This is a genomic window from Aquirufa beregesia, from assembly GCF_011090385.1.
GTDB classification, from domain to species: Bacteria; Bacteroidota; Bacteroidia; order Cytophagales; family Spirosomataceae; genus Aquirufa; species Aquirufa beregesia.
Window position 1 is genome coordinate 1 of the sequence record NZ_SEWW01000006.1, and the last position, 57,671, is coordinate 57,671.

General features: G+C 39.0%; 44 protein-coding genes and 1 riboswitch (1 of these 45 running past the window's edge). Of the genes, 27 read left to right on the plus strand and 17 right to left on the minus strand.

Features of this window, described 5'->3' with window-relative positions; all coding sequences use genetic code 11:
- Nucleotides 1–131: 131 nt before the first annotated feature.
- Together EWU23_RS09850 and EWU23_RS09855 are read right to left on the minus strand one after the other, a co-directional pair.
- The gene (locus EWU23_RS09850) at nucleotides 132–899 is read right to left on the minus strand and encodes a DUF6577 family protein (protein ID WP_166231644.1); all 768 of its coding nucleotides are present in this window, start codon (nucleotides 897–899) and stop codon (nucleotides 132–134) included.
- Nucleotides 900–1,352: 453 nt separating this feature from the next.
- Nucleotides 1,353–1,820, minus strand: coding sequence for a GyrI-like domain-containing protein (locus EWU23_RS09855; RefSeq protein ID WP_166231646.1), 468 nt, complete (start codon nucleotides 1,818–1,820; stop codon nucleotides 1,353–1,355).
- 399 nt (nucleotides 1,821–2,219) lie between these two features.
- Here EWU23_RS09855 and EWU23_RS09860 point away from each other — a divergent pair, with 399 nt between their 5' ends.
- From EWU23_RS09860 to EWU23_RS09880, 5 genes are all read left to right on the plus strand, one after another.
- Nucleotides 2,220–4,673: a glutaminase family protein gene (locus EWU23_RS09860; RefSeq protein ID WP_166231649.1), complete on the plus strand. Its 2,454-nt coding sequence runs from the start codon at nucleotides 2,220–2,222 to the stop codon at nucleotides 4,671–4,673.
- A 5-nt stretch (nucleotides 4,674–4,678) separates the two neighbouring features.
- Nucleotides 4,679–5,698 carry a zinc-binding alcohol dehydrogenase family protein gene (locus tag EWU23_RS09865; RefSeq protein WP_166231651.1) on the plus strand — a complete coding sequence of 340 codons (1,020 nt, stop codon included), beginning with the start codon at nucleotides 4,679–4,681 and terminating at the stop codon, nucleotides 5,696–5,698.
- Between the two features lie 171 nt (nucleotides 5,699–5,869).
- On the plus strand, nucleotides 5,870–6,013 hold the full coding sequence (locus EWU23_RS09870) for a hypothetical protein (protein WP_166231653.1): 144 nt from the start codon (nucleotides 5,870–5,872) through the stop codon (nucleotides 6,011–6,013).
- Nucleotides 6,014–6,052: 39 nt separating this feature from the next.
- Nucleotides 6,053–6,697, plus strand: a complete 645-nt coding sequence (locus tag EWU23_RS09875) for a flavin reductase family protein (RefSeq protein WP_166231655.1) — start codon at nucleotides 6,053–6,055, stop codon at nucleotides 6,695–6,697.
- Complete coding sequence (locus EWU23_RS09880) at nucleotides 6,675–6,998, plus strand: MmcQ/YjbR family DNA-binding protein (RefSeq protein ID WP_166231657.1); 324 nt, start codon at nucleotides 6,675–6,677, stop codon at nucleotides 6,996–6,998. The genes EWU23_RS09875 and EWU23_RS09880 overlap by 23 nt, the downstream gene beginning before the upstream one ends.
- Before the next feature lie 104 nt (nucleotides 6,999–7,102).
- On the opposite strand, the gene EWU23_RS09885 is transcribed toward EWU23_RS09880, so the two are convergent.
- Entirely contained in the window at nucleotides 7,103–8,026 is a 924-nt protein-coding gene (locus tag EWU23_RS09885) for a sugar phosphate isomerase/epimerase family protein (RefSeq protein ID WP_166231659.1), read from the minus strand.
- Between the two features lie 192 nt (nucleotides 8,027–8,218).
- Here EWU23_RS09885 and EWU23_RS09890 point away from each other — a divergent pair, with 192 nt between their 5' ends.
- Genes EWU23_RS09890 through EWU23_RS09900 form a run of 3 tightly spaced genes read left to right on the plus strand, consistent with a single transcriptional unit; the run spans nucleotide 8,219 to nucleotide 11,867 of the window.
- Nucleotides 8,219–9,316 (plus strand): glycoside hydrolase family 130 protein, encoded by a 1,098-nt coding sequence (locus EWU23_RS09890; protein WP_166231661.1) that lies wholly within the window; start codon nucleotides 8,219–8,221, stop codon nucleotides 9,314–9,316.
- On the plus strand, nucleotides 9,313–9,714 hold the full coding sequence (gene gloA2 / locus EWU23_RS09895) for an SMU1112c/YaeR family gloxylase I-like metalloprotein (protein ID WP_235942196.1): 402 nt from the start codon (nucleotides 9,313–9,315) through the stop codon (nucleotides 9,712–9,714). Before EWU23_RS09890 ends, gloA2 begins: the two co-directional genes overlap by 4 nt.
- Nucleotides 9,711–11,867 (plus strand): DUF4954 family protein, encoded by a 2,157-nt coding sequence (locus EWU23_RS09900; protein ID WP_166231663.1) that lies wholly within the window; start codon nucleotides 9,711–9,713, stop codon nucleotides 11,865–11,867. The genes gloA2 and EWU23_RS09900 overlap by 4 nt, the downstream gene beginning before the upstream one ends.
- A gap of 74 nt (nucleotides 11,868–11,941) precedes the next feature.
- Here EWU23_RS09900 and EWU23_RS09905 read toward each other — a convergent pair whose 3' ends face one another.
- Nucleotides 11,942–13,543 carry a M28 family peptidase gene (locus EWU23_RS09905; RefSeq protein WP_166231665.1) on the minus strand — a complete coding sequence of 534 codons (1,602 nt, stop codon included), beginning with the start codon at nucleotides 13,541–13,543 and terminating at the stop codon, nucleotides 11,942–11,944.
- Between the two features lie 104 nt (nucleotides 13,544–13,647).
- On the opposite strand from EWU23_RS09905, the gene gcvP reads away from it, so the two are divergent.
- From gcvP to rocD, 4 genes are all read left to right on the plus strand, one after another.
- On the plus strand, nucleotides 13,648–16,530 hold the full coding sequence (gene gcvP, locus EWU23_RS09910; RefSeq protein WP_166231667.1) for an aminomethyl-transferring glycine dehydrogenase: 2,883 nt from the start codon (nucleotides 13,648–13,650) through the stop codon (nucleotides 16,528–16,530).
- Between the two features lie 159 nt (nucleotides 16,531–16,689).
- Nucleotides 16,690–19,095, plus strand: coding sequence for a 3-hydroxyacyl-CoA dehydrogenase/enoyl-CoA hydratase family protein (locus EWU23_RS09915; protein ID WP_166231669.1), 2,406 nt, complete (start codon nucleotides 16,690–16,692; stop codon nucleotides 19,093–19,095).
- 21 nt (nucleotides 19,096–19,116) lie between these two features.
- Nucleotides 19,117–20,292 (plus strand): acetyl-CoA C-acyltransferase, encoded by a 1,176-nt coding sequence (locus tag EWU23_RS09920; RefSeq protein WP_166231671.1) that lies wholly within the window; start codon nucleotides 19,117–19,119, stop codon nucleotides 20,290–20,292.
- 186 nt (nucleotides 20,293–20,478) lie between these two features.
- Entirely contained in the window at nucleotides 20,479–21,702 is a 1,224-nt protein-coding gene (gene rocD / locus EWU23_RS09925; protein ID WP_166231961.1) for an ornithine--oxo-acid transaminase, read from the plus strand.
- A gap of 3 nt (nucleotides 21,703–21,705) precedes the next feature.
- Here the strand turns inward: rocD and EWU23_RS09930 are convergent, their stop codons facing one another.
- On the minus strand, nucleotides 21,706–22,533 hold the full coding sequence (locus EWU23_RS09930) for a dioxygenase family protein (RefSeq protein WP_166231673.1): 828 nt from the start codon (nucleotides 22,531–22,533) through the stop codon (nucleotides 21,706–21,708).
- Between the two features lies 1 nt (nucleotide 22,534).
- Nucleotides 22,535–24,052 carry a transcription termination factor Rho gene (gene rho, locus EWU23_RS09935; protein ID WP_235942197.1) on the minus strand — a complete coding sequence of 506 codons (1,518 nt, stop codon included), beginning with the start codon at nucleotides 24,050–24,052 and terminating at the stop codon, nucleotides 22,535–22,537.
- A gap of 309 nt (nucleotides 24,053–24,361) precedes the next feature.
- Here rho and EWU23_RS09940 point away from each other — a divergent pair, with 309 nt between their 5' ends.
- The 3 genes from EWU23_RS09940 to bioA are packed head-to-tail and all read left to right on the plus strand — an operon-like array spanning nucleotide 24,362 to nucleotide 27,397.
- A complete protein-coding gene (locus EWU23_RS09940; protein WP_166231675.1) occupies nucleotides 24,362–25,504 on the plus strand; it encodes an aminotransferase class I/II-fold pyridoxal phosphate-dependent enzyme in 1,143 nt (380 codons plus the stop codon).
- Nucleotides 25,501–26,112, plus strand: coding sequence for a dethiobiotin synthase (bioD, locus tag EWU23_RS09945; RefSeq protein ID WP_166231677.1), 612 nt, complete (start codon nucleotides 25,501–25,503; stop codon nucleotides 26,110–26,112). The genes EWU23_RS09940 and bioD overlap by 4 nt, the downstream gene beginning before the upstream one ends.
- Nucleotides 26,090–27,397 (plus strand): adenosylmethionine--8-amino-7-oxononanoate transaminase, encoded by a 1,308-nt coding sequence (bioA, locus tag EWU23_RS09950; protein ID WP_166231679.1) that lies wholly within the window; start codon nucleotides 26,090–26,092, stop codon nucleotides 27,395–27,397. Before bioD ends, bioA begins: the two co-directional genes overlap by 23 nt.
- On the opposite strand, the gene EWU23_RS09955 is transcribed toward bioA, so the two are convergent.
- The gene (locus EWU23_RS09955; RefSeq protein ID WP_166231681.1) at nucleotides 27,387–27,770 is read right to left on the minus strand and encodes a nuclear transport factor 2 family protein; all 384 of its coding nucleotides are present in this window, start codon (nucleotides 27,768–27,770) and stop codon (nucleotides 27,387–27,389) included. The two genes, bioA and EWU23_RS09955, sit on opposite strands and share 11 nt — an antisense overlap.
- 91 nt (nucleotides 27,771–27,861) lie before the next feature.
- Nucleotides 27,862–29,472 (minus strand): GMC family oxidoreductase, encoded by a 1,611-nt coding sequence (locus EWU23_RS09960; RefSeq protein ID WP_166231683.1) that lies wholly within the window; start codon nucleotides 29,470–29,472, stop codon nucleotides 27,862–27,864.
- A 67-nt stretch (nucleotides 29,473–29,539) separates the two neighbouring features.
- Between EWU23_RS09960 and EWU23_RS09965 the strand changes: the two genes are divergently transcribed.
- Complete coding sequence (locus tag EWU23_RS09965) at nucleotides 29,540–30,121, plus strand: HupE/UreJ family protein (RefSeq protein WP_166231685.1); 582 nt, start codon at nucleotides 29,540–29,542, stop codon at nucleotides 30,119–30,121.
- 49 nt (nucleotides 30,122–30,170) lie between these two features.
- On the opposite strand, the gene EWU23_RS09970 is transcribed toward EWU23_RS09965, so the two are convergent.
- Nucleotides 30,171–31,136, minus strand: a complete 966-nt coding sequence (locus EWU23_RS09970; RefSeq protein WP_166231687.1) for a ribonucleoside-diphosphate reductase small subunit — start codon at nucleotides 31,134–31,136, stop codon at nucleotides 30,171–30,173.
- 161 nt (nucleotides 31,137–31,297) lie between these two features.
- A complete protein-coding gene (locus EWU23_RS09975) occupies nucleotides 31,298–31,903 on the minus strand; it encodes a hypothetical protein (RefSeq protein WP_166231689.1) in 606 nt (201 codons plus the stop codon).
- An 85-nt stretch (nucleotides 31,904–31,988) separates the two neighbouring features.
- Here EWU23_RS09975 and uvrA point away from each other — a divergent pair, with 85 nt between their 5' ends.
- From uvrA to EWU23_RS09990, 3 genes are all read left to right on the plus strand, one after another.
- Complete coding sequence (uvrA, locus tag EWU23_RS09980; protein WP_166231691.1) at nucleotides 31,989–34,844, plus strand: excinuclease ABC subunit UvrA; 2,856 nt, start codon at nucleotides 31,989–31,991, stop codon at nucleotides 34,842–34,844.
- A 9-nt stretch (nucleotides 34,845–34,853) separates the two neighbouring features.
- Nucleotides 34,854–36,335 carry an NADH-quinone oxidoreductase subunit N gene (locus tag EWU23_RS09985; protein ID WP_166231693.1) on the plus strand — a complete coding sequence of 494 codons (1,482 nt, stop codon included), beginning with the start codon at nucleotides 34,854–34,856 and terminating at the stop codon, nucleotides 36,333–36,335.
- Between the two features lie 96 nt (nucleotides 36,336–36,431).
- The gene (locus tag EWU23_RS09990) at nucleotides 36,432–38,348 is read left to right on the plus strand and encodes an amidophosphoribosyltransferase (RefSeq protein WP_166231695.1); all 1,917 of its coding nucleotides are present in this window, start codon (nucleotides 36,432–36,434) and stop codon (nucleotides 38,346–38,348) included.
- A 132-nt stretch (nucleotides 38,349–38,480) separates the two neighbouring features.
- Here EWU23_RS09990 and EWU23_RS09995 read toward each other — a convergent pair whose 3' ends face one another.
- Nucleotides 38,481–41,309, minus strand: coding sequence for a T9SS type B sorting domain-containing protein (locus EWU23_RS09995; protein ID WP_166231697.1), 2,829 nt, complete (start codon nucleotides 41,307–41,309; stop codon nucleotides 38,481–38,483).
- Nucleotides 41,310–41,394: 85 nt separating this feature from the next.
- On the opposite strand from EWU23_RS09995, the gene EWU23_RS10000 reads away from it, so the two are divergent.
- The 3 genes from EWU23_RS10000 (at nucleotide 41,395) to EWU23_RS10010 (ending at nucleotide 46,214) form a co-directional block, all read left to right on the plus strand.
- The gene (locus tag EWU23_RS10000; protein WP_166231699.1) at nucleotides 41,395–42,480 is read left to right on the plus strand and encodes a PorP/SprF family type IX secretion system membrane protein; all 1,086 of its coding nucleotides are present in this window, start codon (nucleotides 41,395–41,397) and stop codon (nucleotides 42,478–42,480) included.
- Nucleotides 42,481–42,576: 96 nt separating this feature from the next.
- Entirely contained in the window at nucleotides 42,577–45,102 is a 2,526-nt protein-coding gene (locus EWU23_RS10005) for an SLBB domain-containing protein (protein ID WP_205753150.1), read from the plus strand.
- Between the two features lie 8 nt (nucleotides 45,103–45,110).
- Nucleotides 45,111–46,214 carry a Wzz/FepE/Etk N-terminal domain-containing protein gene (locus tag EWU23_RS10010; RefSeq protein WP_166231703.1) on the plus strand — a complete coding sequence of 368 codons (1,104 nt, stop codon included), beginning with the start codon at nucleotides 45,111–45,113 and terminating at the stop codon, nucleotides 46,212–46,214.
- A 79-nt stretch (nucleotides 46,215–46,293) separates the two neighbouring features.
- On the opposite strand, the gene infB is transcribed toward EWU23_RS10010, so the two are convergent.
- The 3 genes from infB to EWU23_RS10025 form a co-directional block, all read right to left on the minus strand.
- A complete protein-coding gene (infB, locus tag EWU23_RS10015) occupies nucleotides 46,294–49,053 on the minus strand; it encodes a translation initiation factor IF-2 (RefSeq protein ID WP_415711076.1) in 2,760 nt (919 codons plus the stop codon).
- A gap of 92 nt (nucleotides 49,054–49,145) precedes the next feature.
- Complete coding sequence (nusA, locus tag EWU23_RS10020) at nucleotides 49,146–50,393, minus strand: transcription termination factor NusA (protein ID WP_166231707.1); 1,248 nt, start codon at nucleotides 50,391–50,393, stop codon at nucleotides 49,146–49,148.
- 16 nt (nucleotides 50,394–50,409) lie between these two features.
- Complete coding sequence (locus EWU23_RS10025) at nucleotides 50,410–50,886, minus strand: ribosome maturation factor RimP (protein WP_166231709.1); 477 nt, start codon at nucleotides 50,884–50,886, stop codon at nucleotides 50,410–50,412.
- Between the two features lie 207 nt (nucleotides 50,887–51,093).
- Here EWU23_RS10025 and EWU23_RS10030 point away from each other — a divergent pair, with 207 nt between their 5' ends.
- Both EWU23_RS10030 and EWU23_RS10035 read left to right on the plus strand, forming a co-directional pair.
- Nucleotides 51,094–51,909 carry an enoyl-ACP reductase FabI gene (locus EWU23_RS10030; protein ID WP_109323925.1) on the plus strand — a complete coding sequence of 272 codons (816 nt, stop codon included), beginning with the start codon at nucleotides 51,094–51,096 and terminating at the stop codon, nucleotides 51,907–51,909.
- A gap of 74 nt (nucleotides 51,910–51,983) precedes the next feature.
- On the plus strand, nucleotides 51,984–52,484 hold the full coding sequence (locus tag EWU23_RS10035) for a DUF4833 domain-containing protein (protein WP_166231711.1): 501 nt from the start codon (nucleotides 51,984–51,986) through the stop codon (nucleotides 52,482–52,484).
- A gap of 214 nt (nucleotides 52,485–52,698) precedes the next feature.
- On the opposite strand, the gene EWU23_RS10040 is transcribed toward EWU23_RS10035, so the two are convergent.
- Nucleotides 52,699–54,657: a TonB-dependent receptor plug domain-containing protein gene (locus EWU23_RS10040; protein WP_166231713.1), complete on the minus strand. Its 1,959-nt coding sequence runs from the start codon at nucleotides 54,655–54,657 to the stop codon at nucleotides 52,699–52,701.
- Nucleotides 54,658–54,731: 74 nt separating this feature from the next.
- Nucleotides 54,732–54,928: riboswitch (cobalamin riboswitch) on the minus strand.
- A 120-nt stretch (nucleotides 54,929–55,048) separates the two neighbouring features.
- Here EWU23_RS10040 and EWU23_RS10045 point away from each other — a divergent pair.
- From EWU23_RS10045 to EWU23_RS10055, 3 genes are read left to right on the plus strand one after another with little or no spacing between them, the layout of a single operon-like run.
- Nucleotides 55,049–55,615, plus strand: a complete 567-nt coding sequence (locus EWU23_RS10045; protein ID WP_166231715.1) for a DNA-3-methyladenine glycosylase I — start codon at nucleotides 55,049–55,051, stop codon at nucleotides 55,613–55,615.
- A gap of 4 nt (nucleotides 55,616–55,619) precedes the next feature.
- Complete coding sequence (locus EWU23_RS10050; RefSeq protein WP_166231717.1) at nucleotides 55,620–56,351, plus strand: polyprenol monophosphomannose synthase; 732 nt, start codon at nucleotides 55,620–55,622, stop codon at nucleotides 56,349–56,351.
- The gene (locus tag EWU23_RS10055) at nucleotides 56,348–56,884 is read left to right on the plus strand and encodes a CopD family protein (protein WP_166231719.1); all 537 of its coding nucleotides are present in this window, start codon (nucleotides 56,348–56,350) and stop codon (nucleotides 56,882–56,884) included. Before EWU23_RS10050 ends, EWU23_RS10055 begins: the two co-directional genes overlap by 4 nt.
- Before the next feature lie 2 nt (nucleotides 56,885–56,886).
- Here EWU23_RS10055 and smpB read toward each other — a convergent pair whose 3' ends face one another.
- Together smpB and EWU23_RS10065 are read right to left on the minus strand one after the other, a co-directional pair.
- Nucleotides 56,887–57,348 carry an SsrA-binding protein SmpB gene (gene smpB / locus EWU23_RS10060; RefSeq protein ID WP_166231721.1) on the minus strand — a complete coding sequence of 154 codons (462 nt, stop codon included), beginning with the start codon at nucleotides 57,346–57,348 and terminating at the stop codon, nucleotides 56,887–56,889.
- A 59-nt stretch (nucleotides 57,349–57,407) separates the two neighbouring features.
- Nucleotides 57,408–57,671, minus strand: the final stretch of a protein-coding gene (locus EWU23_RS10065; protein WP_166231723.1) for an OmpH family outer membrane protein. It continues 318 nt past the right edge of the window; 264 of the gene's 582 nt are visible here — the last part of the coding sequence; its start codon lies off the right edge, out of view — the gene reads right to left on this strand; it ends in the stop codon at nucleotides 57,408–57,410.

The following is a 57,671-nucleotide window of genomic DNA, read 5'->3' on the forward strand; positions in this document are numbered from 1 at the left end:
GTGAACCCCCAAAAGAACCAAACGATAAATATGTACAGGGGTTACTTTTTTAAAAACAATAAAATACCTCCAATTTCATAGCAATCAAGTAGTTTTACGGAAATCAAAAACGTTTAGGACAGTATTGGTCCTTAATCATTAATAATATCTTTTACCAAGTGAAACATATGGTTAGTCATGAACTGCTTTATTTCGTATTCTCTTTCTCTTCTTTTTGCATAGCTGAATAACTTAGTGAAATTAATAGCATAATTGTTAAGAGCATTTTCATAAATGTGAATCAATTCACCACCTTGCAGATAATAGAAAAGGCGCTCTTCAGCGAACAGGTCAACGAGTATTTTCTCTAGGCTAGGAGTGTAGAAGTTGAGCTTTTTTTCAGTTCGTTTAATCAGCGGTGCTCTTGTGAGTAACTTCTTAACTATGATTGGTTGATTACTTTCAGCTATGTAAAAATCAATGACTTTATCGTCTGGGGTCAGAAAAACTTCCTTATGCAAATTGTCTTTTAAAGCATAGAACATTGATTCTTCAAATCCTTTTTCCACTTCGATAAACAAAGTTGATTTGCTCGTTTGGTGTTGCACAAATTCATTCAGCCAAACCGTATCCCAAACACAGTGTTTGACTTCGTCAAACTTTTCGGATATTTGTTTGGCAATTCTGAGCATATTGGGAGAGATGTCCGGTTTGTATTTAGATTTATAAGAGATTACATACAATCCTCTTTTGAGAGGCTTAATGATATTTCTGTTTTTCAGGTCATAGATTCTCCACCCGAAAGTTCCTTCTTTCAGTTCAGGTTCGAAGTAACGGTAAAAATGAAAGAGTTCTTCCCGTGTAAAAGCCTCTTTATCCTTGAATTCTTCGACCAATCTCTTCTCTAGTATTTTAGGCATTGTTGACCCATTTTTTGCCAAATATAGGCATTTCTAGTTTAATTTAGAAATCAAAAAAACGCCAGTAGATAATGAAATTTGGCAAAATTTGGATCTTTGCAAAACTTGGGTTGTGGGATGGAAGATAAATTTTAAAAATGCAAGCTGGATACGCTTTTTTCTATTAACTGTCACAACAGCAAAACATGGCCAGCTAGGTTCTCTGCCCGCTTGGTCGACATGGTCAGTATATCGTATCCATTTTTGGTCATTGCCTTGCTGTATTGTCTATCTTTTTAGCATTGGAACGGTTTCGGGCTTTGCGTTCGGGCGGGATTGCGTGGCTACGTCTGTATCAACCGAGACAAACCTTGCTCGCAGGAACTGCACTTGCAAAACCTCTAAAATCCGCATTGCGTATGAGCTGTTGCTAGCGGTTTGTTGATTTTTTATATCAGACAGGCAATTCCCTTTTTATTTGTTACAAGAAACGAAAATGTCAACCTCCGCATTGCTCCAATCTTTACTTCGTTCATCATAAACTTCGAAGTCATACTTATAAGTTCTATTTATTCCTGAACTCCAAATGCGTTTCCAAGCATCTGAAATACAACCCGTCATTTTCCCTTTTGCTGTTACTTTAAAGTAATTCTCAGAAGGAATAAGTAAACTATCCATACCCTTTGGTGTTGTTTCAGTGTCAATTGCCACTTTGCAACCAATAAAGTACGAAAACAGTCTGGTGTCATCTCCTTCATAGTCAAAATAGACAGAATAAATTTCTTCACCCAACTTGTTTGGTATTATTTCTACAATATTCTCTGTCTCAAATTTCTGCCATAAGTTACCACAGTCAATACTTGATTGCCCACCTTCATTTGTCGTTTTCTTGTTAAGTTTGAGTCCAATCAATTTGAACTCAGAAATATTTGTCCTATCCATATTTATTTATAATTTGTTAACTCATTTATGCTTAATGATTTAAGGCTCGCCCATACAATGCCCGGTGATTCACTTATCCCCGAAACGATCTTTCGTTTACCCTTCCAATCTTGAGTGAATGAACAAAGGCTTGTTTCGTTTTATTAATTCCGAATTTATTCAATTTAAATTATAAATAATCCAATATTCAGATTATTTACTGAATGGTCATATTAGCCACATAAATGGAATTCCCCCAACGCTGTCAAGGTTTAAAACCTTGCCAGCGTTAGGGACAAACCTAGCATTTTTCAACCAAAAACAAGGGTATCTTCCCACAGATTATCAGTAGATCGATATTTTTTCACCCTTTTGTAGATGCATGGAATCTTCCTATCTTTAATTCCATAAACCATTACTATGAAATCATTTTTCCTGTTCGCTAGTTTAGCGATGTTCGGCTTTTTTGCTCAAGCCCAAGTTAGTAAAGCTCCTGCCTATCCACTCATCACCCATGACCCCTATTTCAGTGTTTGGTCTTTTACCGATCAATTAAATCAATCGGTGACACGGCACTGGACTGGCTCCGATCAATCTTTAGTTGGCTTATTGGAAGTAGACGGAAAAACCTACCAATTTTTAGGTGCCTTACAATATCCCTCTACCGGCATTGTTGCCCATGCTGAAAATAATCAGCCCATTGAGGTTCAATTCACAGAGACCAAACCTGCTGAGGATTGGATGACCTCCCACTTCAATGATGTCTATTGGAATAAGGGAAAATTGCCTTTTGGTAAAGGTTGGGACAATAAATGGAATACGCCTTGGAACACTAAAAACATTTGGGTGAGAAGAGCTTTTGATCTACAAGACTTCGACATCGATCAATTAATCCTTCAACTGCGCCATGATGATGACGTTGAAGTTTACCTCAATGGCTACCCGGTATATTCTTGCGAAAACTGCCATACCAAGCAATTGAAAGACTATCCATTAAGTGATCTCATAAAAAGCAAGCTGAAAAAAGGCAAAAATATCTTGGCCATTCATTGCATGAATCCTGTCGGAAATTCTTGGCTGGATGCCGGTTTTGCGAAACAATCTCGCTCCACTCAGTCGAATCTAGCGATTCAAAATTCGGTTCAAATCACCGCTACCCAGACTAGCTACCAGTTTACCTGTGGGCCTGTTAAATTACAGGTGAATTTTCTTTCTCCGCTCTTGGCTTCCAACCTCGACTTGCTTTCAAGACCGGTTTCTTATATCAATTTCGGCATACAATCCACCGATAATAAAACACATAAAACCAAAATCACTTTTGGCTTGTCTTCAGATATTGCCAAAAATGAAAAAGAACAAATTGTCCAAGTCAGCACGGGCAAAAAAGGCAATGTTCGTTATTTGAAAACGGGGCTTAATCAACAAAAAGTGTTAAATAAAGTGGGCGACGATGTACGAATCGACTGGGGATATGCCTATTTAGCGACCAATCAAGCTAAGCAGCAATTGAAGACTCTCTCTCAATCTCAGCTGATGAGCCTTGCCGACGGAAAAAAAACTTCTAGTGAATCGAGCAGTACGGATTATTTGGTTGCCTCTTGGGATATAACAGCCACTAAATCCAATCAAAATTCGAGCATCATGCTGGCTTATGATGATTTGTATTCCATCCAGTATTTCCAGAAAAATTTACAAGCTTGGTGGAAAAAGAACTTTGCCAGCATGGATGATTTGCTAGTAAGAGCTGCGAAAGAATACCCGAGTATTCTTGTTCAATGCAAAAACTTCGACAAACAGTTATTTCAAGAAGCGTTACTAGCGGGAGGGAAAGAATATGCGGAACTTTGTGTAGCCGCCTACAGACAATCCCTCGCTGCGCATAAATTAGTCCGAGGGGAAAAAAATGAGGTGCTTTTCCCTCAAAAAGAAAACTTCAGTAATGGTTCTATTTGGACGGTGGATGTCACCTATCCTTCTGCCCCTTTGAGCCTCCTATACAATACCAAATTACTGCGTGGTATGGTGGAGCCTTTGATCTATTACAGTGAAAGTGGCCAATGGAAAAAACCTTTCCCAGCACATGACATTGGTACCTATCCTTTGGCAAATGGACAAACCTACCCTGAAGATATGCCCGTGGAAGAAGCAGGAAATATGATTTTGTTGACAGCTGCCATCTGCAAAGAAGAAAACAGCACGCAAATAGCCAAAGCCCATTGGCCTACCCTAACCCGATGGGTGGATTTTTTAGTGAAAGATGGCTTAGATCCTGCCAATCAATTATGTACGGATGATTTTGCAGGACATTTGGACCGCAATGCTAACCTGTCCATCAAAGCGATTGTTGGGATTGGGTCCTATGCTCAGATGGCCCGAAATATGGGTTTAAAAAGCACGGCTGATTCCATGCAAAAAATTGCTCAAAAATATGCCTTGAAATGGGTGGAGATGGCAGATGAAGGAGATCATTATGCTTTGACGTTTAACAAAAACAATACTTGGAGTCAAAAATACAATTTGGTTTGGGACAAATTATTAGGGCTAAATTTATTCCCGAGATATGTGTACGAAAAAGAAATGGCCTATTATTTGAAGAAACAAAACACCTATGGTTTGCCTTTGGACAGTAGAAAAACGTATACCAAAAGTGATTGGATTATGTGGACTGCCACACTTTCTGACAAACCTGCTGAATTCAAGGCTTTGGTACATCCTATCTATCAATTCATGCAAGAAAGTCCGTCGCGCGTGCCTTTGAGCGACTGGCATGAAACAACTAATGGTAAACAAGTAGGTTTCCAAGCTAGAAGTGTAGTTGGTGGCTATTTCATCAAAATGTTGGAACAACGTTGGGCCAAACGTAAAAAGAAATAAAATCCATGCAAGAACTTGTTTGTACCACTCCATTTGAATGGAAATATCAAGAATCGGAAAGACCAACTTTGAAAGATGGCATGGCCATTCTTAAAATTAAACAAGTAGGTATTTGTGGAACAGATTTGCATGCCTTTGAGGGGACACAACCATTTTTTTCCTATCCACGCATCTTAGGACATGAATTTGTCGGTGAAATCGTAGAAATAAGTTCCGGATCAAATTATCGAATTGGGTCCTTAGTCAGTGTCATTCCTTATTATTCCTGCGGAAAATGCGTGGCCTGTCGACAAGGCAAAACCAATTGCTGTCAGACTCTGAGTGTATTAGGTGTACATGAAGACGGCGCTATGAGAGAGTATTTACAAGTTCCCATAGACGCTTTGGTCTATGATGAACAGCTCAGTCTTGACGAATATACCTTATTAGAACCTTTGTCGATCGGTGCCCATGGGGTTCGGCGAGCTGAAATAAAAAAAGATGATTGGGTCTTGGTGGTGGGTGCAGGTCCCATTGGATTAGGAGTCATGGAAATGGCACGCATTGCAGGTGGGCAAGTAATTGCCTTGGACGTGAATGCGGGCCGATTGGATTTCAGTAAAAATGTATTGGGGATTTCACACACCGTTCAAGTGGGTCAAGAGGATGTGATGGCCCGCTTACAAGAAATTACCCAAGGTGACATGCCGCAAGTGATCATTGATGCCACAGGAAATAAAAAAGCCATAGATCATAGTTTCCAATACATGGCACATGGAGGAAAATATATTTTGGTGGGTTTACAATTAGGCCATGTTCTATTCTCTCATCCTGAATTCCATAAGCGAGAGGGGACTTTGATGAGTAGTAGAAATGCCACTCGGAATGATTTTGAATGGGTGATGGATTGTATGAAAAAAGGATTAATACATACCAAAGACTTCATTACGCACCGTACTAAATTCAAAGATGTTTCATCGCACTTTGAATCCTTTTTAGATCCTACTCAAGCGGTGATCAAGGCGGTAGTTGAGTTTGATTCTTAAAACAATATAAAGGGAATGCTAGTTAGAAAGGCATATTCCATCCTAAATGCCTGAGTCCATCATATCCATTCAACATCTTTCCAAAAGCTTTGGCTCTTTCCAAGCTGTGAAGGATGTCAGCTTTCAGGTCTTCAAAGGAAATGTTTTTGGATTTCTAGGACCCAATGGGGATTGCCCGAGCAGCTTATGTTTACGGTAGATGTCAAAAAGTTTAAAGTTCCCAAAGGTGTCGTGGTGGATATCAATAAAACCCAAACCGTAGATACGCAAAAACAAGTAGCTAAGACGGGTGAAATTTTCCAATTATTAAGATAAATCAAGGAATAGCTGCTTCCATATTTTAAAATTAAAATCATGATTGCCCATTTAGCCGACATCGAATCGATGGAAAAATCGTTTCGGACAAACTTAATCAATCATCTAACTGGAGGAAAGGCGGTTCATTTAATTGGAACGTATAATGAGCATCATCAATCCAATTTGGCCATTTTTAGTAATGTGATACATATAGGAGCCTACCCCGCGATGATTGGTGTATTATTTAGGCCCATTGGTGAGAATAGTCATACGTATAAAAATATTCAAGCGAACAAACAATTTACGCTGAATCAAATTCCCCTTTCCATGGTTCAGCAGGCCCATCAGACATCTGCCAGATATCCATTTGGCACATCTGAATTTGAAGCATGTGAAATAGAAGAAGAGACAATCCCCGAATTTGATGGGCCTTTTGTCAAGCATAGTTTGATCAAGATGGGACTTATTTGGGAAGAAGAACATCTGATCAAATCAAATCAAACCGTTTTATTAGTCGGCAAAATCCAATATATTTCCATAGAAGATTCCATACTTCTGCCAGATGGTCATATTGATTTGGGTTTAGCTCAGAGCCTAAGTGCAGGAGGGTTGGACACTTATTATCAATTAAACCAATTGACTCAATTCCCTTATGCCAAGGTTTTGGCAGATGCATCCCATGAACCTAGAAGAAATTCGTGATTACGCCCTGAGTCTTCCACAGTCCGAAGAAAGTCTTCCATTTGGACCAGACAATTTAGTTTTCAAAGTCAACAATAAAATGTTTTTGTTGCTTTCATTGGATGAAATCCCCGTACGATTTAATGTTAAATGTGACCCAAATAGGGCTATTGAGCTGAGAGAAGAATTCCCTGACAGTGTTTTACCGGGTTACCATATGAACAAAAAACATTGGAATACCATTGTGGTCAATGGCCAAATCGCTTTTGCTACCTTGAAACAGATGATTGCGGATTCTTATGCCTTAGTATTGAAAAAATAAGCATTCGCTCCGGCCTAACGCTGGCAAGGTTTGGAACCTTGACAGCGTTGCGCGACACAGAGCGAACGATTAAAAAAATGATTTGTTGTCCAAGAAATAGATAATTAAGCTAAAGCTTTTCTCAGTACTTCGACACTTTTTCTGACCCCTGAATAGGCATTTTCTTTGCCTTCAAATTCAATGGAAATATAGCCTTGGTAATTTACCTTCTTTAAGATAGCAATAATCCGTTTGTAGTCTAATTCCAAGGAATACCATTCGCCTCCGCCATAATATGTTTTGGCCTGAACAAAACTGGCTTTAGTAGCTATTTTCTCTAATTTGTCATAAGGATCTTCCAAGAAATTTCCTGTATCCATTAATAAACCCAACCAAGGAGAATTAACTGTATCATGGATACGCAACATTCCTTCAGGAGTTGAACCTAATCCCCAATGGTTCTCCAAGGCTAGCAATACCCCACATTCCTCTGCTTTGGCTAAACAACGTTGAATCCCTTCCACACACCATTTATACCCATCGTCTTCGGTATAGCCTGGCAAAATAGGCTCTATCCCTCTGTTTTTCATTAAATCATCAAACGACTTAATGGTATTCCACCTTCCTGTATTTAAACGCAAACAAGGTATCCCCATTTTATAGGCCAATTCAATGCAATGTATTGTATGATCGACATGCTTTTTTAATTCCTCTTTATCCGGCGTTACAAATCCCTGATGAATAGATAAACAGGTTAATGCTATTCCATTCAAAAATGCATGTTTCTTGATTTTTTGCAAATAGGCATTGTCCTCACTTTCCATTTGTCTGTGCAATACATCTATTCCTTCCAATCCCAATGCAGCCGCATCATCAATCACTTTTTCAATGGGAAATTTATCCCCCTTGAAATGCCAATAAGAATAACTAGATACACTCAATTTGATTTTGGACTGTAATTTAGGTACCACTATTTTATCTTGTATTGGGGGCATGCCAGTGGCTAAGCCCGTCAATAAGGAGGATTGTAAAAAATCACGTCTTTCCATTTTTCTGTTTTAGGTATGATTACTCAATTTAAAATTTCCTTTGATCAAATGCATCAAATAGCTAAAAATTTAATTGATTGCTGTTCTAAATGATTCTGAAAACATGACCATTCGGTAATAATTTGCCGAAAATTACCTTTTAATATACGTTTCAACAGGCATTTTAGTAAATTTAAACTCTAGCAAAACTTCATGAATCTACCATACAAATTCCTTTCCTATCTTTTTGCTGCATCGATTTATCTATTCTGCTTGCCCACTTGGGCACAAAACCAACGTACTGCTACTTGGCAAATAAATGGTTTTAAGAAACTAGATACGGCTAATCCTATCTTAATTCCAGATATAAAACAGCAGTTTTTGTGCCCCATTCAAGGTAAAGCCGTAGCTTGGGAAAATAAAAATGTACTGAATCCCACTGCTTTAATCAAAAATGGAAAAGTTCATTTACTCTATCGTGCTCAGGATTCATTAGGCACATCTAGGATTGGTCTAGCCATTAGTGAGGATGGCATTCATTTCAAAAAAATGCCTCAACCCATACTTTTTCCGGAGCAAGATGCATTTAAAAAATACGAGTGGCCAGGAGGTATCGAAGACCCACGTATCGTTCAAACGGAGGATGGCAATTATTTGATTACCTATACCTCCTATGATGGAAAAACTGCTCGTTTATGCTTTGCTACCTCTACTGATTTAATCCATTGGAAAAAAATGGGGCCTATGCTCCAAGATTCCAAATACATAGACCTTTGGTCAAAATCGGGTGCCATAGTCGTCAAACAAGAAGGGACAATGATGGTTGCCACAAAAATAGATGGCTACTACTGGATGTATTTTGGAGATACCGATTTGTTTATGGCTCAATCTAAAGACCTGATTCATTGGAATGTATTAGAAGACGCAGAAAACAAACAAAAAATTTCGGTGCTTCAACCGAGAAAAGGCTATTTCGACAGTCGTTTGGTAGAGCCTGGCCCCTATGCTTTAATTCAAAAGTCAGGTATTCTGCTTATTTACAACAGCAGCAATGCGGCCAATTTCAATGATTTAACTTTCCCAAAATTTACTTACAGTGCTGCACAAGCTTTATTTCATGTGGATAGGCCTTATCAGTTAATCCAGCGTTCCAATACGCCATTCATTTGGCCCAATAAAGTATACGAACAAATAGGCGAAGTGAATGAAGTTTGTTTTGTGGAAGGTTTGGTTCCTTTTCATTCCCTTTGGTTTTTATATTATGGCACGGCCGATTCTAAAATTGCTGTAGCAACTAGTCCTCAAAAATGATGCAGACCAAAATCCCCCTTATAGGCATTCATCATATAGCCATTATTTGTTCCAATTATGCCATATCCAAACAATTTTATACCGAAATACTCGGATTTGAAATCATACGTGAAGTGTATCGAAAAGAAAGAGATTCCTACAAACTAGACTTAAGCTTTCAAGGGATTTACTACCTGGAGTTATTTTCTTTTTCTGAAACTCCTGCCCGACTATCCAGACCCGAAGCATGTGGACTGAGACATCTAGCATTTGAGGTATCCAATTTGGACGAAACAGTACATATTTTAGGGCAGAAAGGACTTCCGTGTGAAGAAATCCGAGTCGATGAATTTACAGAAAAGCGCTTTACCTTCACGAGTGACCCTGATCATTTACCCATTGAATTTTACGAGAGATGAATCGAATAGAAAAGAAACCCATAGCCTACTTAGGCTTCGAATTTGTCAGTAAAACATACCTGAAAGCAGGAGAAAGTGAATTCGATCTTCGTAATAAAAATATCCAGCTTTCCGACTACCGGCCTCTGGCTACTCGTGAAATTGAAATCTTAGAAGCCAATTTTAATGAAGCGGAAAACTGGAAAGATATTCAGGTTAAGCCAGGCTTTAACCCGTCCCTCATTAAAAATTGTCGGTTTTTTGGCATCATCCGAATTGGGATATTAGAACATGTTTATTTGGAATTCAAAAACCTTAGAATGCCTGTCGGTATTTACAATAGTACGATCATAAGTAGTGATATTGGCGACAATATCAGTATTGATCGAGTAAATTTATTATCCAATTATCAAATTGGCAATGAGGTTATGATACTTCAAGTCAATGAATTAGCCACCACACCAACTGCCAAATTTGGTAATGGTATTGTGAAAGAGGGAGAAGAAGAACGTATCCGGATCTGGCTAGAACTTGGAAATGAAAATGGGGGCAGAAAAGTGATTCCATTTGTTGGGATGCGTCCTGCTGATGCCTATTTATGGACTCAAGATCGGGATGATGAGAAACTTCAAGCCCAATACAAAGCGCTAACTCAAGCCGAATTTTCGACCAAAAGAGGATACTATGGCCAAATTGGTGACCGTACCGTGATTAAAAATACGGGAATCATCAAGGATGTCAACATGGGCTCAGACACTTACATTAAGGGTGCCAATAAATTAAAAAACTTGACCATTATTTCATACCCTGAAGCCAATACCCAAATAGGCGAAGGTTGTGAACTTGTCAATGGTATTATTCACGAGGGTTGTCGGATTTTTTACGGAGTCAAGGCGGTTCGTTTTATATTAGCGGCTCATTCCCAACTGAAATATGGTGCTCGTTTAATTAACTCCTTTTTAGGTAGTAATTCTACTATTTCATGCTGTGAGGTATTAAATGCACTCATTTTCCCAGCCCATGAACAACATCATAATAATTCATTCCTTTGCGCAGCTATCATCAAAGGTCAAAGTAACATGGCAGCTGGTGCTACACTGGGTTCCAACCATAACAGTCGGGGTGCGGATGGGGAATTACAAGCGGGCAGAGGGTTTTGGCCAGGTCTTTCTATTAGCTTAAAACACAATTCTAAATTTGCTAGCTTCAATCTGATTTCGAAAGGAAATTATCCAGCAGAAATTCAAAATCCCCTGCCTTTTTCTTTGATTGGTAACGACGATGCATCGGGAGGTTTATTAATCATAGCGGCGTATTGGTTCCAATATAACTTATATGCCTTGGCAAGAAATGCATGGAAATTTGCCAATCGTGACCAAAGAATTAATAAAAACATGCTTTTGGAATATGATTTCTTAGCACCAGATACCATAGAGGAAATATTACATGCCATCCAACTTTTAGAGAAATGGGTGGGAGATTCTCTACCTGAAAAGACACAAAATGCTGGAAAAAAATGGTTGGAAAATCCTGCCCATGAAAACATTAGCATGGATGTTTGGGCTACGGGAATTGAAAATTCCAAACGCAAAAGTAAAATCGCGAAAAGTTACCGAGCCTACCACATATTTAAAGACTTAATCTATTACCATGCCTTCCAAGAATGGCTTTTGACTCAGGAAAGAAATCCCACGACACCTGCCAGAGAGCTCCTAATAAAAGCCTCCAACAAGTCCATCTCAACTTGGGAAAATCTAGGTGGACAATTATTCCCGACAGAAGCAGTGGATCATCTGAAATCAAATATTCGTTCTGGAAAAATTAATTCTTGGAATCAAGTACATCAGTTTTACCAAGATCAAGCAGATCAATATCCTGATCTTAAATTTCAAAATGCTTTAGCTGCTTTGACAATAATCCAGTCGGAAGATTTAAGTGATCTAACTTTCATTCAACAATGGAAAAATAAAGCAATCGAAGTTTCTGAGTTCATAGCCAAAGGAATTGAAAACTCACGAGCTAAAGATTTCCAAGATCCATTCCGCAAAGCCATGTTCCACAACCAAAAAGAAATGGAACAGGTGATTGGAGATTGGAAGGAAAATGATTTTATCTTACAGGCACAGAAGACTCATGAAGCATTTGTAAAAAGAATTATAGATTATAAATTGTAGATTATTTTTTAATGAAACATCAAAAAAAGAGCCTCAAATGATATTTGAGGCTCTTTTCTCTACTAATAAAGCGATTAAGGCTTATTGGAATCTACTGGTAAGCGTTGCTCTCTGTTCGATATTTCCCAGGCCATATAGAATACTAAACGACCCACTTTTTGAACTTGGTCAAATTCAATTTTCTCAATGTCATCACCCGGTTGGTGATAATCCTCATGAACACCATTGAAAAAGAATGCTACGGGGATATTGTGTTTCGCAAAGTTGTAATGATCTGAACGGTAGTAAAAACGGTTTGGATCATTTGGATCATTGAATTTAAAATCCAATTCTAAACCAATGTGTTTTTTATTTTGCTCTTCCAAAACGGCTCTTAACTGAGAAGACAATTTATCTGAACCAATTTCATAGATATAATCTGGTTTACCAATGTGTTCATCATCATAGCGGCCTACCATATCAATGTTCAAATCACACACGGTATTGGCTAAAGGAAACAAAGGATGATTCGAATAATACTCAGAACCTAACAAACCTTTTTCTTCACCGGTTACTGTCATAAACAAAATACTTCTACGTGGGCGATGACCTTCGGCAGCGGCCTTTCCAAATGCTTCAGCCAGCTCCATCACGGTTACTGTACCAGAACCATCGTCATTGGCTCCATTATTAATGCGTCCATCCGCTGAAACGCCAATGTGATCATAGTGTGCTGTTATTACTAGTACTTCTGATTTTTTATCGGTGCCTTCCAAAAACCCAACAACGTTGTAGGTATCCACGGGACTTTCGGTACTTTCAATTTTCAACTCCATGACCCCAGCCTTAAACTTGCTAGCAATTGATTTTTTCTCCGTTGAAACCTTAGTTTTGAAAGCCTCTAGTGCAGCTACATCGGTATCCAATAATTGAGCCGCCATAGCCGATGAAATCAATATTACAGGGAATTCCGCGTCTTTATTTTGAGTTTCATCTTTCAATACCATACGCTCATTTCCAAAACGCTTCATCATCGCCTGGCGCTGATTCAGTTGAGCACTGAATGTTTTCTCGTCTTTATCCGTGATGACAATCAAACCAATAGCACCTGCTGCCTTGGCCAATTTCATTTTTTCTCTCCAGCCTGTCGCCTTACCAAAAGCCGAAGGATCTTTGGAGCCAGAAAGCACATAATTTCCTGCTTGATCTTTAGCTTCACCGTCAATGACCACCACCATGGCCCCTTTGGCTTTCAACTTATCAAAATCAGTAAAAGCACCTTGTTGCACCCCATAACCAGCAAAAACAGTGGGAGTTTTTGTTCCAGCAGCCACCGGAGCTAAGGCATAAGCCATAAAATCCGATAAATATCCATAGGATTTACCTTTGATTTGAGCCGCCACATTGGTCCAAGCCCGATTGACTAAGTCAACTTTTTGGAAATAACTGCCTTGAACTGGTGCTAATCCTACTGCCTTGAAATGGTTAGCAATGTAATTCGCTGCTACTTTTTGTTCAGCCGAACCCGTATTTCTACCTTTCAAGCTATCTGAAGCAATAAAAGTCAAATGTTTTTTCAAATCTTCTGCCTTTATGCTGTATGCATAAGGAACAGGATTTGATTGAGCTAAAAGGCTCAATGGGATAAGTTTTGCAACTAAAAAAAGTGCTAAAACCGAATAGTAAGTCTTTTTCATTTTGTTGAGGAAAAAATTAAGTTCGCAAGTTAAGAATTGAAAAATAAATCCCATAAAAAGTTTAATTTTACAACGTTTTTTCACATAAATTTCGCCTTCATCCTATGATCCCCAATTTCAAATACAGGGAAGATTTTTCATTGCGTCACAACAATTCAAATCCAACTGATATCGCTGCCATGTTAAAAACCATTGGCGTAGACAGTCTGACTACTTTAATTCAACAAACTGTTCCTCAGCCCATCCGTTTAGCGCAAGGCTTACGACTGCCAAATCCAAAAACTGAGTTTGAATTTTTACGTGATTTCAAACAGATTATGGGGCAAAATAAAATCTTCAAAAGCCATATTGGATTGGGTTATTACGATACCATAGTGCCTTCCGTTATTTTAAGAAATATCCTGGAAAACCCTGCTTGGTATACGGCTTATACTCCTTATCAAGCAGAAATTGCCCAAGGACGTCTGGAAATGTTATTGAATTACCAAACCATGATCATTGATTTGACAGGAATGGAACTGGCCAATGCCTCCCTTTTAGATGAAGGAACAGCTGCTGCTGAAGCGATGACCATGTTACATGGTCAAAGACCCGCAGAAAGAAATCAGGCGGAATCTATTTTTGTATCAGAACTGTGTTTACCTCAAACCATCGACGTGCTCAAAACGAGAGCAGAACCTCTAGGAATCGAGGTGGTGGTAGGTAATCACCTGAACTTGGATGTAACTGATTCCCAATATTATGCCATCGTTTTGCAATACCCTGCCAGCAATGGTGAGGTTTTTGACTATACTGCACTGATTGATTCAGCCAAAGAAAATGGACTTCAAGTAGTGGTAGCTGCTGATTTATTAGCCCTAACCATCTTAACTCCTCCTGGTGAAATGGGAGCAGATGTGGTAGTAGGTAGTTCACAACGTTTTGGTGTTCCTATGGGATTTGGTGGACCACATGCCGCCTTCTTTGCTACCAAAGAAAAGTACAAAAGAAACATCCCTGGTCGTATCATTGGGGTATCCATTGACGCCGAAGGAAATAGAGCCTTGCGCATGGCGCTTCAAACGCGCGAACAACATATTCGTAGAGAAAAAGCGACTTCCAATATTTGTACAGCTCAAGTACTTTTATCTATCATGGCGGCTGCTTATGCCATTTACCATGGACCAGAAGAATTAAAAAATAAAGCCACGAAAATTTACGGGCTAACCGAATTATTAGCTGCTGGTGTTCAAAAATTAGGCTTTAGCTTAGAAAACACACATCACTTTGATACGATAACCGTCATTACGGGAGAATATACCGAAGAAATTAGAGAAATAGCTGAAGCATCGGAGCGAAACTTCCGCTATTTCAGAAATGATAACAGTAAATTAAGTATCTCTTTAGATGAAACGACACAAGAAGAAGATGTAGTTGAAATACTAGGATTCTTCCAACGTGTTAAAATGGAAGGAATTGGAGGAGAGGAAATGAGTATAACTTGGAGAATCCCTGCCAAATTAACTCGTCAAAGCTCCTTTTTAAGCCATGAAATTTTTAATCGTTATCATTCCGAACATGGCATGCTGCGTTATTTAAAATCATTGGAATCCAAAGATTTATCCATGGTGCACTCCATGATTTCATTAGGTTCTTGTACCATGAAATTAAATGCCACCACGGAAATGATTCCTGTTACATGGCCAGAGCTAGGCAAGATTCATCCTTTTGCGCCAGCTAGTCAGACACGTGGTTACCAGCGTTTAGTCATGGAATTGAACGACTGGTTATGTGAAATCACAGGATTTGCGGCCATGTCGATGCAACCCAATTCAGGAGCACAAGGAGAATATGCTGGATTAATGGTTATTCGTGCTTACCATGCTTCTCGCGGGAATTCTCACCGAAATGTAGCCTTAATTCCTTCCTCAGCTCACGGAACCAATCCTGCATCGGCTGTAATGGCGGGTATGAAAGTGATTGTAACAGGTTGTGATGCCAATGGTAATATTGATGTAGAACAATTAAGAACCAAAGCCATTGAACACAAAGACGACTTGGCCTGCTTGATGGTAACTTACCCAAGTACGCACGGTGTTTTTGAAGAGTCCATCAAAGAAATTTGTGAAATCATCCATGAAAATGGAGGACAAGTTTATATGGATGGCGCCAACATGAATGCCCAAGTGGGATTAACTTCTCCCGCGACGATTGGGGCAGATGTTTGCCATTTGAATTTACATAAGACATTCTGTATCCCTCACGGAGGTGGTGGACCTGGTATGGGACCTATTGGCGTAGCCAAGCAATTAGTTCCATTTTTACCTGGCCACGTTATGACAGACTCGGCAGAAGCGGATAGCCATGGAGCAGTATCAGCGGGTCCAGTAGGTTCAGCTAGCATCCTAGCTATTTCTTATGCTTACATCGCTATGATGGGTGGAGAAGGTTTAACTCGGGCTACTGAAACCGCAATTTTAAATGCCAATTACATTAAAGCAAAATTGGAAACTAAGTTTCCCATTCTTTATACAGGTTCTCATGGTCGTTGCGCCCATGAAATGATTGTAGATTGTCGACCTTTCAAAGCCAGTGTCGGTATAGAAGCCGAAGATATAGCGAAGCGTTTAATGGATTATGGTTTCCATGCTCCTACCTTGTCTTTCCCTGTGGCTGGAACTTTGATGATTGAACCAACAGAATCTGAAAACAAAGAAGAGCTAGATCGTTTCTGCAATGCTTTATTGAGTATTCGTGCCGAAATCCAAGAAATTGAAGACGGACTTGCAGATAAGAGCAATAATGTGTTGAAAAATGCACCCCATACTCAAAGTGTGGTTTTGATTGGCGATTGGAATCGCCCATACAGCAGGGAGAAAGCCGTTTTCCCATTAGCATATGTGAAAGCAAATAAATTCTGGCCAAGCGTATCCCGCATTGATTCGGCCTATGGTGATCGCAACCTAATCTGTGCTTGCGAACCTATTAGCAGTTATATGGAGCAATAATTTTTTGATTTTTCGTTAACCTCGACAGCGTTTTAAACGCTGTCGAGGTTAAGCGGAAGGGTGGATTTTTTTATCAAAAAAAATTAGTATGCTTGCATAACATTTCAAAATTTAATTAACTTTACGCGCTTACGTTTTTTAATTAAAAACATAATTCAAATGAATCGTTCGATCAAAAAAGTTGCCATTTTAGGTTCTGGCATCATGGGTTCCCGAATTGCATGTCACTTTGCCAATATTGGTGTAGATGTATTGCTTCTGGACATTGCTCCTAAAGAACTAACCGCCGAAGAAACAGCCAAAGGCCTGAGTTTGACGCATCCTCTCGTTAAAAATCGCATTGTTAATCTTGCATTTCAACAAACGTTAAAATCGAAGCCTGCTTCCTTGTACGTGAGTGATTTCGCCAAACGCATCAAACTGGGAAATTTTGATGATAACTTAAAGGATATTGCATCGGCAGATTGGATCATGGAGGTCATTGTAGAGAATTTGGATATCAAAAAATCCTTATTCGAAAAAGTAGATGCTATCCGAACCAAAGGTACTTTGATTAGCTCCAATACTTCAGGTATTCCCATCCATTTAATGGCGGAAGGAAGAAGTGAAGACTTCCAAAACCATTTCTGTGGCACACACTTTTTTAACCCTCCGCGTTATTTACGCTTATTGGAAATTATCCCTACACCTAAAACATCCCCAGATGTCATCCAATTTTTATTGGGATTTGGTCAAACAAACCTAGGTAAAACCACTGTGCTTTGTAAAGACACCCCTGCCTTTATCGCCAACCGGATTGGAGTTTATTCCATGATGCAAACGATGAAAGTAGTGGAAGAATTAGGTTTAACGGTGGAGCAAGTGGATAAATTGACTTCCAAAGTAGTAGGTCGACCAAAGTCCGGAACCTTCCGTTTATCGGATGTCGTGGGATTGGACACGACTGTTCATGTAGCCAACAATTTGTACAAAGCCGTAGCCAATGATGAAAGTAAAGACATTTTCATCTTGCCGAAGATGCTCCAGAAACTCATGGAGAACAAGTGGCTTGGAGATAAGACCGGGCAAGGATTTTACAAAAAAATAAAAAATGCTCAAGGTAAAACAGAAATTTTAAGCCTTGATTTACAAACATTTGAATATAGAGCAGCTCAAAAAGTTTCCTTTGAAACCTTAGATCGCTCCAAAGCCATTGATGCTTTACCAAAGCGATTTGAAATACTCCTTTCTGGAAAAGATTTAGCGGGCGAATTTTACCGCAGAACCATATTAGATGGTTTCCGTTACGCTTCACATCGCATACCTGAAATTGCAGATGATTTAGTAAAAATTGATCAAGCCATTTGCGCCGGATTTGGTTGGGAACTGGGCATTTTTGAAACATGGGATGCCTTGGGCGTTCAAAAGGGGCTTGATTTAATGCGTGAAAATGGCATGGAAGCAGCTGGCTGGGTTTTAGAAATGGCTCAAAAAGGATTCACCAGTTTCTACAAAAATGAAGGAGGAAAACGACTTTATTATGACCTTACTTCAAAAAATTATCGTGCGATTGAGGGAATTGAAAATCAAATTTTCCTTAGCAGCTTAAAGCCCGACAAAATAGTTTACCAAAACGATGATGCGACCATCCTTGATTTAGGTGATGATATCATATGCCTAGAATTCCACTCCAAAATGAATACCATGGGTCAAGGGGTATTGGAAGGAATTCAAAAGGCCATTGACCTAGCTGAAAAAAATTACCGAGGATTAGTGATTGGAAATGAAGGGGTTGAAGCCTTCTCTGCTGGTGCCAATTTGGGTATGCTATTCATGTTTGCGGCCAATCAAGAATTTGATGAAGTCAACAATATGATTGCGGTATTCCAAAATACCATGATGCGTGTCCGTTATTCATCCATTCCAGTGGTAGTGGCACCTCATACCTTAGCTTTGGGTGGGGGTTGTGAAATTAGCTTACATGCCGATAAATTAGTGGCACATGCTGAAACCTACATGGGATTAGTGGAAGTAGGGGTTGGTTTGATTCCTGCGGGTGGTGGAACAAAAGAAATGGCCATGCGCATGGGTGATGCTCGTCAGGCTGGTGATGTTGAACTTAATCGACTTCAACAGGCCTTTATGAACATCGCAACAGCAAAAGTAAGTACATCGGCATATGAGGCCAAAGAGATGAATTACTTGCGTCCTTTTGACCGAATCGTTTTGAACCGTAGCCAACTCATTGCCGAAGCTAAAAGAGAAGCCTTAGCATTAGCAGATGCCGGTTATGTACAAAAACAACAGCGTTCGGATGTTTGGGTGGAAGGAAAACAAGGATTAGCTCTATTTAAAGCTGGAATCTTCAGTATGAAGATGGGTAATTACATCTCCGAACACGATTCTTTAATTGCCAACAAATTGGCTTATGCTATTTGCGGTGGTGATTTGGATAGCCCACAATTGGTGACAGAGCAGTATTTGTTGGATCTAGAAAGGGAGGCTTTCTTATCACTTTCAGGAGAAAAGAAAACATTAGAACGTATCAGTAGTCTATTAAACGGTGGCAAACCACCAAGAAATTAATCCATTCAAAATCAATTGATTATGAACGCATATATCATTGCTGGTTACAGAACAGCTGTAGCCAAAGCCAATAGAGGAGGTTTTCGTACCGTTCGCCCTGATACGTTAGCAGCCGAAGTTATCAAACATTTGGTCGCTCAAGTTCCCAACTTAGACCCTAGTCGAGTAGATGATCTCATTGTAGGAAATGCTATACCTGAAGCGGAGCAAGGGATGCAAATGGCTAGATACATTTCTCTTTTGTCATTGCCTAAAAACGTTCCAGGTTTTATCATCAATCGCTATTGTGGATCAGGCTTAGAAGCCATAGCACTTGCCTCGGCCAAAGTGAGCTCAGGCATGGCAGATTGTGTGATTGCTGGCGGAACTGAATCCATGACCATGTTACCCATGTTAGGCCACAAAACGGTCTTGAATTATGACTTAGCTTCAGAGCATCCCGACTATTACATCGGTATGGGATTAACAGCCGAGGCAGTAAGTAAAAAATATGAAGTAACTAGGGAGGAACAAGATAACTTTGCTTACCAATCTCATCTTAAAGCTCTTGCAGCTATCAAGGATGGTAAGTTCGCTTCTGAAATTGTTCCCATTAGCGTAACAGAGAATTATTTTGATGCCAAAGAAGGTAAAAAGAAAACACGTACTTCCATCATAAGTCAGGATGAAGGTCCAAGAGCTGATACCACGCTGGAAGCTTTAGCTAAATTGAAACCTGTTTTTGCAATGGGTGGAACAGTAACAGCAGGGAATGCATCACAAACCTCGGATGGTGCGGCATTTGTGATGGTCGTTTCTGAAAAATTCTTAAAAGAATTGAATGTACAGCCAATTGCCAGAATGGTAAGTTATGCCACGGCTGGTGTAGAACCTAGCTTGATGGGAATTGGTCCAGTAGAAGCTATCCCAATCGCCTTGAAAAAGGCGGGCTTACTATTGGATAATATTGAGCAAATTGAGTTGAACGAGGCCTTTGCAGCACAATCTTTGGCCGTTATCAAAACCTTAGGAATAGATTCTAGTCGAGTAAATGTCAATGGTGGAGCCATTGCACTCGGTCACCCACTGGGATGTTCGGGTGCCAAATTATCCATTCAATTATTTAATGAAATGCGTCGTAGAAATCAAAAATACGGTATGGTCACGGCCTGTGTAGGTGGTGGACAGGGTGTCGCAGGAATCTATGAATTACTATAAATCCAGGTAATTGATTAAGAATATCAAGTATTAGGTTCCATTTTAGCGAATAAAATGGAACCTTTGTTTTTTACTAATTTGCTAAGATTTATTAATCTTTATTAAGATTTGACAACTTTTAAAAAGTTGTCAAATCTAATCTAAGTGTCATGTCAAATTCAAGTGTCTAATCTTTCCCTTCCCCCTATGACTACCCAGCAATACATTGACCTAGAAGAAAAGTACGGTGCTCACAATTACCATCCGCTACCTATCGTCTTAGAAAAAGGCCAAGGGGCCATCGTTTGGGATGTGGATGGAAAAGAATACCTCGATTTCTTATCTGCTTATAGTGCTGTGAATCAAGGACATTGTCACCCCAGGTTATTGAATGCCATGATGAAACAAGCGCAACAATTAACTTTAAGTTCTAGAGCATTTCATAATAACCAACTGGGTTTAGCCGAAAAAAAACTGGCCTATAAATTTGGCTACGACAAAGTCTTATTCATGAATACCGGCGTGGAAGCAGGTGAATCCGCCATCAAATTGACCCGAAAATGGGGCTATGAAGTGAAAGGGATACCTAGCAATCAAGCACAAATTATTGTGGCTGAAGGGAATTTTTGGGGTAGAACCATAGCGGCCATCTCTGCTTCAAATGATCCACAAAGCTATACCAACTTCGGGCCATTTTTACCTGGATTCATTAAAATTCCTTATAATGATCTAGAGGCATTGGAATCAGCTTTGAAAAACCCACATGTAGCAGGTTTTATGGTGGAACCCATTCAAGGGGAAGCAGGTGTCATATTACCTGACTCGGACTACTTAAAAAAGGCAAGTGAACTTTGTCAGACAGCCCAAGTTTTGTTCATCGCCGACGAAATTCAAACTGGTTTAGGTAGAACGGGCGCATGGCTAGCCTGTGATCATGAAAATGTAAAACCCGATATATTACTTCTTGGAAAAGCTCTTTCAGGTGGATTCATGCCTGTTTCGGCCGTGCTTTGTCGAGATGAAATCATGCTAACTTTGAAACCAGGTGAACATGGTTCCACCTTTGGAGGAAATCCCCTCGCCTGTGCCATTGCTTCAGAGGCCATTGATATTTTAGAAGATGAACAGTTAGTGAAAAATGCCCAAATCAGAGGAAATCAATTGATGAGCTTTTTACATGATTTAGCCAATAAAAGCCCACTAATCAGAGAGATCAGAGGTAAAGGTCTCCTATGTGCTATTGAAATAAATACGGAGGAAGAAAGTCCTATTGCTTGGAAAATCTGTTTATCTATGATGCGGTCAGGCTTATTAGCTAAACCAACCCATGGCAATAAAATCCGTCTGGCTCCTCCCCTATGTATTTCAGAATTTGACATAAAAAAAGCCTGCCAAATCATTGAGCAGACTTTCGCAAACTGGAAATCGTAAAGCTTATTTTATCTCAAAACAACGCATAGATATACCTCCATAAACCAATTCATCATAGGTATAATGAACCTCCTCTCCTTTTCTAGCTAAGGCCAAAGAATACAACATAGGAATATAGTGGTCTGGGGTAGGAACAGATTCCATACCACCTGGAGCGCCTTCGTAATGTATCAAAGCACTCAAGTCCTTATCCTGAATTTTTTGACTAGACCAAACATCAAATTCCTGTGCCCAATCATAGCCAAATGACTCTCGGCCATTTCCCAAATTGGCTATACTTGCCCGTAAATTGTGAACGATATTTCCGCTGCCTAAAATCAATACCCCTCTTTCTCGTAAAAACTGTAATTCTTGAGCTAAACTGACATGGTATTCCAAAGGTTGCCCATAATCAATAGAAACCTCAAAACAAGGAATCTCAGCTTTTGGAAACAAATGACATAACACCGTCCATGCCCCGTGATCCAATCCCCATTCTGTAGTTGCCTGAATGGTAGTACTGTGCGAAGCCAGCCTATTGGCCTCCTCAGCATCTCCCACTGCGGGATAGGGAAAAGTATGCAAAGCTGGTGGAAATCCACCAAAATCATATATAATCTTAGGTTTCTCACTGGCTTGTACAAAAGTCCCTCGAGTTAACCAATGGGCGGAAATGATTAAGACCGCCTTGGGAGTGTTATGCTCCAAAGCGGTCTTACCTAATTGATTTAAATGCTGCGTAAAAGGACTATCTGCCAATGCATTCATAGGACTACCATGACCTACAAACCATACTGGCTGTATGTGATTGGTTTTTTCCAAAGAAAATAATTCCTTAGGCAATATTGTCATCTTATCGATTCATAGATACTAAAAACTCTTCATTGGTTCTTGTACCTTTCATTTGTTGTTGTAAGAATTCCATGGCTTCTACCGAATTCATATCGGACATGTGCTTGCGCAATATCCAAACTCGTTGTAATACCGCAGGATCCATCAATAAATCTTCACGACGAGTACCCGATGCGGTTACATCGATAGATGGATAAATACGACGGTTAGACAATTTACGGTCTAACTGTAATTCCATATTACCCGTTCCTTTAAATTCTTCAAAAATCACCTCATCCATTTTTGATCCTGTCTCAATTAATGCCGTAGCAATGATGGTCAAAGACCCTCCGTTCTCCACATTACGAGCCGCACCAAAGAAACGCTTGGGCTTATGCAAAGCATTGGCATCCACTCCACCAGATAATATCTTACCAGAAGATGGAACCACCGTATTATAAGCACGGGCCAAACGAGTGATGGAATCCAATAAAATAACCACATCATGACCACATTCAACCATACGTTTTGCCTTTTCCAAAACAATGCTGGCTACTTTCACATGGCGCTCTGCCTGTTCATCAAATGTCGAAGAAATAACCTCCGCACGAACAGAACGTTGCATATCAGTTACCTCTTCTGGACGTTCATCGATCAACAAAATAATCAAATAAACCTCAGGGTGATTACGAGAAATAGCATTAGCAATATCCTTTAATAAGACGGTCTTACCTGTCTTAGGCTGTGCCACAATCATGCCACGCTGCCCTTTACCAATCGGTGCAAAAAGATCCAAAATACGCGTAGAATAATTGTCTGCTGAAGTAGACAAATTCAACTTTTCTTCAGGAAATAAGGGTGTCAGGTATTCAAAATTGATTCGGTCACGAATCTCATCCGTAGTTTTACCATTCACCGTTTCAATCTTCAATAAAGCAAAGTACTTCTCTCCTTCTTTCGGAGGACGAATCGTTCCTTTAATCGTATCTCCTGTTTTCAAACCAAACATTTTGATTTGAGAAGGTGATACATAAATATCATCTGGTGAGGCTAAATAGTTATAATCAGAAGAACGCATAAACCCGTATCCTCCCTCTTGCATGATTTCCAAAACACCCTCGTTTTCAATCAAACCATCCAATTCCTTGATAACTTGATTGTAATTAGAGCGTTTGAAATGAGGCTGCGGAGTCACAGATGTCTCTTCTTTCGGCAATTTCTTTAAATCCTCAGGACTTCCTTGCGCTGAACGAGCCTCCGCACCATTTTCTTCCCCAGTAACAAAAGAAGTATCTACCAAAAACTCATCCGCAGGGATGATGGCATCGTATTCAATGGGTTCTTCAACTTGAGTGGCTACAGGTGTTGAAACTTGTTCTGGCTGGATATTAACAATCGGTGCAGCTTCATCTAGTTGGAAACTAGGCGTTGAACCATCTTGATCTTCTCCAGTTTTTTTAATTCTTTGCCTTTTCGGGCGCTCAGTAGCAGGTAAATCTTCTTGTACTTTTTTTACTCTCCTGATCGGTTTCTCTTCCATAAAATGGGAAATGATGAATCTTAAATGAATAACAGTCCCGATTCCTTTTCAAAAGGATTTTGTGATATGCCCAAAAGCAGATTATCTACAAAATTGTGAAACTAACAATAGATGGAATGGAATCTGGAATATTGAATAGAGCGCTTACGATATTGAAGCGCAGTGCAATACTACGTCACATCGCTGAATTTGTCAAGCCTTTTCTAAGTTTTTTACACGTTTAATCAATATTTTGGACAAAATTGGGGGATATCTATAGTATTTACCCGCTAGGGCTCATTATTTTTGTACTTTTATTGCCTGATTATCATGAGCAACATCCAACAATATTTAGTCGATCAATTAGAAATCCGTCGGAAAAGTGGCCTTTTACGAAGCCTGCAACGCGTGGATAATTTCATTGATTTTTGCTCCAACGACTACTTGGGTCTCGCCAAAAACAATGAACTAAATCAGCTGATTATCAAAGATTTTGCAATTTGGTTGGAACAAAACAAAGGACAAATTCCCATCAATGGAGCAACGGGTTCTCGACTTATTTCTGGCAACAATTCCCTAATTGAAAAATTTGAACACGCCTGTGCTCACATGCACCAAGCTGAATCAGCCTTACTCTTTGGCTCAGGCTTTGAAGCAAACCTAGGTTTACTTTCTTCCATTAGTCAAGATGATCATATTATTTTTTGTGATCAACTCCTTCATGCTAGCATCATCGATGGAATACGATTAGGAAAGGGGAAAAAAGTCATATTTAAACATAACGACTGGAAAACATTAGCTAAGGAATTAGCCCAATATCCTAATCAAACCAAATGGGTAGTGGTGGAATCCATTTATTCCATGGATGGAGATCAAGCTCCTCTCCAGAAATTGATTGAACTAAAACAGCTCTACGACTTCGAATTAATTATCGATGAAGCCCATTCAGGTGGGGTTTATGGCCATCTTGGAGCTGGATTGGTCCAAGAACTAGGCCTCGTCGATCAGGTTTTTGCTCGTGTTATCACCTTTGGAAAAGCTTGGGGAAATGCAGGTGCCGTGGTTTTGGGCTCTCAAGCTTTAAGACAATACCTCATCAATTTTGCACGCTCCTTCATCTATTCTACTGCCCCCACACCAGCCCATGTATCTGCCTTAAACACTACCTTGCATTTCATCCAACAACAGGATGAACTTCGAGAAAAATTAAAGAAAAACATCGCATTTTTTCATTCACATACGTCTCATCCCCATTGGGGGAAAAGCCAGAGTGCCATACAAACTTTCTTGGTCCCTGGTAATCAAGAAGTTAGACGCATCGCCCAAATAGCCCAAGAAAAAGGCTTCGGATTAAAACCTATCGTTTATCCAACTGTTCCAAAAGAAGAAGAACGCATTCGAATTACCTTAAGTGCCTTGACACAACAGCAAGACATGCTTGATTTAATTCAACTACTAGAATCAAACTTATGAGCCAGACCGTCATTGTAGCAGGGATTGGAACAGAAATTGGAAAAACTGTCGTTTCTGCTATCCTAACTAAAGCCCTCCAGGCCGATTATTGGAAACCCATTCAATCAGGAGATTTAGAGCAAGGAGATGCCTATTGGATTCAACAATGGGTAAAACATCCCAATCTCACGATTTGGCCTTCCACGTATCGACTTAGCCAGCCTTTGTCTCCCCATACTGCTGCTGAATTGGATGGAATCACTATTCAGATGGATCTATTTAAAAAACCCAACAGCCCTCGTGCATTGGTGATTGAATTAGCAGGAGGATTGATGGTTCCCATCAATGATCATCAAACCAATTTGGACTTAATACAATCCTTAGACGCTCCTGTCATTTTAGTAAGTAAAAATTACCTTGGAAGCATCAACCATACGTTGATGAGCTTTGAAATGCTAAAACAAAAAGGCATCCCAATCGTAGGAATTGTTTTTAATGGCCCAGAAAATCCTTCAGGAGAAAAATTTATACTCAACTACACCCAATTGCCCTTACTTTTGTGTGTTCATGAAGAACAAAAAATAGATGACACTATCATAAATCAGTATGCCCAACAAGTCAAGCTATAATTCTTACGTTCAACGAGATGCTGCCGTTATTTGGCATCCATTCACCCAACACCAGATTGAACCATTTTCCATCCCCATTACAAGGGGTGAAGGTTGCTGGTTATATGGAGAAAATGAGGAAAAATACTTGGATGCTATCAGTTCTTGGTGGGTCAACATCCATGGGCATGGGCATCCATATTTGGCACAAAAAATCTACGAACAAGCCCTTAAAATTGAACAAGTCATCTTTGCCGGCTTTACTCATGAACCTGCCATCACCTTGTCGGAAAGGCTCTTAAGTCATTTACCCAAGCATTTCCAAAAAGTGTTTTTCTCCGATAATGGAAGTACTTCCGTGGAAGTAGGTGTCAAAATGGCCCTGCAATTTTTCCATAATCAAGGAAATACCAAAAAGAGAAAAATCATAGCCCTACAAGACGCCTATCACGGAGATACCTTCGGTGCGATGAGCTTAGGGGCTCCTAGCTCTTTCAATGCTCCCTTTCAAGACATGTTGTTCGAAGTGGAGTTCATCTCCCAACCCAATGACCCCGAGGCCTGCATTCTGGACATGAAATCCAAGTTAACCTCAGCCCCAGATGAATATGCTGCCTTTATTTTTGAACCACTGGTTCAAGGAGCAGGTGGAATGCTCATGTATGAGGCTAGCACACTTGATGCTTTAATTCGATTAGCGCATGAACATGGTTTATTATGCATTGCAGATGAAATCATGACGGGATTTGGCAGAACTGGAAAATGGTTTGCCATGGATTATTTACAAGAAAAACCCGATATAGTTTGTTTGTCCAAAGGATTAACGGGTGGAATGATGGCCATGGGAGTAACTTGCTGTTCCAATGAACTGTTCGATAGTTTTTTATCCAATGACCGTAAAAAGACGTTGTTTCATTCTCATTCTTTCACCGCCAACCCATTGGCATGTGCCGCAGCCAATGCGAGTTTAGATTTAATGGAAAAGGAAGAAACTTGGATCAATATTCAACGAATCATGCTTTCTCATCAACAATGGGCTGATTCCCAGCGCAAGCACCCTATTTTACACAACATTCGTCAACAAGGAACCATCTTAGCCTTGGATTTGCAGGTTGGAGAAGCTACAGGATACATGCATCCATTACGTGATATCGCCTACCAGTATTTCATAAAAAAAGGGATCTTATTAAGACCCCTAGGAAATACATTGTATATTTTGGCTCCTTATTGCATCAAAAATGAGGAATTAACGCTCATTTATCAGGCATTGGAAGCATTCGCAGAAGAACTGCGACTTACTTATTAATCTTTAAAGACTGCCAAGAAACCATTTGCCAACGGCCATTTTCAAAGATAAAAATGTCCGTAAATTTCAAACGGTTCACAGGTAAAAAAGCTCCATCTTTTTTATTCGTCACGTTTACGATACCCGAATTGATACCAACATTGCCATAAACTCGTTGCGTAAATTCCTCTGGTTCAATGATGGCATAAATGGATTTTTGAGAAACAATGGATTCAATGTAAGAAGCCTTGGTATCTTGGGTACCAGAAGAATGAATATAGACCAAGTCTTTGTGCAATACTTTGTCCAATCCAGCACCATCTTGGGCTACCATGATTTTAAATCGGTTCAACTCCGCCTCTCTCAAAGAGTTCACATCTGCTTTCTGTGCCATAAGGTAAAAGGTCGTGCAAAAGCACGCGAATGTTAATAATAGGTTTTTCATAATTCGTTTTTTAAACATAAAAACAATATTCATCAATTTCTTACTCAAAATCAAAATCTAAAATCAAATCCGCCGCTTTTTCTGCAATAGCCATTACCGCCGCATTGGTATTTCCCGCCACTAAATCTGGCATCACCGAGGCGTCTGCTACCCGCAGTCCCTTCAAGCCACGCACCCTCATATTCGATGGATCTACCACGGCATCTTGATCTGTTCCCATTTTACACGTTCCCACGGGATGATACACACATTCCAATGCTTGCTGTATATGATGTAAAATAAAGTCATCTGACCAATCAGACCCAGCTGGATAATTGACTTGATCATTCAAACGTAAGGGTTCAAAGGCCGAGGATAACATAATTTCCTTTGCCATCTTAACTCCTCGCACTAAAGTGGCTAAATCTTCTCCTCTTTCATCTGTTAAAAATTGAGGATCAATTAATGGGGCATCCCAAGGGTTGGAGGAATGTAAACCTACATAACCCCTACTTTTAGGTTTCAATAAAGTAGGCAAAACCGTAAATCCATCAGATAAAGGCAGGTTATTTTTGTCGTACAAATCATATGCCCAAGCAGAAGAAAAATGAAATTGCAAATCGGGCCGTTCGGATTGATTCACAGAATCAAAAAAAGCACAAGCTTCCAAAGGGCTAGAAGATAATGGTCCTTGATGACTCATCAAATAGGTCGCAAAATTCTTCAAATTCAGTGCCGTATTATACGATTCACCTTGAGTCTTGGCTCGGGTATTCATATTGATAAATACGTGATCCGACAGATTTTGGCCTACTGTAGGCAAGTCATGCCGACGATCTATTCCAAAAGATTTCAAATAGGATTTATCTCCAATGCCCGACAAAAGCATGATTTGCGGACTTTGAAAAGAACCCGCAGACAAAATAACGTCTTTACTTGCCCGGTATTCCGTCAAATTCTTCGCTCCACGATAATATCCTTGAACTCCTAACACCTTTTCTCCTTCCATGATTAAGGATGCCACATGGAACTGACTGATGATTTTCAAATTGGATCTTTTCAAAGCCGGTTCTATGAAGCCTTTAGCCGCTGAACTACGCACACCATCTTGTATATTAAATTGAAAATAGCCTGCCCCAACCTGTTTTTCTCCATTAAAATCAACATTTTCCGGTATCCCAACCTCTTGACATGCCTCTACAAAAGCCTTCCCAAAAGGGCTAATATGTACCGCATTACTTACGGTAACAGGGCCATCATGACCATGATAGTCATTCGTAAAAAAAGTATTTCTTTCCGATTTTTTAAAATAAGGTAACAAATCTTGGTATGCCCAACCTGCACATCCACCCGCTGCCCAATCATCAAAATCTGCAGCATTACCTCGGATATAAGCCATGCAATTAATGGCGCTACTTCCTCCTATGGTTTTCCCCCTTGGCTGGTAAATTTTTCTACCTTGAAGCATGGCTTGTGGCTCAGTATAAAAGTTCCAATCCAAATGGCTCTTTTGTAGCAAGGAGTAGGCAGAAGGCATTTCCACGCGAGGATCTCGGTTATTAATCCCTGCTTCCACCAACAAAACGGAGATATTGGGATTAGCAGATAGTCGGTTGGCTAAAACACAACCCGCTGTTCCTGCACCCACAATGATGTAGTCAAAACTAGACATAATTTAAATAGGTCGATTGGTATTATTTTCCTGAATTTCAATAATTTTACGCAAAAACCACGCAATAATGACCTATTTTAATACCTACTTAACTCTTGGCCTTCAGCATATATTAAATATTCAAGCTTTAGATCATTTACTCTTCATCTTATCACTTACCTGTATTTACCGATTTTCAGACAGTAAAAATCTTTTCTTTCTCATTACAGCATTTACCCTAGGTCATTCGTTGACTTTGGCATTAGCTACCTTAGGATGGATTCAAGTATCCATGCATTGGATTGAATTCTTGATTCCTTGCACCATCCTACTTTCAGCCATTGGGAATTTTAGTTTCAAAGATTCAGGACTAAAGAAGCAAGAGAACTCCACGTTAAAATATGTATTGGTTGGAATTTTTGGATTAATTCATGGATTGGGTTTTTCCAATTACCTGCAAAGTTTATTGGGTAAAGAAAGCTCCATCGTTGGTCCTTTATTTGCCTTTAATGTTGGCTTAGAAATTGGTCAAATCGTGGTAGTGGTCAGTATTCTACTCATTTCCAGCTCGTTGATTCGTCTAAGCAAAATCAACATGTCTTCTTGGGTACTGGTCATTTCTGGTGTCGTGATAGGCCTAGTAATCCCCATGATTTTGGAGAGATGGTAAAAAAAATGCCTCCCTTTAGAGAGGCATTTCGATTGTTATTTTATATTGACTAGAAATCTTCATCTAAGCTGAAAGACATGGTGTCTTTATCCGACATAACACCTGATTTTTGATATTCAGCTACACGTTTTTCAAAGAAATTGGTTTTACCTTGTAAAGAAATCATTTCCATGAAATCAAATGGGTTAGTTGCATTATAAAACTTCTTGCATCCTAGGGAAACCAACAATCGGTCAGCCACAAACTCGATGTACTGACACATCAAATCGGCATTCATACCGATCAAGGAAACAGGTAAAGCTAACGTCACGAATTCCTTTTCAATCTCAACGGCATTTGTGATAATTTCATAAACACGCTCTTGAGATACTTTATTTTTAATGTGATCCGTGTATAACAAACAAGCAAAATCACAGTGCAAACCTTCGTCGCGAGAAATCAACTCATTGGAAAAAGATAAACCTGGCATTAAACCACGTTTCTTTAACCAGAAAATAGAACAGAATGACCCAGAGAAAAAGATACCCTCTACCGCAGCAAAGGAAATCAAACGCTCGACAAAGCTATCGCTCTCAATCCACTTCAATGCCCACTCCGCTTTTTTCTTAACACAATCGATGGTTTCAATGGCTCTCAACAAACGATCTTTCTCTTTAGGCTCTTGAATGTAGGTATCAATCAACAAGGAATATGTTTCCGAGTGAATGTTTTCCATCATGATTTGAAAACCATAAAAGCATTTAGCCTCCGCATATTGAACCTCTTTCAAAAAGTTGTTGGCTAGATTCTCATTGACGATTCCATCTGAAGCGGCGAAAAATGCCAAAACATGAGAAATAAAATGACGCTCTCCATCATTCATTTTCTTCCAATCCGCTAAATCTTGTTGCAAATCAATTTCCTCTGCAGTCCAAAAAGAAGCTTCCGCTTGTTTATAAAACTTCCAAATATCGTTGTGTTTAATAGGGAAAAGTACGAATCGGTTGGGGTCTTCCACCAAAAGAGGTTCAGTCATTGTTAGGTTAGATGATTAGGGTAAAACATTATTTCGAAATTAAGCATTTATGCGTGAAAAAAATGGAGATTCATCATTAAAAAAATGAAAATTCTCAGATTCTCTCAGCATAGCCTATTTCAAGCTAGTATACCTTTAAATCAGTAAAAATGTTTTGAAAATTAAAAGAAAAAACCTCCTACTTGTACCACTAAAGCTGAGCCATAGGGTGAGACTTTCCCAGAAGATGAGCTATAATTTAAGTCATACATGACAGACAAGTTAATTCCCAACTTAGAACCTATCCCGATTCCTACTAATACCGGATTGGAATATCCATAATAATTGCTGGCATTACTGTCTGACAAATTAGAATAGTTTTCTACTTGACCCACTAAATAACTCTGACCCAATAAGGCTGTCAAAGTGGGTATATACTGACGGATAAAAATACGTTCTCCTAGTAGATTACTGGTTAGTTTTCCTATATTTCCTCCATAATTAACGGAATAGTACTGGTAGGTCAAGCCTACACCGGCTATGGTATTATTAGCCAATTGATAGCCTACCATAGGAGAAACACCAATGCTGGTTGGGTTTCCAAAACTCAAACCCGACAATCCACCACCGAAATGCAATCGTTGACGAAACGTTAACTCGCTTACATCGGGTTCTACATCCAAATCTCCCTTGGCTCCATCCTCTTTAATGACCACGGGATCTTGAGCATGTGATTCAAATACGACACCGACACTGATTAAAAAACAAAGTAAGAATATATGTTTCATGAATTTTTTTTGAGTAAAAACGAAAAAAATGATGGATTATGATTTTGAAAATACGATTAACAAAATTAAAGGATAATTTTGTTATATGAATCATCCGAATTCGAGTTTGGTAGCCAAGCAGGGAATAGAAAATTTAGACCCTAGAACACACATCATCATCAAAGGTGCCCGTGTCCATAATTTAAAAAATTTGGATGTCGCCATTCCTCGTAATCAATTAGTCGTCATTACAGGATTATCTGGCTCAGGAAAATCTTCGTTGGCCTTTGATACCCTTTTTGCCGAAGGTCAACGCATGTACGTGGAAAGTCTAAATAGCTATGCCCGCCAATTTTTAGGCCGCATGGAAAAACCCGCCGTTGATTACATTCGGGGCGTTTCTCCTGCCATAGCCATTGAGCAAAAAGTCAATACCAAAAACCCTAGATCCACCGTTGGTACTACCACCGAAATATATGATTACCTCAAATTACTCTTTGCCCGAATCGGAAAAACGTATTCTCCCATTTCAGGTTTAGAAGTCAAAAAAGATTCCGTGTCGGTGATTGTGGATTGGATCATGAAATTCCCACAAAAGAAAGTCATCATCTTGGCGCCTTTGCTCCGCCATGAAGGCCGTGGCCTGAAGAACGAATGCCAATTATTAATTCAAAAAGGGTACACTCGTTTAAAATTAGGAGATGACATTTTGAATTTGGAGGAGCTGGTAGAGGATGATGCTTTATTGAAAAAAATAGATAAAAACTCGGCCGACTTAGCCATATTGGTAGACCGACTTATTAGTAAAGCCGATGATGAGGAAACTCAATTCCGACTAGGTGATTCGGTACAAACTGCCTATTTTGAAGGCGAAGGGATTTGCTGGGTTGAATTAGAAGGTCAAAAAAGGAAAGTCTTCTCCGATAAATTTGAATTGGATGGTATCGCATTTGAAGAACCAAGCTTAAACCTGTTCTCCTTCAATAATCCCTATGGGGCATGTAAAAATTGTGAAGGTTATGGCAAAGTGTTAGGCTTAGATCCTGATTTAGTCTTTCCTGATACAGAACTTTCTATCTATGAAGGAGCCATAGCACCTTGGAGAAGTGAACGAATGAGCGAATGGCTCTATCCTTTAATTCGCAATGGTGTGAGCTTTGATTTCCCTATCCATCGGCCCTACAAAGACCTAACGGATCAAGAGAAAAAATTACTTTGGACAGGAAATAAGTACTTTGCAGGATTAACTCAATTCTTTGAGCATCTAGAAAAAGAAACCTATAAAATCCAATACCGTGTTTTGCTTTCCCGTTACCGAGGCAAGACCAATTGCCCAGAATGTTTGGGTTCACGATTAAGAAAAGATGCTGCCTATGTCAAAATTCATGGGCATTCCATCATCGATATGGTGCTTTGGCCCATTGCGAAAGTCAAAAGCTTTTTTGATGAAGTTCAATTCAATGAAGCAGACCAACAAGTAGCCCGGCGGATTTTAATCGAGATTAAAAATCGACTGGATTATATGAATCGGGTGGGTTTGGGTTATTTAACCCTGAATCGACTAAGCTCTACCCTATCGGGAGGAGAATTTCAGCGCATCAAATTGGCAACTTCTCTGGGAAGTGCTTTGGTAGGTTCCATGTACATTCTGGACGAACCTAGCATAGGTCTCCATCCAAGGGACACGCAAAGACTCATTTCTGTCTTGCTGATGCTCAAACAAATGGGGAATACGGTTATCGTGGTAGAACATGAGGAAGATATCATGCGGGCAGCTGATCAGATCATTGATATTGGTCCAGAAGCAGGTCGACATGGGGGAGAACTCATGTTCCAAGGAAATTTAGAAGAAGCCTTAACGAGACATGATCTGACTAGCCATACCATGCAATTTTTGCAGGGAAAGGATCGAATCGAAATTCCCAGCTTCCGCAGAAAGAGTTTGGCTCACATTGAAATCATTGGAGCCAGTGAAAATAATTTAAGAAATGTCTCAGTAAAGATTCCATTAGGGATATTGACAGTGGTTACTGGAGTCAGCGGATCTGGCAAATCAACTTTGATTCGTAAGATTTTATATCCTGCCTTATTACGTCAATTACAATTAGGAACCGAAGAAACTGGGAAATTCAAAGAATTAAAAGGAAGTGTTTCCCAAATTGCTAGCGTGGAAATGGTGGATCAACAACCCATCGGTAAATCTTCTCGTTCTAACCCAGTCACCTATATTAAAGCCTATGATGCCATTCGTGCCTTATATGCTGAGTTACCTCTAGCCAAAACAAGAGGGTATAAACCCTCCCATTTCTCTTTCAATGTAGAAGGTGGTCGTTGTGAAACTTGCCAAGGGGAAGGAGAAATCACCATTGAAATGCAATTCATGGCCGACATTAAATTAGTCTGTGAATCATGTCAAGGGAGTAGATTTAAGCAAGAAATATTGGATGTCAAATTCCAAGACAAGCATATTGCTGATATTCTGGATATGACGGTGGAGGAAGGTGTGGAGTTTTTCAAAAGCAAAACGCCCAAAATCGCAGAAAAAATTGATCCATTGTTTCAAGTTGGGCTTGGTTATATCAAATTAGGACAGTCATCGAATTCCTTATCTGGTGGCGAAGCTCAGCGCGTGAAATTGGCCAGTTTTTTAGGAAAAGGAAATCCAAACAAAGGGAAGACCCTATTTATTTTTGATGAACCAACTACTGGTTTACACTTTCATGATATCAAAAAACTGTTAAAAGCCTTAAATGATTTGGTGGAGCAAGGCGACAGTGTCATCATCATTGAGCATAACATGGAGGTGATTAAATGCGCTGATCATATCATCGATTTGGGACCTGATGGTGGTGAAGCTGGGGGACAAATATGTTTTGAAGGTAGTCCTGAAGAAATGGTCAAATTGGAGAATAATCCCACGGCTTACTATTTAAGTCAAAAAATACTAGGCAAAAAACTGTAAGTTTACGCTATGTTTTCTCCAGAAATACTACAATCCTTACCACAGAAGCTAGATGGAATCAGCCAAGGACTTTCCCTGATGATACCTGAGTTACTACTCTGTGTTTGGATTTTAGTTGGGATTTTTGCCGAATTATTCCTTCATGGAAGATCGAATAAATTCTCCACTTCTTGGCGATATTTCATCACCCAAATTGGCCTATTATTAGCCTTTGTTCTGGCTATTCAACGCATGAAAACAGGCATGACGGGATTTGCCTCTTTTTCTTTTTTCTGGATCAATGCTGGCAGTAATTCCATCAATGCCTTACTCTTATTTTTGGCCATCGTGTTAATATTGGTCAATCAAGCCCAACAAAAAAGCTTTCAATTTGAGGAGAAAATGGGCTTTTTGTCCATTTTAGGAGGAGCCCTTTTGGTTTCCATCAGTAGCCATTGGCTCAGTATCTTTTTGAGTATTGAATGGATGTCTTTGGGTACCTACTTGTTAGTAGGAATTCGAAAAGACGCCGAGGGTTCCAGAGCCATATTGCCCTATGTGTTATTTGGTTTGGCTAGTACAGCTCTATTACTGTATGGAATTTCCTTCGTATATGGTATTACGGAAACCATGCATATAACTAGTCCTGAATTTAGTCGGGGACTAGCTACAGCGGATCCATATTTAGTCGGACTTGCTCTCACCTTGGTGTCTAGCTCCTTATTATTCAAATTAGCTTGGGCTCCTTTTCATCCTTGGAGTCCGGATGTGATTGAAAGTTTACCTGCGTCTTGGATGACTTGGATTTCGACAGCCCCTAAAATAGCTATTACATTTTTAGGTATTCGACTGCTTCATTTTATTCCCATGTCACTAGAGGTTCCTATTGCATTTCTAGCTATTCTGACCTTATTGGTAGGAAATTTAGGAGCTTTAGGACAGCAAAATAGCAAAAGACTTCTCGCCTATTCCGGTATTGCACATGGTGGATTTATGGCCATGGCTTGGTTATTTCCCATTCAGCAAGCCACTGAAGTGCTCTTGTTCTATTCTTTAATATATGGCTTGAGCAGCTTATTAGTATTTTATTTAATCGATGAATCACCTTCAAGCCCCTACAAATCCAATGATCTGGAGCAATGGAGTGGATTGGCAAAAAGCCGACCATTGGCTTCCATATTTTTATTGATAGGAATGGTTGCTTTGGCTGGCTTACCTCCTGCGGGAAGCTTCATCGCTAAGGTCACTTATTTTTCTTTTTTATGGGAAAAATACCAAAATAGCTCTCAAATGTTAACCTTGATTTTGTTGTTAACGGCTATTTTAACCACGGCACTTGGAATTTTCTATTATTTAAAGATTCCATACCAAATTTATTTCAAGAAAAAAGCACAAGAAGATCGTGTAAATATTTGGAACGAAAATGGAAATATGTGGGTTTATGCGGTATTGGTGGGATTAATTTTAGGAAGCTTTCTAGCTCCAACGGTGGTTTGGGAATTCTTAAAATAAGGAAATAAATAATGGACATTTCCGTTGAGCCATCATTTTTATTACTTAGTTTTGTATTCGATTTTGAGATAAAACCTCTTCTGAAACGCACACCCAATGTCTGATTCAATAAAGCACGAATGTGGAATTGCCCTTATTCGATTGCGCAAGCCTTTTCAGTATTATCTGGATAAATACAAAACGCCGAGCTACGGCCTGAGCAAATTGTACTTGATGATGGAAAAACAAGTCAATCGAGGTCAAGATGGAGCAGGAGTCGCCAATATCAAAATCAATGTTAATCCAGGAAACCGATACATCAGTCGGTACCGCTCAGTAGAGCCACAAGCAGTAGCCGATATCTTCGGAAAAATCAACAAAAAATTCAGGAAAGCACAAAAATTAGCCAAAGATGTTAAGCGTGAAACGGGCATTGATCCGAGTCATGATGCAGCTTGGTGGCAAGAAAATGTGGCTTTTACAGGAGAAGTATTGTTAGGTCACTTACGCTATGGTACGCATGGTCAAAATGAGATTGAAAACTGTCACCCGATGTTACGTCAAAGTAACTGGAGAAGTCGCAATTTAGTGATGGCTGGTAATTTCAACATGACCAATGTGGATGATTTATTTGACAAATTAGTTTCCTTAGGGCAGCACCCGAAAGAAAAAGTAGATACGGTCACTGTGATGGAGAAAATTGGTCACTTTTTGGATGAAGAAAACCAAAGACAATTTTTGAAATACCGCGACAAATATGAAAACCCTGAATTATCGGATATTCTAGCGGAACAAATTGATTTGGTTCGTGTATTAGAGCGTTCATGTAAAGATTTTGATGGTGGCTATGCCATGGTCGGTTTAACGGGGTATGGAGCTTCCTTTGTGGCACGTGACCCAGCGGGTATTCGTCCGGCATATTACTACATGGATGAAGAAGTGGTGGTGGTGGCTTCTGAGAAGCAAGCCATTAAAACTAGCTTTAATTGCGCTTATGACCAGATTCAAGAGATTACTCCAGGTTCAGCCTTGGTTATTGACATGGATGGCTCAGTAAAAGAAGCGCCATTCATTGACCGTCTAGAACAAAAATCTTGTTCGTTTGAGCGAATTTATTTCTCCAGAGGTTCCGATCCTGATATCTATTCAGAGCGTAAAAAATTAGGTCGATTATTGATTCCTCAAATCTTAGAAGAGGTAAATAATGACCTTAAAAACACGGTATTCTCTTATATTCCTAATACAGCAGAAACGGCATTTCTAGGCATGATTGATGGTTTAGAAGACCATTTAGCCAAAGAAAGAAAGCAGGCCATTATGGGGGGGATTCTTTTTGAAAAAGAATTGGAAGAAATGTTAACCTTCCGCCCAAGGGTAGAAAAATTGATTTCTAAAGATGTCAAAGTCCGTACTTTTATCACCAGTGATGAACAAAGGGATGACATGGTTTCTCATGTGTATGATACCACCTATGAGGTTATCAATAAAGGAGTGGATTCAGTGGTCTTGATTGATGATTCCATTGTTCGAGGAACTACGTTAGAAAAGAGTATTTTAAGTCTATTGGACAAATTATCTCCTAAGAAAATTGTCATCGTTTCATCTGCCCCACAAATCCGATACCCTGATTGTTATGGTATTGACATGTCGAAGATGAAGGAATTTGTTGCTTTTAGAGCAGCACTTGCTCTTTTAAAAGAGAGAGGTCTAGAAAATATTTTAGATGAGGTAAATTTAAAATGTTTGGTTGCTTTAGAAAATGGCACTGCCCATACGGAGAACTTCGTTAAAGCGATTTATGCACCATTTACAGACCAAGAAATTTCCAATAAAATTGCGGACATTGTTCGTCCTAAAAACATCAAAGCAGAAGTTTCTGTCATTTACCAAACGGTAGACAACTTAAATGTTGCTTGTCCAAATCATTTAGGGGATTGGTATTTTACAGGTAATTTCCCAACGCCTGGAGGAAATCAAGTAGTTAATAAAGCATTTGTCAATTTCATGAAAGGAATTGAGGTAAGAGCTTATTAAAAAAATTGTTTAAAATCCTTAACGCTGTCAAGGTTTAAAACCTTGACAGCGTTGTTTTTTTTCACCATTTTGAAAAAGAACGAATGAGATTTCATGCATATTGCGCTCCTAAAATCTTTATCAAGTAATTGATTAATAAGCCACTACTACCGCTCCCCGTAAAGTCATAATTCCTTTTTCTGGGAAATTTTCTGGAGTTGATTGGTATTGGATTACCCAGGCATAGCTATCTGGTGGAACTAATTGTCCGTTGAACTTCCCATCCCAAGACAATTCTGCTGAATTAGAACTTTGCTTAGAAAAGAGCATTTCCCCCCAACGATTAAAGATTTGCACATTAACAATTTGTGTTCTAGCTGGGTTCTTAGGAATTGGGTTAAATGAGTCATTTTTACCGTCCCCATTGGGCGTAAAAATAGATGGGGCAAAAATCAAGGGTTCGCATTTATCCGGCACAGTATAACTACTAGATGTTAAACAGCCATCAGCATCCTTGATTTCTACCTGATATGATCCATTTCGATTAACCTTTGCATAATTTAAATTCAATGCGCTCACTATGGCCGAATTTGGCGACCAGGCAAAGGTAAAATCTCGACTATTCCCTGCAATTTGTAAGATTGTTTGAGGGTTCTCCTCATCCATACAAATGAAATAATCCTTTTTAGGGAAGAAATACTCATTAGTTAAAAAATTAACCTGCGTTTTTTGGGTTACCGAACAACCTGTGGCAGTATCTGTCACCACCACTTCATAAGATCCACCGGGCTTAGGAACGATAATTTCTGGCGTTTTATCTTTTGAACTCCACTCAAAAGTCAAGGTTTTTTGAGGAGGTAGCTTATCTAACTTTACTTTGGCATTATCCTTACAAATACTATTGTACTCTTCTTTCAAGCTCAGAGGTTCCATGATTTGAATATCAAATTCCTGCGCGTCCAAAAGAAAATCCTTCACACACACATTGGAGATAGCAGCTGTAATTACATATTTGCCGGCATCTTTAAATTTATGCTTCATGACATCTCCTTCATAAGCATAATAAAGCGTCCCTGCTGGATTTAGTGGCACGGTTAGACCTGTACTGGTGGGAAAAGGATCCAGTGTTGTTTTATAAATTTTCCAAACAATTTTATCATTGTTCATGGGGTCGCATAGCTTTTTATCGACCTTATAACTGAAGGTAGTTCCCTCACATGACTGCTTGATACTAGGCGGACTACTTGGATTAGGTGGCGAAGGTATGGATGGAGGAAGGCCTAACTGACTAGTCACATTGGTAGGAAATGTGACTGCATTAGGTTCATATTTGGCTCTTTTTAAAGAGTCTGTACTGGACAATAATCCATTAGTCTGTGTGATTTTACCCAAGGTAGAACTACCTTCGATTGCGACAAAAATGATGGTATTATACACAGGATCAATTTGCAAAGCTCCTATTTTAACTAAAGTATCCAATAACACCTGTTTGGATGCCAAAATGGTATCTGCATTATTGGTGGCAATATTAAACTGCAATATTTGAGAACGAATGGATTGTCCATCTCCCTGCATGGAAACATATAACACTTTTTTATCTTGGGAATATTCCACCCCATAAATGGTTGGTGGTGAAACACCTAAATTTAGCGTGGTCAGATATGTAGGTTTTCCATCTCCCGAGGCATCATAATCAAACAAATCCAATTTGTTGGTGGGCGGCCCTGGAACCACTACGGCCATTTTACTCCAATCCGTAGAGATTTTAGTATAACCAGCTGAACTGGTTAAGCTGGTAGATCCAGAAGGGCTCGTAATGGTTGGAGCAGAAATTCCCGCATCGGATACTTTGAATGTTCGGATGGTATTACTATTGGCATCTTGGGAAATCAACCAATAAAAACCAGAACCTCCTTGAGAGGCGACTAAACGCTCGGTACTTGGTACAGGGCTTACTAATTGATTTATGACTGAAAGTCCCCCCTTCCCTTTGTTTAACTTCATATCGACAATACTGTAATAAATCTGATTTTCATTCGCCGCATTTTTCTTCAACGTGAAAATGTAATACTCCGATTGACAACCTTTGCAAGACGTTTTAGGCATCGTTGTAACCCCTTGTGAATTACTAATATCCCCATTAATTAAGGCCGTAGGGTCTTTGGTATAGGTTATAGGATTATTATCCCGATCAAAGACCTTTTGCCCATCTGTATAGTAAATAATACTATTGGTAGGATCGGTCATGACAGCTACCCCGTTAGGAACATTGATTCGCCCAGTTGTTGGGGTTGGGTTATCTGGATTTTCAAATTTTACCCCAGCACTACTACCAAAATACCAGGCGGGAGGAGCTTTCAATAATACTTGATTAGGGTCAGTTTCGCCACAAATTTCAACCTGCATTTTGGCTTCGGCGGAACACCCTGAAAGAGGTTCGGTAATTTTCACCGAATAACAACCCGATTCTCTCACTTTAATGGTATCGGTGGTTTGACCTTTGGGATACCATAATACCTCAATAGGATAAGAAGGTTTCGCTACTTTTTGAAAAGCATTCAAAACTAATTCTTGCCCTAAACAAATCGTCTTTTTAACCTCAGAAGTATCTTTCCCCAAATAAATATAAGGCAATTGACCTATAATCACCCTTTCAGTTAAAACCACCGGCGGCGTATTAGCCACAGGGCTCTGAATAGTCACCTTAACCGTATACGTACCTGCCGTACAATATTGGTGTACACCAGTTGCCGTACTTTTTTTATCTCCTGGCGTTGAAAGTTCTCCAAAATCCCAAGAGAAAGTAGTCCCAGTTGGAAAATGCTCCGTCAATTCAAAGACCGTGGCCATATCGGGATTTACTCCTTTTTCACAGTTAGCGCATTGGGTAATGCAATTATTACGAAAAACAATTTTGGGATCCGAAAAAGCACGGAAAGTAACAAGCCAAACCAGAAAAAGAAATAGATACTTTTTAATCATTTAAGCGGTAGGCAAGTACATGGATTAGACACAAAATAACGTAAAATATTGGTTTTTGAAAAGCTAAGTACTAAATTGCTAGGCTATGCGACGTAAACTCGGATCATACCGTATTTTATTATTCTTATTAGGCGCATTCGTAGTGGGTCCTGTAGAATTACTTGCGCAAGATCCCCAGTTATCGCAATTCTATTCAGCTCCTTTGTTAATTTCGCCTGCATTTGCAGGAATCAATAATACGTCCAAGGTCAATTTTAACCATCGGAACCAATGGCCCAATCTCAGTTCAAGTTACCAATTTTCCTCCTTAACCGCTGATATCAACTTTTCCAGCATCAATAGTGGCGTAGGATTGGTTATGACCACAGATAAGCAATTTTCCAATCTACAAACGACATCGATTGGTTTACAGTATGCCTATCACATCAATTTGGCTGAAGAAAGCTCGATTTCTGTCGGTATACAAAGTTCTTATGTCAATCGAGGATTAGACTATTCCAATTTGATTTTTGGGGATCAATTTGACAATGTTACTGGAAGCATTAATCAAAACAGCGATGACCCCATTTTAAAGAATTGGGAAAAGAATGGGGCTTCTACTAGTTATATGGACTTTTCTTCGGGAGCCATGCTCAATCTTAGAAACTCCTGGGTGGGAGTATCTGTGCATCATTTAAATACCCCTAATCAGTCATTATTGAGTAGAACATCCACCATCAACTCTCCCGTGGCCATGAAATTCAGTATTCAGGTTGGTACTAAGATTATGTTGGAAGATAGTTATTTTGAACAAAATTCATACCGTGCCCGAAATACGGAAAAAAGTATCAGTCCCGTATTAAATTTTAAACACCAAGGCACTTTTGACCAGTTGGATGTAGGCGCCTATTTAACCCTGTCGCCCATCGTTTTAGGAGCTTGGTACCGAGGTGTGCCCATCAAAAAAAGCAGTGATGGTATTATGAATAGCCGAGAATCCATAGTAGCCTTGGTTGGTTACCGACAAGATAATTTCTCGGTAGGATATTCGTATGATTTGACCATTTCAACACTAGGATTACCTTCTGGAGGTGCCCATGAAATTTCGGTTGCCTACCTGTTTGATTGGGACATATCCTTGAAAAAACCTTATTTAAAGTTAAAAAGAACATTGGCTTGTCCGAAATTTTAATTATTATCCCTTTAAGTAAATTATATATAATAAGGGCCTTCAGTAATAAAAAAGGCTTAAATTTGTACAAATACAGTTAGTTCATTTCCACCATCTATGAGATTTTTCAGAAAAACACGATATATATACCTTCCCATTATTTTATTATTGGTATGCCTAGTTAATCTTGCATCATTTGCTCAAACAACTACACAAAGCAAAAAAAATGTTGATGATTTGACTGAAGATGAAGTCGCTATCTTTTATCAAAAAGCGCTTGATAGTGGCATGTCTGAAATGCAAATTGAGAAAGCAGCAAAAGCTCAAGGTTATACCGCCGCAGATATTGCGAAAATGAGAGAAAAATTAAGTACCCTCTCTACTAATTCAAAATCAGGGAATAAGGTAGAAGCTACAGAAAATACAGGAAATAGAATAACCGTTGGTAATTTAAGTAAACCTAAAAAAGAAGAAAATGCTAGCTCCAAGGAAGACCCTAGCTCTATGAATAACTCTAAGGTTAAAAAGTCCATCGAAGAGCAAATTTTCACTTTGGAGGAAAGAATATTTCTGTCACAACCATTAAATGTATATAACGACAGTTTAGTAAAAATCTATAAAGAGTTACAATTAAGAAGATCAAGAGCTTTAGAAAAAGTGGTATTTGGGGCTGATTTATTTGACACCGAAACGTTAAATTTCGAACCAGACCTTAAAATTGCCACACCTAGCAATTATTTATTAGGTCCTGAAGATGAACTTAATATTGATATTTTTGGAGATGTCCTAGATAATTTCAAAGTTAAAGTCAGTACAGAAGGCACTGTAAAGATCTTGAATTTAAGCCCTATCTATGTGAACGGCTTGAGTATAGAGGCTGCATCCAATAGAATTATTGGACGGCTTCGTCAGTTATATCAAGGCTTAAATAAGCCAGGTAGTGGCTCTTCTGCCCAAGTAACTTTAGGAAATGTAAGAAGTATCAAAGTTACCTTAACGGGTGAAGTTAAGTTTCCAGGAAGTTATACCGTTTCATCACTTGCCACCATTTTTAATGCGCTTTATTTAGCAGGAGGACCAAGTGCCAATGGTTCTTTTAGAAACATCCGATTAATCCGAGGGAATAAAATTATAAGGAACTTAGACTTATACGACTTCTTACTCAAAGCAGATCAAAAAGACAACATTCATTTACAAGATCAAGATATCATCCGAATTTCTGATTATGAAACCCGAGTGGAATTAATTGGCGAGGTAAAACGCCCCATGATTTTTGAAACCCTCAAAGGTGAAACCTTACAAGATATATTACGATTTGCAGGAGGATTTACGAATAAAGCCTATACATATTCCATTCCTGTAACACGTAATACATCCAGAGAATTAAAACTACTCAATATCACTCAAGATAAAGTGGCGAGTTTTTTACCTCAGAATGGTGATAAATATATCATTGGCGGCATCATTGAAAGATTTGAAAATAGGGTAGAAATTGAAGGTGCCATATTTAGACCTGGCATGTATGCTTTAGAACCTGGGGTAAATACCGTAAAAGAATTAATCAAAAGAGCTGAAGGCGCTAGAGAAGATGCTTTTCTTAATAGAGCTACCATAACTCGTAGACAAGAAAATTTTGAACCTCAAATCATCTCCATTGATTTAGGAAAAATTTTACGAGGAGAAGTGGCGGACATTGCCCTACAAAGGGAGGATGTCGTCAAAGTATTTAGCGTTTCTAATTTAAAGGAAAAAAGAATCGTAAGTATTTTTGGTGAAGTTAATCGAGAGGGTGATTTTGAATATAAAGAGGGCATGAAGGTAGGAGATTTAATATTAGAAGCTAAAGGATTTAAAGATGGGGCTAGTTATTCGAAACTAGAATTAGCTCGACGAATTGTAACACATGGATTGGGAAGTGTTTCAGATGAGAAAGTTGACATAATCACATTCGACATCAATGGTAATTTAGAGATTTCAAATAAAGGAAGCCAATTTGTTCTATCTCCTTTTGATATACTTTCAATTAGAAAATCCCCCGATTATGAAAAACAGAGGTATATTTCTATTCAAGGGATGGTTAACTATCCTGGGGTTTATGCACTCAAGAACAATCAGAAAAAGATTTCCGATTTCATTGAGTTATCTGGTGGACTTAAAGCAGGTGCATTTTTAGAAGGGGCTCAATTGTATAGAAATTCAGAAATTGTTGGAATCAATATCGAAGAGGTCATAGCTAAGCCAAATTCAAAAGACAATATATACTTGATGGCCAAGGATTCCATATATGTACCTAGAATAGATCAAACAGTAAAATTATCAGGCGCACTTCAAAACCCAATTTCTGTCACATATAAACCCGATTTCAAACTAAGCGATTATATCGCTGAAGCTGGTGGATATGCTACCAATGCGATAAAAAGTCATGTATATGTGAAAAACCCCAATGGGATTTCTAGTAAAACTAAAAAGTTTCTCTTTTTCAAGAGTTACCCTAAAGTATTACCTGGATCAGAAATTATTGTTGATGGTATACCTATAGGGGCAAAAAAAGGTTTAACTACGGGTGAAGTCATGGGCATAACCACTAGCTTAGCTTCATTCTCCTTAACCTTAATTTACTTAATTAATCAGATTATCAAATAAGCTTATTAATGACAAAAGAAAACTTCCATGAAAGTCCGATTGAAAAGGAGGAAGAAATCTCTATCAACGTAGCAGAGATCTTTCAAGCTATCAAATCGCACTTCATATTAATTTTAGCTATATCTGTAACCTTCGCAGCTTTAGGAGCAGTCTATTCATTAACCATTCCCAATGAATATGTATCTACGGTAAAGCTATTACCAGAAATTGATTCAAAATCTGCAGGAAGCAATTTAGGTGGACTTAAATCCCTAGCTGGTTTAGCGGGGGTTGATTTAGGTAGTGGTTCAGGAGTTGATGTCGTTAGACCTGAAATTTATCCGAGTGTATTACAAAGTACCCCATTTCTACAAGAAGCATTAAAAAGTAATATCTATGTTCAAAAACGAAAGAAATGGTTAAGCGTTTACGACTATTTAATTACTTCGCCTGAACTACCCCCCATTCAGTTATTTGGGGCTAAATCAGATGAATTAAAGAAAGATGAAAATCCAACTATTTTACCAAAAGAAGGTTTATCTCCTGAGTTAATCAAATTAAATAAAAAAGAATTAGCCGGTATTATTAATTTAAAAAAGAGGATTTCAGCTGAAACAGACAAAAAAAATGGGATGGTTACTATCTCCGTAAAATTAACAGATCCCGTTGCAGCAGCCACTTTAATCAGTTTTACCCAAAACTATTTAACTAAATATGTAACTAATTACCGGACAGAAAAGGCAAGAAAAGAACTGAATTTTTTACAGGATCGCCATGAAGAATCAAGAAAAACGTATGACAATGCCTTAAGTAGGTTATCTGCTTACAAGGATCAACATAGAAATACATTTTTACAAGTAGCTAAGGATCAGGAAAAAAAAATGCAGTATGAAGTGGATCTAGCATTTAATATTTATTCTAGCATTAGTACTCAAATGGCTGATGCAGCGGTTAAAATTCAAAGAGAAACACCCGTTTTTAAGGTATTAGAGCCTGCCCAAATCTCACTAGAAAAATCTGAACCTAAACGAAGCATTATCACCATTGGATTCTTATTTTTCGGATTATTCATTTCCTTAGTCATTGTATTTTTCAAAACGATTAATTTGAAACAAGTGCTTAGTAGCAAGTAGAATAATACCTGATTAATGTTTAAACCATAAAAAGGCCGATTCTTTCGAATCGGCCTTTTTATATTATCATGCATTGAAACTATTTCAATGTACGTTTTACTTCTTTCATTTCGTAACATTCAATGGTATCTCCAACCTCTAGGTCATTGAAGTTCTTGATGGACAATCCACATTCGTAACCAAACTTCACTTCCGCGACATCGTCTTTAAAACGTTTTAAAGCAGAAATTTCACCTTCGTGTACAACCACAAAGTCACGAATCACACGAATTTTATTAGCCCGCTTAACTGTTCCATCCAATACATAACAGCCTGCTACCGTACCAATCTTTGAAATTTTGAATACATCACGCACTTCTATATTCGAGGTAATTACCTCTTCAAATGTAGGTGCTAACATCCCTTCCATAGCGGCTTTGATTTCATCAATCGCTTGGTAGATAATGGAGTAGTTTCTAATTTCAATTTGCTCTGCTTCAGCCAATTTACGGGCATTCACTGATGGACGAACTTGGAATGCAATAATAACTGCATCCGAAGTAGAAGCCAAGGCCACATCAGATTCAGAAACCTGACCTACCCCTTTATGAATAATTCTCACTTGAACTTCTTCGGTAGATAGCTTTAATAAGGAATCAGACAACGCTTCTACTGAACCATCCACGTCACCTTTAACAATCACATTCAACTCACGGAAACTACCGATGGCCTTACGGCGACCAATTTCTTCCAAAGTAATATGTTTTCTAGTACGTAAAGATTGCTCACGTAAAATTTGCTCACGCTTATTCGCTATTTCACGAGCTTCACGCTCATTTTCTAAGCAAAGTAATTTATCTCCCGCTTGAGGAGCACCATTCAATCCTAATACCTGAACGGGGGTTGATGGACCAGCTTTTTTGATTTTACTTCCGTGGTGATCAAACATGGCCTTAACACGACCATAATTATCTCCAGCCAACATCATATCTCCAATGTTTAAAGTACCCGCTTGAATTAATAGCGTAGTCACATATCCACGGCCTTTGTCTAATTCTGCTTCAATAACAGAACCAACCGCCTTCTTATTTGGATTAGCTTTTAAATCTAATAATTCCGCTTCCAACAATACCTTTTCCAACAGGTCATCAATACCTAATCCTGATTTAGAAGAAATTTCCTGGCATTGGTATTTACCACCCCAATCTTCTACTAACATATTCATGGCAGCTAACTCCTCACGAACTTTATCTGGATTAGCTCCATCTTTATCTACTTTAGAGAAAGCAAATACGATAGGTACACCTGCCACCATGGCGTGGTTAATAGCTTCCTTAGTTTGAGGCATGACAGAATCATCCGCCGCAATAACAATAATAACTACGTCGGTAATTTTAGCACCCCTAGCACGCATAGCGGTAAACGCTTCGTGACCTGGCGTATCTAAGAAAGTGACTTTTTTACCTGATTCTGTTTGAACAGAATAGGCTCCAATATGCTGAGTAATACCTCCTGCTTCTCCGGCAGCTACTTTGGCGCGACGAATATAATCCAATAAGGATGTTTTACCGTGGTCAACGTGACCCATGATGGTAACAATCGGAGCTCTTGGAACTAAGTCGGCAGGATCATCTTCAATTTCTACTTCAACAGCATCAATTTCTTCTTCTGCTGAAATAAAACTCACTTCAAACCCAAACTCATCGGCAATAATCGTAATCGCTTCAGCATCCAAACGTTGATTGATTGAAACGAACATACCCAAACTCATACAAGTAGAGATAACTTCATTCACGGAAACATCCATCAAAGAAGCTAAATCACTCGCTGAAATAAATTCGGTTACTTTTAAAATTTTTGATTCTTCATCTTCCGCTAATTGACGAGCCTCATCCGCTTCTGCGCGTTCTCTACGCTTAACTCGTCGCTTATCCGCTCCAAAACTCTGCTTGTTGGTTGCCCCTTGCAAACGAGCCATGGTAGCCTTAATCTGCTCTTGAATATCTTTATCAGAAAGCTCTTCCTTCGGCCCACCTGGTTTAGCACCTGGAACAGCTGGTTTTTTCCCAAAGTCCTTTTTCTTAAAGTCGCCCCCTCCTCCAGCTGGTGCCGGACGATTCGTCGTATCATTGGAAACTGGTCTCTTTTCTTCTTTGATAATACGCTTTCTCTTGTGTTTTTTGTCACCAGAGCGATCACTTGGAGTAGGTAATTCTATTTTACCTAAAACGGTAAGACCCTTTAATGTCTCCCCTTTCGCTTCAATTAACTGAATAGTATCAGGAGTTGTTGACTCCACTACTGGAGGGGCAACAGGTGCTACTGGAGCAACTACAGGCTTTACTTCCTCCTTGATTGGTTCAACCACTTCTTGAATAGGCTCCACTTTAGCTTCAGGTACCACTGGAGCAACAGGCTCTACCACTTTTTCTTCTACTACTTTGGGAGCCTCCGCTTGTTTCTCAACTGGCTTTGGCGTAATAGGATGGCCTTTTTTGTCTAAATCGATTCTACCCAATACTTTTAAACCCATTGGTCTAGGTTCCTCTTCTTGAGCTGGTTCAGGTTTAGCAACCTCCACCACTGGAACTTCAACAACTGGAACAGGCTCAGGAGCAGGAGCCACTACCTCTACCACTGGGGCAGGTTCAGGCTTTTTCTCCACCACCACCACAACAGGTTCTGGCACAACTACTTCTTCAACAGCTTTTTTAGGCGCTTCGGAGGCTTCCAAAATATGATTCGCATCATATTCTCTAGCCAATAAGCTAAGCTGCTCAAAATTTAATTTGGCATTTGGGTTATTATCAATTTTGTGACCCTTAGCAGAAAGAAACTGAAGGATCGTAGACGTCCCCACGTTTATTTGTTTTGCTACAAGGCTCAATCGCATTGTCTTTTCTTCTGCCATAAAAATTACAAAATACTATAATTCATTCAATGTGTTACAACTTACTCAAATTCAGCACGAAGTATCGATAAGATATCTTCGATCGTCTCCTCTTCCAACTCCGTTCTACGCTCTAACTCTTCTTTAGATAAAGCTAAAACTTGCTTGGCTGTATCCAAACCTATTTTATGTAGCTCACCCAAAATCCAAGCGTCAATGTCATCAGAGAATTCATTCAATTCTACATCCTCCTCGTCCAATTCATCCTTAGGAACATCACGGAAGACGTCAATTTCATATCCCACTAACTTACCCGCTAATTTAATGTTTTGACCTCCACGACCAATCGCCATGGAAACTTGATCTGAGTTTAAGAATACCGAAATACGCTTACGCTCTTTATCTATGGTCATTGAGTTCAATTTAGCTGGACTCAACGTTCTAGCTACTAATAACTCTAAATTATCGGTGAAGTTAATCACGTCAATATTTTCATTCTGCAATTCACGAACAATACCATGAATACGTGATCCTTTCATACCCACGCAAGCTCCAACTGGATCAATGCGGTCATCATAGGATTCAACAGCTACTTTAGCACGCTCACCTGGTTCACGAACGATCTTGCGGATTGTAATGGTTCCATCATAAATTTCTGGAATCTCTTGTTCAAACAAACGCTCCAAAAATACCGGTGAAATACGTGAAAGAATGATACGTGGTGTACCATTCGCCATTTCTACCTTATGAATAATGGCTTTAATGGTTTCCCCTTTCTTGAAACGATCCTTAGGAATCATTTCCGTTTTTGGCAAAATCAATTCATTGTCTTCGCTATCCAATAAGATTAACTCACGACCTAAAATTTGGTATACTTCAGAGCTCACCAATTCCCCTACTAAATCTTTATATTTATCATAAAGACTTTCCTTCTCTATATCCTTAATTTTCTGAATCAAAGTCTGACGGGCTGTTTGAACCACACGACGACCAAAATCCTCTAGTTTAATCAATTCAGCTACCTCTTCACCAATCTCAAAATCGGGCTCGATTAATTTCGCTTCTGACAATGGAATTTTATCAAAATCCCAAATATCCTCTGAATTATCGTCCACGATTTCACGTGTACGCCACATCTCTAAATCGCCACTCTCGGGATTGATAATCACATTGAAGTTTTCATCGGAACCAAATTTCTTACGAATCATGGTACGAAACACATCCTCCAAAACCGCAATCATCGACGGCTTATCAATGTTCTTTTCCCGAGCAAACTCTGCAAATGACGAAATTAATTCAACACTGTTCATTGCTATCTCTCTTTTTTTATTGAAATGACACTTGTACTTTAATTTTATCTATATCTGCCAAAGGAAACCACGTGGATTCCTTAGCCACTATCACGCGATGTTTCAGCGTTTTTTCTGTTAATATTTCAATCGAATCTTCCTTGTAAGCCAGTAAAGCCCCCTCAATCTGCCCTTCTTTCTTCATCCAAACCTTGACCTTGCGACCTATGTTCTTTTGAAACTGCCAACCCTGTGTTAATGGGAAATCCAAACCCGGAGAAGAAACTTCTAAATTATAAGCCTCCTCAATCCATACATTTTCTTCGATGTGATGGGCCAATTTACGACTCAACAAAGCACATTCATCAATGGAAATACCTTCTAATGTATCCACTAAGATCGTTACTAGGCTACGCTTAGCTCCTTGAGAAACCTGCAAATCCACTAAAAAAATAGGACCATCTCCCACATAAGCCAACAACCACTCCCTAATTTTTTCTGATAAATCACCCATGCTTTTTCAATTGAAAACAAAAAGAGGGATTAAAAACCCCTCTTCATTTCTTAAATTTCCTCTGCAATTTACGCATAATTTTCTAAATAACAACCCATTCAGCAAATAGAATGGTATTTGAGATGGATAAATCCATTCAATTCTGAGAAAAAATTCGTTACTTTGGAGGCAAAATCACAAAATTTCAATCGATCTAGATCGCTTCTTATGGCATATCAATTACTAAAAGGAAAAAGAGGTATTATCTCAGGCGCATTAAATGAAGATTCCATCGCCTGGAAAATTGCAGAAAGAGCTCACGAAGAAGGAGCCACTTTCACCTTGACTAATGCTCCACTCGCTATGCGTATGGGCGAAATCAATCACCTAGCCGAAAAATGCGGTGCTAAAGTAATCGGTGCTGATGCCACGTCGATTGAAGACTTAGAAAAATTATACGATGAGTCCATCGAATTTTTAGGCGGGCCAATCGACTTTGTACTACATTCCATTGGCATGAGTACCAATATTCGTAAAGGACGTGAATATGGAGATTTAAACTACGAATGGTTTTTAAAATCATTGGATGTTTCTGCTCTTTCTTTTCATAAAATGCTACAAGTAGCTCAGAAAAAAGATGCTATCGCCCAAGGAGGTTCTGTAGTGGCACTTTCTTACATTGCGGCTCAACGTTCATTCCCTGATTATACGGATATGGCTCAAGCCAAAGCGATGCTTGAATCCATTGCTAGATCTTATGGCTACCATTATGGCAAAGCCAAAGGGGTACGTATCAATACTGTTTCCCAATCGCCTACCAAGACCACAGCAGGAACTGGAATTAGTGGTTTCAATGCTTTCTATGAGTACGCAAATCAAATGTCTCCTTTAGGAAACGCTACAGCTGATGAATGTGCTGATTATGTCATCACCTTATTTTCAGATTTAACTCGTAAAGTAACGATGCAAAACTTATTCCATGATGGAGGATTTTCTTGCGTGGGTATTTCTGAGGAAATCGTTGAAAAAATGGAAAAACAATAATCATTTTCTTATTTCATCGAGGCTTTACATTGAACCTACCGTCTGCTTTTATTCGTATTTTCCTGTGGCTAGTAATGGGTATAGTACCTGCATTAGCCACAGCTGAAATATTCCCTAATCCTCCTGAAAGTGCTATTCGATTATTCTACATTCAGCGTAGTTCCAATTCGAATGTGGTGATTTATGATGCCAATTTAACAGCTAGTAAAACGCTGAATGCTAAAAGTCCTGTACACACCTATTGGATTCGCTATGCGGAAAAAGGCCAACAAGAAGAATTATCTTCCATTCAAAAAACCTTAGCCTATGGGTTGTATACAAATAAAATCAATAGTGAATTAGAACCTTCCTATGAAGGTTATTTCTTGGCCTATCGTAAAAGAAAATTTGTTGTCAAACTGGATCCCAAAGGTGTACCTATCGCACTATTCCCCATCAATGGGAGGCTGCAAGTATTAAAACGAGTGTTTGTCAGTGTGGATGAAAGTAAATTCATGCCTTCTGTCAATTACATTGAATTATTTGGCAAAGACCCTGTTTCAGGGAAGGACGTCTATGAGCGATTTAAGCCTTAACATTTGTAACGCTGTCAAGGTTTAAAACCTTGACAGCGTTGGTAAAATTGCCTTTTTAAAATTAAAAACTCCTTCAACTTATTGGATTAATTTTCTAAATATCAATTCATTGGTATTTAGAAAACTTTATCCGTTTTAAGCCTTCTTGAAAAGCATAAAAAAGATAAATTTGACTAACACTGGCAAGGTTTAAAACCTTGCCAGTGTTGGTCAACTACCAACGATACTTAAGCGCCAAAACTGCATTCAATGGCTGAGTCGCATATCCGTAAGATTCTACAAAAGCTTGATTATATACGTTCTTAATTAAAAGATTGACATATATATGCTTATTCAACTGATAGCTACTTTGTAACTCTGCCCAGACATATGGCTTCAATTCCTTAGATACGACAGAAAACAATGCTTCATCATATACAAAGTCTGTTCTTTTCGCTTGCCAATGATGCAACATAGATACCTGCCATTTGCTACTTAAGCGAAGCCCCAAATTCAAAACCACAGTATGCGCTGGTCGTCTAATCAAAGAGGAATAAGTACTATCCTTTCCTCCAAATTTATTCGTCATAGTACCATCTAAAAATGTATAATTAATCGTCGAGTTGAATTGCCCCAAATGAATAGCTCCTTCTACTTCTATCCCTTGAGTACTTTGCTTTGATACATTGACATATTGTCCATATGGATCTACATTCTTGGATTGAAATACGATACCATCCTTTACCTTGTTCTGAAAACCAACCACTCGTGCCGACCATACTGCATCCCTAAAGGACAAACCAAATTCCAAGGTTGACCCTAATTCTGGTTTCAAATCACTATTCCCATAAGGAGAATATAATTGATACAAAGACGGAACTTTAAATCCAGTATAGCCATTGGCAAATAGCTTCCATTCCTTTGACAAAAACACATAAGGATTAATATTAAACGTGATAAAATCGCCAAAATTGGATGATTTATTCCAACGAGTTCCTACTTCTATTCCTCCCATATTCCAATTCTTCTGAATGGTGGCATACGTTGCCCAAATGGATTGATTGGCTTTTTCTGGAGCTAAAGACGGTGAATCATATCGGCCAAAAGCACTAATGGAATAATCCGATTGTAAGGTATTCTGATACCGATATTCCGTACCTGCTAACAATACAAATTCTTTTCCCAATGACCACTTGCCATACCATTCAAGCCCTTGGCTTTTCCCTTGATATGTCGAAAATGAAAAATTTGTCCAAGCATTTGCTGCAATAAAAGAAGAATCATTGGTGAATTCACGATGTATGATCTCATGAAAAGCTCGTAAATACCAGCTTGTGTTCAATCCCTTGTATTGATATTGCAAACGTAAGGAACTAGAATTTGCCTTGGCAGTATAATCTTTTTCGTCTGCATAGGGTCCAGCATCTAAATTACTTCGATTGGCATTCCATTGATAATAAACATCCAACCAAGACTTTTCACCAATAGGTCGCGACCAGCCCACATGTACTTGTTGCTGACGGAAACCATCTTTCTCATAGTTCCCAACCGTGTCTTTCGCAGCAGAATACCCTTGACTGACAAAATCACGAACCTGTACATTCCATTGATTCTTAGCGATAGAGCCTCGAACTTGAGCTGTTGTATTCAACTCACCAATACTTCCAGCTTGAATTTGAACATGACCTTGCACTTGCTTGGAACTAGATTTTTGAGTCACCAAATTGATTACCCCAGCCATGGCATCAGAACCATACAACGTGGATTGCCCTCCTTTCAAAACCTCAATCCGCTCCAAAGAACTGATATCCAATAAGTTCCAATCCATTACTTGTGAGATATGTGATGGATCATTAACAGGAAAGCCATCAATCAATAATAAGACATGTCCTGTGTTGGCTCCACGAACATATATTTCTTGATTAGAACCAGGTGCACTTCGTGCCCCGTTTACTGAAATTCCCACTTGACTTTGCAGGACTTCTGCCAAACTTTTACCAGCCATTTGGTCTAATTGAGCCCGGCTAATCAAACTAATCACTTTCCCCGTTTGATTTAATTTTTGAGGATACTTTGGTGCAGATACTTGTACCTCAGACAATAATTGAGAGTCAGCAGATTGCTGAGCAAAAACCACGGCGCTAGGGAATAAAATTGCCCCCAATGCCAAGCATTGCGATTTAAAATGAAACATGATGTTTAGCCTCTCGGCTATAAAATTGAAAAAATACTCGAACGCTCGACCTCGTCTCATCCACCGTAATGCGACATCAAGAATTGAAAAAGGCAGGTCTCCTGACTCGTTTTCATCACTTATCTGCCTTCCCAGAAAATCCAGTGGCCTTAGATCGATAAATGTTTTTACAAAAACTTACAGTTGCGGGGACAGTTTTGGCTTTTACCAAATTCCCTATTAAGTGACAATCTTTAAGAAAAAATTACACACCCTTTTCTAATCCCAAAGGTAAAAAATATTTCTTAGGATTTTGGCTTATACAAGCAAGCAATTCGGCTTTTGTGAATTTATCAGTTTTTAACAAGGCAAATCCCTATAAATTTGCTTGCTTGCAGACTAATTCCTACATATGACGAATCAAACTCGATGTGCATGGGTTTCTTCCGACCCACTATATATAACTTACCATGATACCGAGTGGGGAAAGCCGCTTCATGATGAGCAAAAACTGTTTGAACTTTTGATATTAGAAGGTTTTCAATCAGGCTTAAGTTGGATTACTATTTTACGAAAAAGAGAGGATTTCAGAGAGGCTTTTGACCAATTTGATTATCATCAAATCGCTCAATGGACGGATGAAAAACTGCAGGAATGCCTCGCAAATCCCAAAATTATTCGAAATAGGTTAAAAATCAATGCCGTTAAAATGAATGCACAAGCATTTATCAAAATTCAGGAAAAATTTGGTAGCTTTGACCGCTACATTTGGGAATTTGTGAGTTTCACCCCCTTACAAAACCACTTCTTCAGTCATCAAGAATTGCCTAGCAGTACGGAACTCTCATTAGCCATGAGCAAATCCCTGAAGAAATACGGTTTTAAATTCGTTGGTCCTACCATTTGCTATTCATTTATGCAAGCTGCAGGCCTAGTTAACGACCACATTACTGAATGTTTTTGCTACTCAAAAAAATAAATTTATGAATTCGAGGATAGTCATCATCCCGACTTACAATGAAATTGAAAACATCCAAGCCATTATCGAAAAGGTGATGAGCCTAGATCCTCTATTCGATTTACTCATTGTAGATGATGGCTCCCCTGACGGAACTTCACAGGTAGTAAAACAAGTTCAATCGTCCTTTCCTGATAGAATCCACCTAATAGAACGCCAAGGTAAATTAGGATTAGGTACAGCCTATATTACGGGATTTAATTACTGTATTGAAAAGCAATACGATTTTATCTTTGAAATGGATGCTGATTTTTCCCATAATCCTGATGATTTAATTCGACTATATCAATCGTGTGAACAAGGTGCTGACATGGCTATTGGTTCACGATATATCAATGGCGTTAATGTGGTCAATTGGCCAATAGGACGTGTTTTGATGTCCTATTTTGCCGGTTTTTACGTTCGTTTTATTACAGGAATGCCCATCCAAGATGCCACAGCAGGATTTGTTTGTTACCGTAGACAAGTCTTAGAAACCATTCCGCTTCACGAAATCAAATTCATTGGCTATGCATTCCAAGTCGAAATGAAATTCACAACTTGGAAATATGGTTTCACGATTGTAGAAGTTCCTATTATTTTCACTGATCGAACGAAAGGGGAAAGTAAAATGTCTGCCAATATTTTTAAAGAAGCTATCTTTGGAGTCATTCAACTAAAAGTCAATAGTTTTTTCAAACGTTACCAAAGACAATGATCTATCCAATTATAAAATCACTGCACATCATTTTTGTGGTAAGTTGGTTTGCTGGATTATTCTATTTACCCCGTCTATTGGTTTATCACGCAGAATCTCAGGATAAAACAGAGCCTGAGCGTAGCATCCTTTCCGCGCAATTTGAAAAAATGCAACAGGTATTATTCAATGCCATCATGATTCCTGCCATGTTTTTAACTTGGATAACAGGCTTGGGTTTGATATATCTTCAATGGTGGGATGGATTTGGACAACATACTTGGTTACACCTAAAGCTCGCCTTTGTCGTTGGAATTACCATCTACCATTTTTATTGCCGCCATATCATCTTACAGTTTCGTCGGCAGAATTTCATTTTCTCTGGACCTCAACTTCGCCTGTTCAATGAAATTGCGACCATTTTACTGGTATCCGTAGTCTTTTTGGTAGTGGGGAAAAATAGCCTAGATTGGCTTTACGGGTTAGTTGGATTTACCCTCTTTGGAATACTCATTATGGCCGCTGTAAAAATGGCTAAACGCTTTAGAAAATAGGCTTAAGTCAATTGCCTAGCCATTTCTCGCTTAACATCCTTTTCCTTGATATCTTCCCGTTTATCGAAACTCTTTTTACCCTTTGCTAAGGCAATGTTTAATTTGGCATAACCCTTGTCTGAAATAAATAAACGCGTAGGAATGATCGTCAGACCCACATTCTTTAATTCCTTTTGAAGCTTTTTTAACTCCCTTTTTGATAATAATAATTTCCGATCTCGAAGAGGTGTGTGATTGAAGTGGGTCCCTTCCTCATACATGGAAATATGCATATTTCTCACATACAATTCATCTTGCATAAAAAGGCAATAGGCATCTGTCAGGTTAGCTTTACCTTGACGGATGGATTTTATCTCCGTACCAGTTAAAACCAATCCCGCTGTCCAGGTTTCTAAAAATGCATATTCAAAAGAAGCCCTTCTATTCTGGATTTCAACTTTCTTTTGAATTTTTTCTTTTGCCATAATGCTACAAATAAAAAAGCCACACAGATTCACTGCGTGGCTTTTTCGAGTTTAAAAGATTACTTACCTGTTTTTTTGGCAGCGTATTCTTTGTTCAAACCTTCGATCATTTTTTGAGTAACATCTACAGAAGCATCGGCAAATAAAATACCGCCACCTAATTTAGAATAACCCAAAACGAATTCGTATTTGTTCTCTTTGTTCACTTTAGTGATATACTCACGAATGTTATTGTATAACTCTTCGTTTTTCTTCGCTTGTTCTTGACCTAACTCAGCTTGCTTTTGCTGGCTATATTGCTGCAACTCAGCTCCTTTCTTTTT

Excerpts from the sequence above, each read along its gene's own strand:
- uvrA (WP_166231691.1), top strand. The coding sequence starts at position 31,989 with ATGAATCATCCGAATTCGAGTTTGGTAGCCAAGCAGGGAATAGAAAAT.
- bioD (WP_166231677.1), top strand. The coding sequence starts at position 25,501 with ATGAGCCAGACCGTCATTGTAGCAGGGATTGGAACAGAAATTGGAAAA.
- EWU23_RS09930 (WP_166231673.1), bottom strand. The coding sequence starts at position 22,533 with ATGACAATATTGCCTAAGGAATTATTTTCTTTGGAAAAAACCAATCAC.
- EWU23_RS10045 (WP_166231715.1), top strand. The coding sequence starts at position 55,049 with ATGACGAATCAAACTCGATGTGCATGGGTTTCTTCCGACCCACTATAT.
- EWU23_RS09855 (WP_166231646.1), bottom strand. The coding sequence starts at position 1,820 with ATGGATAGGACAAATATTTCTGAGTTCAAATTGATTGGACTCAAACTT.
- EWU23_RS10005 (WP_205753150.1), top strand. The coding sequence starts at position 42,577 with ATGAGATTTTTCAGAAAAACACGATATATATACCTTCCCATTATTTTA.
- EWU23_RS09985 (WP_166231693.1), top strand. The coding sequence starts at position 34,854 with ATGTTTTCTCCAGAAATACTACAATCCTTACCACAGAAGCTAGATGGA.
- EWU23_RS09995 (WP_166231697.1), bottom strand. The coding sequence starts at position 41,309 with ATGATTAAAAAGTATCTATTTCTTTTTCTGGTTTGGCTTGTTACTTTC.
- smpB (WP_166231721.1), bottom strand. The coding sequence starts at position 57,348 with ATGGCAAAAGAAAAAATTCAAAAGAAAGTTGAAATCCAGAATAGAAGG.
- EWU23_RS09990 (WP_166231695.1), top strand. The coding sequence starts at position 36,432 with ATGTCTGATTCAATAAAGCACGAATGTGGAATTGCCCTTATTCGATTG.
- EWU23_RS09965 (WP_166231685.1), top strand. The coding sequence starts at position 29,540 with ATGACCTATTTTAATACCTACTTAACTCTTGGCCTTCAGCATATATTA.
- EWU23_RS09905 (WP_166231665.1), bottom strand. The coding sequence starts at position 13,543 with ATGAAAAAGACTTACTATTCGGTTTTAGCACTTTTTTTAGTTGCAAAA.
- EWU23_RS09900 (WP_166231663.1), top strand. The coding sequence starts at position 9,711 with ATGAATCGAATAGAAAAGAAACCCATAGCCTACTTAGGCTTCGAATTT.
- rho (WP_235942197.1), bottom strand. The coding sequence starts at position 24,052 with ATGGAAGAGAAACCGATCAGGAGAGTAAAAAAAGTACAAGAAGATTTA.
- EWU23_RS09970 (WP_166231687.1), bottom strand. The coding sequence starts at position 31,136 with ATGACTGAACCTCTTTTGGTGGAAGACCCCAACCGATTCGTACTTTTC.
- EWU23_RS10010 (WP_166231703.1), top strand. The coding sequence starts at position 45,111 with ATGACAAAAGAAAACTTCCATGAAAGTCCGATTGAAAAGGAGGAAGAA.
- rocD (WP_166231961.1), top strand. The coding sequence starts at position 20,479 with ATGACTACCCAGCAATACATTGACCTAGAAGAAAAGTACGGTGCTCAC.
- EWU23_RS10035 (WP_166231711.1), top strand. The coding sequence starts at position 51,984 with ATGGGTATAGTACCTGCATTAGCCACAGCTGAAATATTCCCTAATCCT.
- EWU23_RS10050 (WP_166231717.1), top strand. The coding sequence starts at position 55,620 with ATGAATTCGAGGATAGTCATCATCCCGACTTACAATGAAATTGAAAAC.
- EWU23_RS09885 (WP_166231659.1), bottom strand. The coding sequence starts at position 8,026 with ATGGAAAGACGTGATTTTTTACAATCCTCCTTATTGACGGGCTTAGCC.
- EWU23_RS09890 (WP_166231661.1), top strand. The coding sequence starts at position 8,219 with ATGAATCTACCATACAAATTCCTTTCCTATCTTTTTGCTGCATCGATT.
- EWU23_RS09955 (WP_166231681.1), bottom strand. The coding sequence starts at position 27,770 with ATGGCACAGAAAGCAGATGTGAACTCTTTGAGAGAGGCGGAGTTGAAC.
- EWU23_RS10025 (WP_166231709.1), bottom strand. The coding sequence starts at position 50,886 with ATGGGTGATTTATCAGAAAAAATTAGGGAGTGGTTGTTGGCTTATGTG.
- EWU23_RS09850 (WP_166231644.1), bottom strand. The coding sequence starts at position 899 with ATGCCTAAAATACTAGAGAAGAGATTGGTCGAAGAATTCAAGGATAAA.
- nusA (WP_166231707.1), bottom strand. The coding sequence starts at position 50,393 with ATGAACAGTGTTGAATTAATTTCGTCATTTGCAGAGTTTGCTCGGGAA.
- bioA (WP_166231679.1), top strand. The coding sequence starts at position 26,090 with ATGCCCAACAAGTCAAGCTATAATTCTTACGTTCAACGAGATGCTGCC.
- EWU23_RS09880 (WP_166231657.1), top strand. The coding sequence starts at position 6,675 with ATGAACCTAGAAGAAATTCGTGATTACGCCCTGAGTCTTCCACAGTCC.
- EWU23_RS09975 (WP_166231689.1), bottom strand. The coding sequence starts at position 31,903 with ATGAAACATATATTCTTACTTTGTTTTTTAATCAGTGTCGGTGTCGTA.
- EWU23_RS09915 (WP_166231669.1), top strand. The coding sequence starts at position 16,690 with ATGAATCGTTCGATCAAAAAAGTTGCCATTTTAGGTTCTGGCATCATG.
- EWU23_RS09960 (WP_166231683.1), bottom strand. The coding sequence starts at position 29,472 with ATGTCTAGTTTTGACTACATCATTGTGGGTGCAGGAACAGCGGGTTGT.
- gloA2 (WP_235942196.1), top strand. The coding sequence starts at position 9,313 with ATGATGCAGACCAAAATCCCCCTTATAGGCATTCATCATATAGCCATT.
- EWU23_RS09865 (WP_166231651.1), top strand. The coding sequence starts at position 4,679 with ATGCAAGAACTTGTTTGTACCACTCCATTTGAATGGAAATATCAAGAA.
- EWU23_RS10040 (WP_166231713.1), bottom strand. The coding sequence starts at position 54,657 with ATGTTTCATTTTAAATCGCAATGCTTGGCATTGGGGGCAATTTTATTC.
- gcvP (WP_166231667.1), top strand. The coding sequence starts at position 13,648 with ATGATCCCCAATTTCAAATACAGGGAAGATTTTTCATTGCGTCACAAC.
- EWU23_RS09940 (WP_166231675.1), top strand. The coding sequence starts at position 24,362 with ATGAGCAACATCCAACAATATTTAGTCGATCAATTAGAAATCCGTCGG.
- EWU23_RS09875 (WP_166231655.1), top strand. The coding sequence starts at position 6,053 with ATGATTGCCCATTTAGCCGACATCGAATCGATGGAAAAATCGTTTCGG.
- EWU23_RS09860 (WP_166231649.1), top strand. The coding sequence starts at position 2,220 with ATGAAATCATTTTTCCTGTTCGCTAGTTTAGCGATGTTCGGCTTTTTT.
- EWU23_RS10055 (WP_166231719.1), top strand. The coding sequence starts at position 56,348 with ATGATCTATCCAATTATAAAATCACTGCACATCATTTTTGTGGTAAGT.
- EWU23_RS10030 (WP_109323925.1), top strand. The coding sequence starts at position 51,094 with ATGGCATATCAATTACTAAAAGGAAAAAGAGGTATTATCTCAGGCGCA.
- EWU23_RS09920 (WP_166231671.1), top strand. The coding sequence starts at position 19,117 with ATGAACGCATATATCATTGCTGGTTACAGAACAGCTGTAGCCAAAGCC.
- EWU23_RS10000 (WP_166231699.1), top strand. The coding sequence starts at position 41,395 with ATGCGACGTAAACTCGGATCATACCGTATTTTATTATTCTTATTAGGC.